The organism is Gracilimonas sp., assembly GCF_031581265.1.
Taxonomy (GTDB): Bacteria; Bacteroidota; Rhodothermia; order Balneolales; family Balneolaceae; genus Gracilimonas.
Genome location: NZ_JAVLBQ010000005.1, coordinates 1 through 57,671, shown reverse-complemented (window position 1 = coordinate 57,671; position 57,671 = coordinate 1). Strand labels below are relative to the sequence as shown.

Here is a 57,671-nt window from a genome sequence, read left to right as displayed (position 1 = left end):
TTAGGTCAATAAGATACCGAGTAACTAATCTTGAAGCATCCTCCTCTTGGAATATATAGGTATATAAATAGCCATTCCTGATCTTCATAGTTTTCCCATTACCAATGTTTTGACTAACTTTCTCACCCGGCCAATTAAATTTAGCCAAAAGTTTACCCTGATTATTTAGAACCCACCATTCAAACTCTGTTTTGCTGTCGGTTTTAGTAGCTACCCAAATACGGTCTTTATCATCCACAATAAGGTTTTGAATAGCCGGCCAAAAATCAGGATAATCAACAGTTTGAGCTACGTCTTTCCATCTTTTTATTCCTTCTGGACTATTTTCCAAATATTCATCGTGCTTGTTAATAATATCATCTTTGTTTAATCGACTGTAATTGAATGGATAATAGATTGATCGTAGGTAGTTTCCATTAGTATCATGTACTTTTATTAAAAAATCTTCTGACCAAGCAGAAAATATTGTTCCATCTGCAGCTACATCCATCAGCGATTGATTCATAAAAGAGTATGTTCGTAAACTGGGACGGTTCCCAACATTTGAATAATAGTATTGATGAGGTGGACGGGAAAATATTTGTTCAGAAATGATTTCCCATTCGTTATTGAAAATGAAATACTTGGTATCTTTACGAATATCATTTTCTTGAATTAGTATTTGGTCTGCGAATCCTACTAAAAAATTTCCATCGTCACGTAGGTGAAAATCTAAAGGAGAGGCAGATCCCAAGTCTTCCATTTGTTTCAGGTAATTCGGGTGGGTATTAATGGTATCCAAAAGCTCAAAAGAGCTTAGAGAAAAAACACTTATTCGCTTCAAATGGTGGTCCAATACAAAGAGCTTGTTATTTAAGATGAATAGATTTTTGATAGCAATAAATTCGCCGGGACCTCTGCCATTTCTGCCAACGGTTCTTAAATAACTGCCATCCGGGTTGAATACATGGATTTTGCATTTACCGCGGGCTCCGTCAGCAATTATTACCCGGTTTTCTTCATCTGAAATGATGTCTGAAACATACGAAATATAAATGCTGTCACTTCCTCCAAAATCTTGTTCAGCAATGAGCTCTATCTCATATTCCGGTTCCGGGTCTTCAGGGTAAACAGTAAGATTAGTTAGATTTTTCGCGGATTCAGGAAGTTCTGATTTCTTGTCTTCGGTTGTTTCATTAGCACAGGCACTAATTCCGATTACTAGAAAGAGAAGAGCAAAATGTAGTTTTAGGAACGAATGCATGACCCAAAGATTTATCTTTACTAAATAAATAGTATCAATTTAGGAGATATGCAAATAAAAAAAAGGGACATGCATAAGCATATCCCTTTTAGAATTGAAGTAATTTAAAAGTATTAGTTACTCTTTGAAACAACTCCACCTTTTTGGCTATCCACGGTGATGGTATAATTGTTTCCACGACTGATGATCCATCTTACCGTTACAGAACCCATTCCCGGAACATTATCTACTTCCAATTTGCTTGGGTTTCGCTTTTGTTCGGTCGTTTGATTGAGGTCACGATTGTTTACAATCATTCCGGCTTCAACACGTGCACCGTCAATACTTACATAATTAGGCGGACTAATATTATTTCTCAAATCGTGACTGGCATGGGTGGGTATCATGCGGGTATTTGTAATAACAGCGGTTACCTCTTTTAATCCGCCGCCAAGATCTTTTTCAGAAATCTCATCAATTACAAGGTTTGGCGTGTGATAGGCATGATAAACAGTGAAGGCCATATTTCGGTGAGCCATCTGTTCCAATAAGAAACCGGGATGTGCACGACCGAAGGTCTTTTTAGTGCCTCCTATTTCAATTTCACCGTATTGTGGGTGATTGTACGGCTCCCACTCAACTAATGCATCATTAAATAACAGATGTTTGTTGAATTCATAAGAACCTGTTCGGGAGCGGTCTGTTTCGTTGAACATCTCAAAAGAAGTCCATAGCTCATTGGTGAATGTAAAAGCACCACGAATGCCATAGAACCAGTCAAGTTCACCACCGAATACAGAGTACAGATCTTGGTATACGATCAGGTAGTTGTATCCTGGCATGAGACGCTCTCCCATTTCACCCAAAGCATTGTACACTTGAACATCTTGTCGGTTATAAGTACCAACATCTTCGGCAGCACCCGGTCCACGTAGAATCATGCCTCCGCTGTTGTGGTAACTCTGAGCAGCGGCAATGTTTGGATGTTTCATTACAAAATCCTTAACAGCACGATTTTCCGGCAATGAGAACGGATATTTATGAGCTCCGCCCTGAATGTAATCCGGTTGCCATTTCCAGCCCCAGTCACGATTCGGATCATAATAGCCTTCGCCATCTTCGTTAATACGGCCGTCACCGTCGTTATCGAGACCTTCATAACCCAGTAGTTCGTATTCTCCGAATTGATCAGAACCAACACGCTGCATCAGTTCAGGATATTCTGGATGTTCAACAAATTGTCCACGTGGATTTTTCCGGCGCATCATGGTTATGCTTCCATCGCCATTCAGATCATCATAACCATCCTCATTGACTTCACCATCCAAATCGTTATCGATAGGTTTCACTCCTGAACGGGGTGAACTTGCTGTATTCGGTGCTTTAAAGAAGTTTTCGCGCCCATCAGGGTTGATGGTGGGAACGATGTAGAATGTTTTCTCATCCAATAACTGGGTAATGAAGTCATTATCGCCATACATCTCTGCTAAATACCATGCGGTATAAAGCGAAACTTCAGTTCCCTGTATTTCATTGGAGTGGATGTTACCGTCAATGTACATAGCCGGTTTACGATCAGCATTTCCTTCATTGAAATTAGTCACAGTCATTAGCCAGATATCCCGACCTTCATAAGATTTTCCAATGGATTCTCTTTTTATCAGGTTGGGATGAGCTTCAGCTAATGCAGCTGTTAATTCCGTAATGCCCTGGTAATCGTAATATTTATTCCAGCTGGCATGTACTTCAGGATTTGCAGGAGAACCTGCTGCGGGGAAAACCCCTTCGGTAACCTGGGCTTCAGCGGTTTGGTTCAACCCAAAACCGAGGCCCATGCATACAATTAATAATAAGGTGTATTTAATATTTTTCATGGCAATCACTATCTGATTGTTTGTTCAATGGTTGAAATTCCGGTGTTTGGTGCGCCGGCTGAAATGGTAAACGAACCGTTTCCTCGTACCAGCCAGGTTTGTGTTAAGGAGCCGTCTCCTTCTATTGATTCGATGGTTTCAAGAACATCGCCACTGACTAACTCCAAATTACCGGAGAGCTCAAGTTTAAGAATCACTTCTTTAACCCAGTTGGTTCGTTCACCCAATCTTGCAGCTGTTGGCAAAATTCCGCTATTGTGAACGTCTACTGAAATACGGGTTAAATTTCTGCCAGCTTCTTCTGTTTCAAAATTCACGAGCTGTACGTTGGGCTTCATGCCAGCAAGCTTGATTAAAAAGTCGGTATGTGACTCTGCAAGTGAGTCAACAGCACTGTAAGGAGGGTTGAAACTCACATAAGGTTTGATGCCTCCCACTTCGACTGTTTTATTTGGAAAGTCGGGGTGATTCACTTCTTGCCAGTCAACAAAAGCATCCATTCCTTGTTGTTCAGCCCAAACAAGGAACTTAGCATCAGTGGACTCAAATTTTTGTGAATTTCCTTCTTCGTCCATTACTTCAGGAACAGCCCAGCCCGGAGTGCTAAAGCTAAATCTGCCATAGTGAAAATAAGCCCACTGGAACAGGTCGCCCTGTTGACCGGAATTGGCTGGGGCATAGTCAAGGTTAGTAATTTCATTGTACGCTTCGGATACCAAGCTGTTTACAGCTACATCTTCTTCGTACCAACCGGTAATCACACGCTGACTTACTGCTCCACGATTAAATCGAAGGGGTGAACTCAAGTTATTGGCCGGGCCAAATGTAACCACTGAAAACACATTGGAAGCTTCCTCAAAAAGGAAATCCAATATAGCTCTTGTTTCAATTTGGGAAGCCATGTTTTCTCCGGCTCCGGGTTCAAAATAGGGGTAGTCAAAAGTGAAGTTCTTATTGATGTTGACTCCGCCTTCACCGTCTTCATTGAAGGCACCGTCTTTGTCGTTGTCCATGCCTTCAGTGAAAACATGATAATTCCCTTGCTCACCTTTAGTTATATCTGCTTGAGTCATTAAGCGATTGTCTTCTTCAAGCATCTTCCATTTGCCGGTCTCGTCTTCAACCCGCATCATAGTAATGAGATTGTCTCCATTCAGATCTTCGAAAGGATCCTCATCAAAAGCATCATCACGGTCTTCGTTGGTAGATATGGTGTTGACATCCCGTTCATATTTGAGATCTGCGAAGTAATGTTCTGTCGCATCAGGATTGAGGCGAGGAAATACATAAAAGGTCGTAGTTTCAAGCAACTCACTAACTTCATCAGTATTTGAGCGAGCGAGGAGTTTTTCGGCAAAAGTAAGTGCTAACTCACTCCCAAAAATATGAGAACCTTTCGCGCCGCCTACAACAGCAACAGCAGGATGATTTTCAATATCCCCGCTTCCGATTGTAAGGACCCAGATTTCCCTGCCATCAGCAGTTTCATCTAAAGATTCAAGGGATACAAGATCTCCATAATTAGAATTCAGTTGATTTAGCCGGTCCGTTAAGTCATTAAAATTACTGTAAGAACCTTGGGCAGATAGCATGGTCAATGAACCAAAAGTCCATATCAACACCATCAAAACCGAGCGTAGTATTTTATTTTTCATAAAGTGAATTTATTATTCCGATTGATATGCAAGAATAGTAACTCACATATACCTGCAATTCAAAGGGTAAACTGTTAAAAGTTAATAAGGCAGTCTAACATTGCATCTTGGATTTAATGGAATAGATGTTATTTTCTGAGCGGCTTTCAAAAACAATTAAATTGGATATGAAAAAGAAAATTGCAGTTCTAATCGGGATATGCTCGATATTGATTTTAGCATCTCAGCAGACTTGGGCTTTTGCCCAGGGTTCTGAATCGGTTTCTGGGTTTTTTGGAACCTGGGTTAGTCTGTTGCCACCTTTGCTGGCCATAGTTGTTGCTTTAACATTTAAGCAGGTTCTTTTTGCCCTTTTTATAGGCGTCTGGTCAGGTGCTTTTTTAAGTGGTGATTTCACATTTTCGTGGTTGTTTGGCAGCTTTTTTCATTCAATGACTGATTTTATCGTGCCGCAGGTAGCTGATGGAGGGCATGCAAGTATAATTGTTTTCACTCTTTTGATTGGCGGCATGGTTGGTATTATAACCGATAATGGGGGAACCAGGGGTGTTATAAAAGCAATTACGAGATTTATCAGAACCAAGAGACAGGGGCAGTTGGCCACATCACTTATGGGGTTTATTGTATTTTTTGATGACTATGCCAATACCATGGTAGTAGGAAATTCGATGCGTCCACTCACTGATAAACTTAGGATTTCACGTGCTAAGTTAGCTTATCTGGTTGATGCTACAGCAGCACCCATTGCAACAGTAGCTCTCATTAGTACATGGATAGGCGCGATGGTAGGATATATCGCAGATGCAGAAGAGAAAATGCCGAACTTTAATGAGGCTGCTTATTCTGTTTTTATAAGTTCACTGCCCTATAACTTTTACGCCTTCTTTACCATACTCTTTGTCATTTTGATTGCTGCTTCAGGAAGAGATTATGGAACCATGTTAAAGGCAAGAATTAATCTCTACAAGGCTAAGCATGATCCAGCTCTGGATACATACAACCTTTGGAAGGATAAAATTGAAAAAGATGAAGAGAAGAAAAAGCAATCTCACTGGCTAAATGCTGTACTACCGATCCTGACCTTGGTCATTGGAACTATAGCGGGGCTATTTGTAACCGGCAGTGGAGATTCTATTCAGGATATCATTGAATCAGCCGATTCTTATTTAGCACTTGTATGGGGAGCCATCGCGTCACTTGCTGTTGCAATTGTAATAACCATTATCCAAAAGTTACTTGATTCTGAAAACACCCTGGAAGGGATGATGAAAGGTATGTACACCATGTTTGATGGTTGTTTAATTTTGGTTTTGGCCTGGTCACTAAGTGCAGTAACTGTAGAAATGGGAACTGCAGAATATCTAATGCAGATATTTGGAGATTCATTGAACCCATTTTGGCTGCCTGCTATTGTTCTGCTACTGTCTGCACTGACAGCTTTTGCTACCGGATCAAGCTGGAGCACTATGGGGATACTTATGCCACTTGTGGTTCCTTTGGCCTGGGAGGTTGGTAACAACACCGGTATCGAAACCGCTCTAACGCTGGAGATTATCTATGCAAGTGTAAGTGCTGTACTTGCTGGTTCTGTATGGGGCGACCATTGTTCTCCAATATCTGATACAACCATTTTAAGTTCTATAGCCACACAATGCGATCACGTAGAGCATGTCAATACGCAATTGCCCTATGCAATGACAGTTGGGTTAATCAGTATAGCTGCAATGATAAGTGCATTGGTATTAAATGTACCTATATGGATCATTTACATTGTAGGCATACTATTAATTGTTGGCATCATTTATAAGTTCGGTAAGGTTCCTGATCCTGCAGATTATACCCCTGAAGGTAAACAAGCAGCCGTCACCAGCTTGGATGGGTAGAGCTATTTAATTAGATTGGTTTATTAAATAATGGGGTTAACCGGCACATAAATCTATCGTTATGAAGAATTTATATATCCTTATCCTACTTTTTTTATTCGCAGGGTGCAGTGTTTTTGAAAATGAGCAAAGCATTCCGCTCGACTATACCGGAGAATGGCAATGGATTGAAAGTACTGGAGGAATTTTGGGTATGAGGATTGATGCAGACTCAGTTGATTATACCCAAACGCTCCAGATTTTAGAGCAGAATATAGTGAAATGGTACTTAGATGGGGAATTATTGCAAGAATATCGTGCTGAAAAGTCAAACAAAAAAGATATGGATGTTGAATATATCCTAAAACCAATTAATGCCGGAGAGCACGGAAATATGATTAAATCAATACTTGGTATACAGAATGGAAATCTTATTTTGATGGACGAATGTGCGGATTGCTTTATTTATACATTCAAGAGATAGTTTAGGACTCAATACGGAAATGCTGCTCACTACTAAGCTTAGTGGTTCCCGGTTCATAGCTTCTCTCTGTAAAATCAATGTTACCTTCTTTATCAATTAGCAGAACGGTAGAACAACGGGAGCCATAATTCTCCGTTTTAATGAAAATTGAGGAAACAGCTTTTTCCAAATCTTTCGGTATTCCGGTTACAGGAAGCTCCTCTTCATTAGCTTTAGTTTCATCTAAGAGCAGTTCAAAAAGTTGTTCCTTTTTAAAATGATTGGCTGAGATTATTTCAGCAAGCTTGTCTTTTGCTCTTTCTACTTTGGGCCACTTCGTATCAAGCAGTGCGTTACTGATTCCATGGATGCCCGGTTCAATATTGGTAACTTTTTTATTCTGGTTTGAGTAGTGATAAAATCCCTTTGAATCCCACAATAACAAATTAAACCCATTATATTGTTGTGCTTTTTTCGAGACTTCCTGAAGATAATCCATCCCATTTTTGGAGTTCTTTAGATAATCAAGAACAAGTTCACCGCGGGTTGGGGGATTTTCTCTTGTAATACTCGTATCACGGTAATTTGTTAAAGTACCCCAACGGCCATCTTTATGTACTCCCAACCAGGTACCTCCGCCTTCTAAATCCTTGCCGGCCAATATCTCAGGATAGCCTCCCTTATTCCAAAATTGAGCTTTTCGGGTAGGACGTTCATAAAATTCATCCCGGTTTCCTGCTAAAATCAAACTATATTTGGGATGTTCTTTGTAAGCAAAAGCGATCAAACACATAGGTGAATTCCTGCAATTTCGAAATTTTAAAGAATCTAAGGATATTTATGAAACCTAATCTAAGTTTTTCGTAAAGTAAGATATGCAACAGGGTAAAAAACTCTTTAGGGACTTAATAATACTGCTACTCGGAGTAGTCGGGATAGGAGTGTTTTTTTATTCATTCTCAATACATCATCCATTTTCAATGGGTGAAATTGAAAGCAGTAAAGAACGTATAGTTGAACGGGCGAACGGAATATTCCAAAACAACCACTACCAGGATTTTGATATTTTACCGACGGTTCAGTTTGGTACTTCAAATCAGCTTATAGATTCTTTACAAGTAAAATGGGGTATAAAAGAACTTAAGAAACGGACAGAAAATTCAGAATTTCTACAAAAAATACCATTAATGAGATGGTACGCTCAGGGAATAAGTACTCAGACCGGAGATGGGGCACCCCAGGTTCGAATAGAGTTAAGTACCACTGAAGAGTTAGTGCGATTTACCGTTAATAATGAACTTATAACACGACAGCGGCCTTACAACCGGTTTGCCATACGGTCTGTTTTTGAGGATCAGATGACCGGCTACTCGCGTGCTACAGAAGATTCATTGGTAACAGCCCTGGTAAATTTTCAGCATTTAAATACGGAAGAGCCATCAGGCGGACAATTTGATCAAATATTAAATCGAATTCGTGCGAATGATCTTGAGACCAATGCAAGAATTTATTCTGAGGAGAACATTCAAAAGCTTGCCTCTTATTACATAGAACAATTGGTGTGGACAAATTTTGATTTTCAGCAAGACTCTACCCATGTGATGGACGAAGCAGGGATTCGCTTTGCGAAAACGTTCTGGAGTGTGGAAGATCCGGATAGTGATGTAAGAGTGACATTGACTGCAGAGGTTATGCCGGCCGGAGCGTTAAAATCTCTTGATTATGAAATGTTTCCCCAAATTAACTCAGGTAATGGTATATACAGTGATATCCTTGAAACGGTATCCCTGTTTGTATTGCTGATTTTTGCGATATGGCTCTTATTCATTTTCTATTTGCGTATAAAAGCCCGAGCCATTGATACTAAACCCGCTATGGTAATTGCGGTGTTGGCAGGATTTATAGTTCCCGGAATATGGCTGCTCCAGTTTATCAATAACGTGGCTTTCGATATTGAAAACGGTTCTCAACTCATTGATAATTTTTTAGGTCTTGCAGTATTAGGGGCAATTAGTGCGGTGGGCTTTTTTGTGATAACAGCCGTCAGTGATTCTATCACTCGTCAATATTGGGCAGCGAAACTGAAAACCTGGGACTTGGTAAGACAAGGCTTGTTTTTAAATAAACCGGTTGGATGGGATATTATAAATTCAGTTGCTATAGGGGGAATACTGTCGGGTGTGGCAGGAGTTTTTATTTGGATATTTTCTGCATCCTACATCCCCGCAGATGCCGGGTTCATTTCGGATAACTACATTTTGCCATCCGTAGCGAACTTATTGGTAACAACAAGTTTGGACTTATTGATTGTAATAACGGTCTTCCTGATTCTTGGTAACCAAATGAAAGGAATGGTGAAAAATGAATGGGCCATACCCGTGATGAGTGCTCTGCTGTTTTGCCTGCTGGATATCATGCCATTTGAGATTGAACCGGATGCTTATGACCGGATTTTACGAGCTATCGTGGGTTTTATTCTGGGATATTTTTACTTGCGGTATGATTTCCTGACGATCGTTTTTGGTTTCTTTGTTTTCCTCAATTTCCTAAGTACTTCAAAAGGATGGGTTATTAACGGCTCACCAGATGCTAATACCTTTTATCTTTTTATTTTAGTTTTATTGTCAGCCACCGTATTAGGAATATACTTTGTGCTGAAAGGAAGCAACCGGGAAGAATTACCCGAATATATTCCGGACTATATTGAAGACCAAGCCAAAGAGCAACGATTAAAGCAGGAACTCTCTATAGCACGGGAAGTTCAGCAAACTTTTTTACCCTCAAAAATCTACCGTTTGCCGGGTATTGATATAGCAGGAGTTTGTATCCCTGCACAAGAAACCGGTGGCGATTATTACGACATGATTCCCCTGGGAGAAAAACGTACGGCATTAGCCATTGGTGATGTGAGCGGAAAAGGAATTCAGGCTGCTTTTTACATGACCTTCACCAAAGGAGTGCTGCACAGTTTAAGTACCCTGATTCTCTCTCCGGTAGAATTGCTCAATCAGCTCAATCGTTTGTTTAATGAAAACGCTACCCGGGGAACTTTTATATCTATGATCTATGGGATATTAGAAGCCGACAAAAGACAATTTACTTACGCACGAGCAGGACATAACCCCATGTTGGTGGTTCGTGCTAATGGCGACACTGAATGGCTAAAACCGGATGGTGTTGGAATTGGAGTAACTAAGGGTGACAAATTCATTCGAAATACAAAAGAAGATACACTAAAGCTTGATGAGGGTGACGTGGTTATCATGTACACCGATGGCATCACCGAGATGCTAAATTCGGGCAAGGGTTTTTATGGAGAAAATAGATTAGAAAAATTAGTTAAAGGTATTCGGACGGCCTCTTCAGAAAAAATTCTGGAGATTATTGTCGAAGACGTTAAAGACTTCAAAGGGGTTGCCAAACAACATGATGACATGACTTTAGTTATTATAAAAGCAGATGCCTCAGTAAATCAATAGAATTGTTATATTTTAGTTCTATGAGACCCTTTTGTTATTTGGTTTAACCTCAAAAGGCATCCTAAAAAGAATTTCATCAAACACTAATCGTGCAAGAATCTATTAAAAACAGCCTGGGACTCAGCCAATCGGTAGAGGACTATCTCAAAATCATATACGTACTCCAGTCAGAAGGTGATGTGGCTTCCACTACCAATATCGCAAAGGCGATGGATGTATCCTCTGCATCGGTCACGAACATGCTGAAAAGGCTCGCTAAGTTGAATTTATTGGAACATGAGTCATACAAGGGAGCAAAACTTACATCAACCGGGAATAAAATAGCGTTAGAAATATTACGCCATCATCGGTTATTGGAACTGTACTTAAAAGAAGTAATGGGTTATTCCTGGGACGAAGTTCATGATGAAGCCGAGATGCTGGAGCACCACATATCCGAACAATTTGAAGATCGCATTGCTGAACTGCTGAATCATCCCACACACGATCCACATGGTGATCCTATTCCCTCAAAAGACGGGGTAATGCCAGAAATGGCACAGTTATCAATATCTGAGGCAGAAGAACACACGCCGTATATTATCGGCAGGGTAAAAGATCAAGACCCGGAGTTGTTACGATATCTTGAAAAAATTGGCTTGATACCGGGGGTGAAAATTGAAGTGATTGAAAAAGCCCCATTTAGCGGACCGCTAAAAGTGATGATCGAAGATGAGGAGGAGCAAGTAATTGGGCAGGCTGTAGCCAGTGACGTTTATCTTGTAGACTTAGAAGAAGAAATATAAGAATTATTCAACGGGTCGCACTTCTATTCCCGATTGCCTCATTTTGTCTTTGAGATCTTTGATCTCAATTTCTTTGAAATGGAAAATGCTTGCCGCCAAAACCGCATCGGCATCAGCTAATTTTACGGCATCAATACAGTGTTGGACTGAACCTGCACCTCCACTCGCAATCACGGGAATTTTTACCAATTCATTTACTTTTTTGAGCAGCTCTACATCAAAGCCTGACTTTGTGCCGTCTCGGTCCATGCTGGTAAGTAAAATTTCTCCGGCTCCCCGCTTTTCCACTTCCTGCATCCATTCAATGGCGTCGAGTCCGGTGTCTTCGGTTCCACCTTTAATGTACACATTCCAGCTGCTATCATGTCTTTTTGCATCAACAGCAGCTACGATGGCTTGGGCTCCAAAAGTATCAGAAGCTTTATTTATCAGATCCGGATTTTTGACGATGCTGCTATTTAAAGAAACTTTATCAGCCCCGGATTTCAACAATTCTTCAATTTCTTCAACAGATTTAATTCCACCGCCCACCGTAAATGGAATATTGATTTCTGCTGCAATTCTCTTAACCAGATCTACTAATGTTTTTCGTTTTTCAAGAGTTGCTGTAATATCCAAGAAAACAAGTTCATCGGCGCCTTCTTCACTGTAGCGTTTAGCCAGTTCAACGGGGTCTCCGGCATCTCTGAGTCCTTTAAAATTTACGCCTTTAACGGTTCGGCCGTTTTTAATATCGAGGCAGGGGATAATTCTTTTAGTAAGCATATAATGGTGATACAGCTAATCGTTGAATTTTCTCATTTCATCTAATGAAATTCGCCCCTCATAATAAGCTTTTCCGACGACGACTGCATCTATGTTGGCGTCATTAAGAATGTTGAGGTCCTCCAAAGAAGAAACCCCGCCGGAAGCTATTAACTGGATAAAAGGAAAACTCTTTTTAAGATCATGATAAAGATCAAAGTTTGGGCCTGTGAGGGTTCCATCTTTGGAAATATCCGTACATAAAACTTCTTGCAGTCCGTGGTCAATCATACGGCCAAGAAAAGACTCAATAGGTTCTTCAGCAGTTTCCAGCCAGCCAGAATAGGCAATTTTTCCGTCTTTGAGATCCATGCCCAAAATCATGTTTTCGGGGAATTGCTTGAGTGCTTTCAACCAATCTTCTTCATTCTTGATAGCCATAGAGCTGCAAATCACTTTAGAAAGTCCGGCATCTAACAGCATTTCTACATCTTCAAAGGTGCGAATACCCCCACCGGTCTGTACTGAAATTCCAAGCTCATTTATAATTTGTTTTATGTGAGGGAGGTTGAGGAATTTACCTTCTTTGGCACCATTTAGATCTACAACGTGGATATGCTCAAACCCGGCTTCCTTGAATTTTTTAGCCTGATTGACGGGAGATTTATCGTACACAGTAACTTCATCATAGGCGCCTTTATGAAGGCGGACTGCGTCACCGTTTAAAAGATCGATTGCTGGAATTGTTTGCATGGGGATTACTCAATTCAATATTATTTCGTTTCAAAGGTAGGGGTTAACGAATTGAGAATCATGAAAAAGATGGCTGGTAATAACTAAGTGAAAAAATAGGCGCGTAGAATAGTAATTAAGTCTAGGTTTTATGATTAGCTCAACTCATTATTTAAGATATCGGATTTTATAAAAACATTGCACAAGCGTGACGCTTGCGCTAGGAGGTAGGACGACTTGGGACAAAGTATAGTGTGACTTGGGGGCAGGTGTATAGTGTGACTTAAGCCATAGATGGGAATATGAAATACAAATTCATATTGAGATGGGAAACGAAGTACATATTTACCAAGGAGAATGAAGTACAAAACACCAAGTCCTGGTTCAAGCGTAGCGCTTGGACCAATTTTGAGCTATCTTAAAATTTCGATATCTACAAGTCCTTTTCGCCCATTATAATCTACAGCACTGCTATAAGGCCATTCTATTGGGTGATCAACTAACCCGGCTTTAACAGGATTATAATGGATATAATTTAACTTTTGCTCAGCAATTTTTTCTGAAAACAATTCTTGGGGGTGGTTGTGTTGTTGCCAAAGTTGCCAATCTTTATTGTTGGAATTTGCTGCTCCTGCTTTTAGCATTTCTTTATAAATTTTAGAGATTTTTACGTTTCTTCTATTTTTGAACATCTTTTTTCTGATTTTTCTTGAAGTAAAACTTTTGAAATCTCTGATAATGTTTTGCATCGGTTGGTCTTGAGTGCCAATTATAAGATGTATATGGTCATTCATGATACACCAAGCATAAATAATTAGCCCTTTGTTTTCCTGACAAAATTTTAAACTATCAATAAGAATTTGACAGTATTCTGGCATTCGGAATATTTTGAACCACTTTATAACTGAACAAGTGATAAAGTATACTTGGCCCTGATCTAAAAATTTATTTTTCCTACTCATAGTCAGTGTTTTTATACAGTAAGAGCAGTTCCAGGGAAATTCCTTACAAAATTTTTTATTTAAAATAAATTGAGGCAAATAAAGCTGGAATTAATGACTACTTGGTTCAAGTATAGAGATTGGACCAATTCTTCTTTTTGTTAAGACCTCGGATTCCTATAAAAACATTGCACAAGCGTGACGCTTGCACTAGGAGGTAGTGCGACTTGGGACAAAGTATAGTGCGATTTGAGGGCAGGTGTATAGTGTGACTTAAGCCATAGATGGGAAACGAAGCACATATTTACCAAGGAGAATGAAGTACAAAACACCAAGTCCTGGTTCAAGCGTCTCGCTTGGACCAATTGTTTGGTAAGGCAATTGTATTCCTCAAAGACACGGCACAAGCGCGACGCTTGCGCTAGGGGTAGATTAGGCTATATACCTTCAATCATGTCTATCTCTTAGTCCAAGCATTTTGCTTGCACAAGCGAGTAGAGAAAACTAAGGATTAAAGAATCATCATAAATCAAAAAGCAGGAACAATTAATAAACTCAAGGTGTTTGGTCGACGCAATTAAGATTCAAAACAACCGAATGAAGAAAAGTTCACACATCTATTTAAAAAATCTTACCAAAGAATACCAAGAGGGAGAAAAAACCCGAAAAGTACTCGATCAGTTAAATCTCAATGTTGCTGAGGGAGAAATGATTGTGCTATTGGGACGATCTGGTTCCGGTAAAAGCACATTACTTAATTTAGTAAGTGGTATCGATAAACCTGATGCAGGTGAGATTAAAATAGGCGATACGAACCTTGGGGAGCTAAATGAGAAAGACCGAACCTTATTCAGAAGAAAAAATATTGGCTTCATATTCCAGTCTTTCAATTTAATATCAACACTCACTGCAAAAGAAAATGTGTTACTGCCCTTAAAGCTTAAAGGAGATACGGATGAAGAAGCCGGTCAAAAAGCAGATACTTTTCTAAAGGAAGTTGGGTTAGGGGATAGAGGAGATAGTTATCCCGATCGTCTTTCGGGGGGAGAGCAGCAACGGGTGGCCATTGCCCGGGCTTTAGCTCACGCACCTATGTTGATACTGGCAGATGAACCTACCGGCAACCTCGATTATGAAACCGGCGCCACCATACTTGATATGTTGAACAAACTGGTCCGGGAAAATAACAGAACCATTATTCTTGCCACTCACGACCGGGATATATGTAAAATTGCTGATCGGGTTTTGGAGATTCGAGGTGGAACGCTGTCGCCGGTTGAAGATTTATCAGAAATGACAGGGTCCTGAAATGAATAAGAATACGAATTTGCTGTGGCTATCCAGCCTCAGATTTTTACTTCGTCATCCGTGGCACTTTGCATTATCCATCTTAGGTGTTGCGTTAGGTGTTGCAGTTGTTGTGTCCATTGATATATCTAATAACTCGGCTAAAACCGCTTTTTCATTGTCTACCGAAGCCGTAACCGGTAAAGCCACACATCAGATAAAAGGAGCGGCAGAAGACCTCGACGATGATATTTACACGGATGTGCGAATTAAAGCAGGAATACGAAAATCTGCCCCGGTAGTGGAAGGCTATGCACGGGTAGAAGGGGTGAACCGAATGTTCCAGGTGTTAGGTGTTGATCCCATTGCCGAGGCCCCGTTCAGAGATTATGCCAGCCAGGAAGCCGGAATAGAACTTTCTGAGTTTATAAGCGGGAAAAACACAGGTATGATTACCGAAACAGTAGCTCAGGAATTATCAACAGAAATTGGAGATTCGTTAGATATATCGGTCGGTGGGCGATCTTTTAATATTCAGCTTGTCGGGGTGATTGAAACCAAAGATGACCGAAGTGAAAAGGCCTTACAAAGCCTGCTTGTAGTTGATGTAAACACGGCTCAACGGTTATTTGATATGAAGGGCGAGCTGTCTCGCATTGATCTAATTTTGCCGGAAAATTCAGACGATAAAATTCAGCAATTACAATCGGTTTTACCGGATGGAGTTGATGTCATTCGTTCCGATTCCCGAACGGAGACCGTGGCTCAAATGACCCGGGCGTTTGAATTCAATTTACAAGCTTTAAGTTTATTGGCACTATTAGTCGGGATGTTTCTGATCTACAACACCATGACTTTCTCGGTAGTACAACGTCGCCCAATCATAGGCCGAATGCGAGCCCTTGGAGTTACAAAAAATGAGATACTGTTTGTAATCCTAAAAGAAGCGTTGCTAATTGGTATTTTAGGAACTTTAATTGGAATAGCAGCGGGTATTGTACTGGCACAGGGTTTGGTGAAGTTAGTTACACAATCCATCAACGACCTCTACTTTGTACTATCTGTGCAAGAGCTAACCATTGATGCTCCGGCATTGATAAAGGGAATTTTGTTGGGATTAGGAGCGACCTTATTGGCTTCATTCTGGCCGGCGCGGGAAGCTTCCCAAGCTGAAGTAACCACCGTATTGAAAAGATCCTCAAGTGAATCAAAGATAACCTCTCGCATATATAAACTCGCCGGATTCGGTTTGGCAGGGGGACTGACAGGATTTGGTATACTTTACATCCCGGGAGGAGGGATTGCTGCAGGATATACTTCGCTTCTATTTATGATCATAGGGTTCTCTCTCATAATTCCACTCATGATGGTTGGCTTGGCGAAGTTATTCAGGCCTGTATTTGGAACATTCAATGGATTGATTGGGAAAATGTCGGTACAGGGAGTGATTACAGAACTCAGCCGAACATCGGTAGCTATAGCCTCATTGGTAGTAGCGGTTGCAGCCACGGTTGGTGTCGGTGTGATGGTTGACAGTTTTAGAACAACTGTGGTTTCTTGGCTTGAAGCACAACTCGAAGCAGATATTTATGTTCAGCCACCAAGTTCCGTATCTCGTTTTGCCGATGCTACTTTAGTTCCTGAACTTTCAACCTTACTAAAAGGAACAGAGGGAATTGCGGAATCTCATACGGTAAGAAGCATAGATGTGAGAACCAATTTAGGAGATGATAACTTAGTGGCCATCAACCAGGGAGCGACGGCAAGAAATACCTACCAACTAAAAGAGGGTTCTGAAGACTTTTGGCAGCGATATAGCAGTGAAGACATCCTGATGGTTTCAGAAGTGTATGCCTATCGGAATGCAGTAGGGTTGGGAGATTCAATTTTTGTTCAAACCGATGAGGGGAGAAGGGGATTTGAGATCCGGGCTATTAACTTTGATTATGCATCAGATATTGGAACCATTACGATGAGTCGCCAGGTATATAATCAATATTTTGATGATGAGGCCATATCAGGATTAGCTCTTTATGTAGAAGACGACGTGGTTGTTGATGAAATGGTAGAGCAGCTAAGAGCGAAATCAGCCGGTATTCAGGATATATTTATTCGTTCCAACAAAGGACTTAGAGAAGCTTCCATAGAAATTTTTGACCGGACCTTCACTGTGACGGTTGTTCTTCGGATATTAGCAATTATAGTAGCATTTATTGGTGTGTTAAGTGCATTGATGGCCCTTCAGCTTGAGCGATCTCGTGAACTGGCCGTACTTCGAGCCAATGGTATGACCCCGGGACAACTTTGGAATTATGTAATCAACCAAACAGGTGTGATGGGGATTATGGCCGGTATTTTTTCTGTTCCCCTTGGATTGTTGATGGCCTATGTATTGGTCTATGTGATTAACCTTAGATCATTTGGATGGACGTTGCAATTTATGATCTCAGCCGAGGTTTTGATTCAAGCAGTATTCTTGGCAGTTGTTGCGGCATTACTGGCCGGACTGTATCCATCCTGGAAAATGGCGAAAGCAAATCCCGCTGATGCATTGAGAAATGAATGAGCTGTGAAAAGTAGTAATCGATTAAAATTTGTCAATAGTTTAGATGACCAATTTATATCTATACTTGCAATCAGAATTTGCCACCAAGACACTAAGCCACTAAGAATCACAACGAATAAATTAATTTCAGTTTTCACACTTGGTGAAAATTCGTGCCCTTGTGACTTTGTGGCCATAAAAAAGAAGGAAAAGCACATTGTAAATTAAAAAGTAAGAAATCATGAAAAAACTTTATTGGGTTGTACTGGCAATAACATGTGTTGCAGGAATTGTATGGTTTTGGCCGGAAAAGGACCAAGAGATAAACACCTCCGTATCCGTTGCAGAGGCAATGGGAGGTGGTGATAACGAAGGTTATTTGCGAGCCACAGGTCCACGTGAGTTTATTTTTCCTGAGGATCACGGCCCACACCCCGGTTTTAGAACCGAATGGTGGTACTACACCGGAAACGTATTTACGGAAGAAGGCCGGCAATTTGGATATCAGTTTACCATTTTCAGAAGTCAGCTAAATCCACCGGATTCCAATGAGACCGCAGAAGCTTTTGGAGAAGAATGGAACACTGATCAGCTATATCTTGGGCATTTCGCCATTTCCGATGTGGAAAATGAAGACCATGTATTTGAAGAACGATACAGCAGGGGAGCGGCAGGACTTGCAGGTGCGCAAACAGAACCATACCGAATATGGCTGGAAGATTGGGAAATTAAACGGATAGATTCAGAGGGTAACAACGATAAAAACTTTTCGGTAAGCATTCGCGCTAAAATGGAAGATGAAACAGCTCTCAATCTCAAATTTACTCCTTCCAAGCCCTTAGTTTTACAAGGAGAAGACGGGTACGATCCTAAAGGACCTGAAGAAGGTAACGCTTCCTATTATTTAGCTTTTACCCGGATGGCTACAGAAGGCACTATAACAAAAGACGGAAATGAATTTGAAGTCTCCGGTTCCAGCTGGATGGATCATGAGTGGAGTACTTCAGCTTTGGGTGAGGAGCAAGAGGGATGGGATTGGTTTTCCATACAGCTGTCCAATGGGTATGACTTAATGTATTATCAGCTCAGAAATAATGATGGTTCGGTAAGTGAGTTTACAACCGGTTCAGTAATAGATCCGGAGGGAAACAAAACGACCATAGATCCAAGTCAGGTTGAAATTACAGTAGAAGAAAGATGGGAAAGTCCACATAGTGGGGCAGTGTATCCTTCAGCTTGGAATATCAAGATACCTTCAGAAAACTTAAACCTTCAGCTCAATACTTTATTCCCAGACCAAGAGATGGATGTCTCCGTTCGGTATTTTGAAGGAACTCTATCGGTGAAGGGAGAGATAAATAATCAAGAAATTTCAGGTACCGGTTTTATAGAGATGACGGGGTATGATGAATCGTAGTGTACTTATTTAAGACCTGCTCAGCTTAATTTTAGAGTAATCACCGAGATCTATGACGTGCTGGGACGACAAGTACAGGTATTAGTAAATGGAAGTCAGTTTGTGAAAATAAAACAAATGATGCTCATCAAGTAAGTTTAGGAAAAGTTCTGGATAAAGATCCGCAGAGTTCAGCAAGACAGCCCTGTGGGTTTTCTCTATCCAAGAGGATATAAAAGGACTATTGAGCCGAGAAAAGCAAATCTCAAAGTAAAGAATCGTTACAACAGCGGAGCTGATTATCCTTCTGCCTGGCAAATGAATATTCCGTCTCAGAATAAAGTTCGAATTTGGCGACTTTGTTCGAAGATCAAGAAATGGGTTTATAGAGATGAGAGGCTACGGGGGAAGAAAGGGGTTTGTAGTTGGATAAAAAATCTGAATTCAAAGACTATTTCGGGGAAAATACCAAGTAATACTTGATACTGTTTTAGCTTCAAATCTCATTCTTTCATGTATAATATTAAATTTATTGATGTTTTAAGTTCTGAAAAATTATTCTAAGCCAATCTTCTGAACTAACATATAAAAAAAGATTAAAGCTCAAGTGGTCTGGTTTATTCAAATTTTTTTATATGAAAAGATTCTAACATTTATAGAGCAGTCTATATTAAATAAATACAATTATTTATTCAATTTTATAGATATAATTATAAGGGTTAAAATCTTCTTTTGTACAATTCTGATTTTACAAAATGGGATAAGCTTTAAAACAAAAAAAGACAATAAGATTACCAGTAAGATTATCAGGTAGTTTGGCAAAACTGGTAGTAATATTTGTCTCCTGATTACAGGGAACATTAAGGATGAATCAAAATACGTTGGTTTGAAAATTTTAAATACAGCTTTACTACTATTATTTGGTATATTTATATTTGGATCAGGGGTCAGTAATGGTCAGTCTTTTGAAGAGCTTTTCTTCAATTCTCCCGGATTGCAAGTGGGAATGTAACAAGGACAAACTGATTTCAATGATCAGGGGTTGAACTACCAATTTCGTATATACAATCGCTACCAATTTGAATCGGGACGATTTGGGGAGATTAGCATTTCTTCCGGTATTGTTTCTGGATTAGGCTATCGTAGTCAGCTTACCCCAATTGATTATCGCATTGGTCAGCCGTTAACAGATCTCTTTATTTTTGAAAGACAAAGTCCACTGTATTTCTATGCAGGGGCAGGGAAATTTTATAATAGGCCTTTAGAAGTAGTCGCACCTGAAGATCCATTAACAAGAGAGATGGGAAGTGGTCTTCCTGTAACTTCTTTCTGGGACTTTGAAGGAGGTTTTGCCCCATTCGTTCCGGTAGGTTTTGCACTCGAAATCCCTCTCGAATTGGGAGCTCGTATGACGATTTCAGCCGGTTATAATCAAACTATAAGTGGCCTGAAGTTCAATGATAACGAGGTACCAAAGGGGTTTTGGGGAGTTTCTGTGGGACTGAATTTATGGAAGACAAAACCCCGGCACGAACCTCCATCATATACACCACCTGCTGTTCAACATGTTTCTCGGAATCATTTGGTAAGTACAAATTTAGCTCCTTTTGAGCCTAATGCAGTTAGCATTTCAGAAATCATATTAGATGGATTAAATCGTAGAAGTGTTAATTTTGATGTTTTGTCTTCGCAGATTCAAACGGAAGATTTGAATTGGCTTTCAAAGGTAAGTATGGTTCTTGCCATGAATCCTCAACAGAAGATCCATATAAAGGGACATGCAAGTACGACCGGTAGTAGTCATGTGAACCAATTGGTATCTGAGAGCAGGGCTAGGGCAGTTTGGTTAGCATTGTTAGAATCAGGTGTAGATCCTGATTTTATTACATACAGTTGGTTTGGTGATGATCAGCCTATTCAAAGTGACGAAACCGAAGAAGGACAATATCAAAATCAACGTGTTGAGTTTGAAATCCAGCCTGTTAGTAAAACGGAGAAATCCCAGACAAATTTTGTGAAAAGCAGGTTAGAATTTTCTATCAATGAACCGTTGTCCATTTCTGAAAACCTGCGCTTGAATTTGCTTGAACTAAGCAATGAAAACGCACATCAAACTTTAGCCAGGGTTGCGGGTTTAATGAAGATGCACCCCGATTTAAGCTTATTTGTGCTGTCAAAAAGTATTGGAGAAGGTGGTCCAAGTCTTACTCAAGAACTGGAAAAAGCTCGCTCCGAAAAAATTAAAGCGCAGCTGATAAAAGAGGGGGTCTCTGCTAATCGCATTATAGCCTACAATCCTTATAAAGATAATCTCCCTCAAACCCTGAAAAATTTAATTTCAACTGAGGTTAGCCAACAAAACCTGATTATTCCATTAAAGACCTCCGATTTAAAAGAATAACTCCTCGATTTATATCCTATGAAAAAACGATACGAATTTACTTCTTCGAAATTATTTATCTCCAAACCTATAATAAACCGTAGTGTTGAAACTCAACGAAATTCTACTACAGGTTTGCTTCACTTATTTAAACAGATAAAATCGGTTTGTCTGGCATTCATTATTCTTGTAATAGGTGCATTCAGTATAGTTCCTCAAGATGCATTTGCACAAACAACTTTCTACGATGCTGATTTTTCACCGTTTAAATTTAGGGTAAACAATTCTACGTTAGAAGATGGTGCAAATAGAGAAGCTAATGGTGCAGTGCAGTTGTATCAGGATGTTATACAAATTGACGGGGATAAAATTGATGCCATCATTCGAAATATTAAAACACAGGATGAGAAAATATTAGCTGACTTTGATCCCGATTTTCTAAGTGGAGTAGGCGCTCCTAATGCTACCGTAGGGCAAGATTGGTTAATATTAAATTTTAGTGGAGGAAATGGGGGAGGAATCTTTGAAATCGAATTTATTGAGGATGGGAGTTTCAATAGCATTACTAACGAAGGAACCCCTGTTACTCTGCAAAATGTAGTCATTAACTCTTATGACCATGATGGAGGAGATACACAGTTTGTTGAGTTTGGAGGGTTTGGTAAGAGTGAGTTATCAGGAGATTCATTTATAAATACGGTTTATAACAGTAATACAAGCCTGACAAGGTTTATTTATGATGGAAATGGAGCACCTGGATCCTCCCGGTGATGATGGAACTACTACTACAAATCCTTCGGATATTGGCGATAATTATCGTGTCAGAGTTACTTACAATGAATTAAGTACTTTTCGAATTAGTGTAGGTTCGGCTGGAGGACCTGCTTATTTTGGACTTGAGTTTGCCATTGGTCCCTACTTTGATGTTGATACTGGTACGATAGTAGTAGTTGAAGCTCCAACCGTAGATTTAGATATAAATACCAATGGTTATGGCAGAGAAGTTGGGTTTATTGGGAATGAACTCAGTTTTACGGAAAATGCGCAAACAAATATTCCAGATACTTCAAGCACTCCCTCTCAAAATGCAGGCTCATCTTCTCTTGATGAGTTAAGAGTTCAGTTTGACACTAGTGATATTTTAAACGGTTCTGATGAAAAATTAATCATCGATGGTGCAACCTCAGGTGGCTCCATTGATCTTGACTTTAGCGACGGAGATCCAATTTCGAACGTAATCGTTGGTGGGGTAACATTTGAAGTTACTGCTTCTGTTAGTGGAGATAAGAGTTCATTAAGTTTTGCAGAGAGTGGTGGAGATTCTGATATCGCAGATATGGAAATGTTGTTAGATGCTCTTAGATATGATAATGAGGCTACAGTTCTCCAGACTGGGGTTAGAAACTTTGAAGTTGTAATTAGAGACGGCGCTTATGACAGCCCTTATGCTCCTCTTTCAATTGATGTACCATCAGTAGTAGCAGATCTTTCAACGTCAACAATATCGGCATCTCCATCAACTATTACCGCAGATGGGGTAAGTACCAGTACTATTACTGTTCAACTGAAAGACAATTCTGGTACGAATTTGACGGAATCAGCAGGAGATGTATCTCTTTCTAATTCGGGAACCGGAACCTTATCGGCCGTAACAGATAATGATGACGGTAGTTATACCGCCACGCTAACTGCTCCCTTAACTGCAGGCAGTGCTGTTATTACCGCCGATTACGAAGGACAAGATTTAACGCATAGTTCAAACCCGGTAACGGTAAACTTTACAGCTGGGTCAGCCACCAAAGTAGAATTTCTACAGCAACCGGGAGATGAAAATGCAGGAGATGTTTTTTCCCCTTCAATTACCGTTCGTCTGTTGGATACCAACGATAACCTGGTAGAATCTGATGGAGTAAATATTTCATTGGCTATTTCAGGGGGGCAACCTTGGTGGGTACCACAACTCAATCAACAACTGATGGCATTGCCACGCTTGATGTTACCGGTGATTTAGTTGGATCTGTAACCATTGAAGCTGAGACAGAAAACACGGCTTTAGCTACATTAAATGATGACATTACGTTTTCGGTTACCACAGATTTAGGTACACCAACTATAACTACTCCGTTGAGTCAGGAACTCATTAATGCAAATGAGGCCACCTCACTAACAGTAGCAGGAACGGTGCCAAATGGAGCTAACGCCAGAATTACCATCACAGATGAGAATAACAATCAGGTTGGCCCAACTACAGTTACGGTAACTGGAGGTAATTATACCGGTGATTTTGATGTAAGTGGATTGGATGATGGAGACTTAGAAGTGGAGGTTGTAGGTATCGATGCATCGGCAAATGAGTCGGGGCCTGTTTCTGTAGATCCCATTTTAGATACTGAAGCTCCCACAGGATATACAGTTTCCTGGGATACCGATCCGATAAATTCAGGCAATCAAACCAATGCCGGGTTTACCATATCCAATGGTGAGGATGATGCCGACTTTGACTGGACGATCACCGATGGAACCGACCAGATAACAGATTCCGGAACCTTTAACGGAACTACAGCCTCGGTGACAGGAATAGATGTCTCCGGACTTGCTGAAGGTACGCTAACAGTAACGGTAGCTTTGACCGATGAAGCCGGAAATGAAGGAAATGAAGTCAGTGATGATGTAGAGAAGGATACTACAGTTGCACCGAGTTTATCCAATATTGCTCTGGGTGAAGATGGTAACGACAATCTTACATTTTCTTTTGACAGTGATACTAAGTTAGGCACAGATCCATCAGATATCGATATAGCAATTGATGGCCCAACTACGCAGCCGGCTTACACCTTTGACCGTTCTGATTTCACAGAGACCGACAACGGAGATGGCACCTTTACATACACACTATCAGCAACACAAGCGTATGATGATGGTGATGGCACGTACACTGTAATAATTAACGATGCCATTGATGGAGGAGGAAATGACATCGCAGATGGGGGAGATACAGATGACTATGATTTTGACGGAACCCCTCCGGTTTTGGCAGTAGAAGACCAACAAACAAATGATAAAACCCCGACTATTAAAGGTACATCTGATGAGATCGGAGGCACGGTTAGTATTGTAATAAATGGAGAAACGTATACGGGAACCGTTCAAAGTGATGGGTCTTGGAGTATAGAAGTCACTGATGAACTCGAGGATGGGGAGTATCCCGTTACCGCAACAATATCAGATGATGCAGGAAATACTACCGAAGCTACTGCAGCGATCACTGTGGATACTTCCGGTCCGCTTTTAACCGTAAGTGATACGGAAGCCAGCACCCCTACACCGACAGTCTCGGGGACCTCAGATGCTCCCGAGGGCAGTACGGTTACAGTGATAATTGAAGGTGAAACATATACTACGACTGTTCAAGCGGGTGGAACCTGGAGCGTTCAAGTTACCAATGAATTGCCGGACGGTGAGTATACGGTAAATGCGAGTGTTACCGACGAACTTGGAAATACGACAGAGGCCACTGGCACGCTTATTATAGATACCAGCGGTCCGTCGTTGACCGTCGATGATGGTACGGCCGAAACATCTACCCCAACGGTAACCGGCAGCAGTGATGCCCCTGAAGGCACCGAAGTGACCGTAGTTATAAACGGGACTTCCTATACAACTACAGTTATGGGAGACGGTACATGGTCTGTGATTCTGACAGAGCCCTTGCCTGATGGAGAATACCCGGTAAATGCGAGTGTTACTGATGAATTTGGGAATACAACAGAGGCTACAGGTACCTTAACGATCTCAACGGTATCACTGGAAAATATTACGATCACTGCCGTTCCAAATCAGATCATAGCAGACGGAAATTCAACATCTGTGATCACCGTTCAGCTTTATGATGCAGGCGGTGAGGTTGTAGAGGAGTCAAAAGGAGTGGTTGAACTCTTTACGGATACAGGTACCCTGAGTGAAGTAACTGACAATAACGACGGTACATATACGGCATTGCTAACATCCACAGTTTCCACAGGTACTGCTACCATTACCGGTACACTAAACGGGAATGATATTCAGGATACAGAGGAAGTTGAATTTATTGATCCGGGTATTGACAGGTTGGTGATCGTCAGTGGAAACGGGCAATCACAACAGGTTAATACTTCACTGGATGAACCGTTGGTGGCAGCTGCTTATGATGCAGATGATCAACCAATTGAGGGTGTTAATTTGACCTTCAGCCTTGTTTCTTTTCCTGCTAATGCTCAAAACCAACAGCTATCTTCAAATACGGTAACAACCGGTCCAGATGGAACAGGCGCTGTAGAATTTGATCTGGGGACCAAGTCAGGGGAATATCAAATTGAGGTACGGGCAGCCGGCGTTGATACGGTATTGTTCAGACAATATGGGGTGGCCGGTCCTTTGGCTTCGTTTGTGATCATCGGCGGCGATGAGCAAGAGCAGCCGACCCTAAGTGTACTGGAGGATTCACTGTCGGTACGGATGCGGGACGAGTTCCAGAACCCGATCGTTGGCCAGCCGGTGGACTTTGCCATATTTGATAGCCCTGAATTTTCGAGGGGGAGTGAGTTTGAGCCTGAAACAGCAGTATCAAATCAACATGGAGAAGCTCGCGCCGCCTTTCGATTGGGTGATGTTGGCGGGGAATATAGGATCACTGCAGATGCAGTGGGCCAGGGTTTTGATCCTTTGGAATTTGTGGTTACTGCCGTGGAGAAAAGACCAAATCCTTCTATTATAGATACCGTAAATACCGTTGTTTTTGACGGCACCTTGGATACATTCATGTATGCAAACCAAAGTACAAGCTTAAACGAACTGGAAAGCTTTACTGCCGAAATCTGGGTTCTTCCGGATTCTCTAACCGAATATTATGAGCTCTTCAACAAAACCGGGAATTCATCAGATGATAGTCAATTTCTTATTTGGGGAGAAGGCAATAAATTATTTGCAACAATCTATTTAGATGATGGAAGTGAAATCACAGTAAGTGCAGGTTCTATTTTTGAGAAAGAGAAGGTTGTTGAGGGAGTCCAGAAATCTGTTTTCAATGAAGCTGATTCAGTTTACAAATGGACACATCTCGCTTTAGTTGTAAATGATGAGAATAAAACGATTGACCTGTACAAAAACGGTTTCCGCATAGCCAGTGACAATTTTGAGGGAAACTTACAACAGGGAGCCTCACAACTACAGATGGGCCGGGGATATGATGGAGAAATTCATGAAATTCGTATTTGGAATACGCCTGTAAGTAAGGCAGGAATTCAGTCACGAATGACCCAAATTTTATCAGGAACGGAGAATAACCTGGTGTTTTATCATACATTTGATGACAAAGGAATTGTAGCAGAAGATTTGACCACCAACGGCAACCACCTCCAGCTCGGAAATAGAGTAGTTAGAGAATTCAGTGTTCGCGGTATTCCCAACATCGAGATGAACGAAAATGAGGAATATATAATGGCGTTCAAGGATGTAGATGAGTTTGGGGACCCACTGGCAACTATTATAACCGAATTACCGAAGAATGGGAAGATTTATCAGGTGACCAACGATGGCCAAGAAGTTGGTGCCGAAATCACATCCGTACCCACTATGTTAACCGATGAGAAAAACAGAGCTCTCTATATTCCGGAAAGAAATTATTTTGGAGATGATTCACTGGGCTACATGCTCGAGGATATCTTTGAGAATCGTGCAGAGGCAGTAAGAGACATAATTATTTATTCAGTATATCGTCCGCCAACAGCGTTCTCTCTTATTTATCCTTCTATTAAGGATACCATTTATGTGGATATTAGAAATGAAAATCAAATGGTTGACTTTAATTGGGGGCCAAGCGAGGTATATGGCAATGCCAATACCGAGTATATTCTCACTATTTGGAATGAAGCCGGAGAGGAAGAGCAATACAGTGGAATCCCTGACACTGCCTATTCAATTGAGATGAATAAATCCATACTCAACATCGATGAAGATTTTACTTGGAGAGTACAGGCTACTGATGGGATAGATACAACGCAAAGCATTAGTGAGCTTTCATTTAGTATCTCCCGGGAAGTCCCGCTGTATTATCAGCTGCATCAGAATTATCCGAATCCATTCAACCCGGTAACAAATATTGAATATTGGGTTCCTGTAAACTCCAAGGTCCGAATTGAGATCTATGACGTGCTGGGAAGACAAGTACAGGTATTAGTAAATGAGGATAATGTAGGCAGAGGCACTTATCAGTTTACCTGGGATGCGCGCGGGTTGGCAAGTGGAATTTACTTTTACCGAATGGTATCAGAAGGAGTAAATGGGAGTCAATTCGTGAAAATGAAACAAATGATGCTCATTAAATAGATAGAATAAATTTCTATATATCAGAAAATCCGCAGCAAACTCATCTTGGGATGATTTTGCTGCGGATTTTTTTGTTTAATAGATGAATTAAGTTGAAGTAGGCATTGTATTGATGATATAAAATGATGAACTTTGTCCCCGCTGAAAAACCAATTATTTAAGTTAATATGGCAGATATCAAGACGATCACAAAAAAAGATTATGAGTTTTTAATTGAATTGGAAGAGCTTCTCTATGACCGTAAAGAAGAGATGCCGGACGGCTCATACACTACCAGTATGTACAAAAAAGGTATCGATAAGATCGCGCAAAAAGTAGGAGAGGAGGCTGTTGAAACAGTGATTGCTTCAAAAAACGAGAAGAACAAAGACACAATAAATGAAGCGGCCGATCTTATATTTCACTTGATGTTACTGCTTGCCGAAAAGGAAATTCCACTACATAAAGTAATTAAAAAATTGCGCAAACGTCACAGTAAAGGATCTCATAAACATATTGGGGAATAAATCTGTAGAAAGCTTAACCACTCAAAATAATGTTTGGATAAAATAGCATTAACGAAATTTTAACAGCTCCTGCCTTCTTTGTATCTTTATTTCTTTAAGTGAGACGCACTATATCCTATTCAATTTATGAATAACATCCGAAATTTTTGCATTATTGCCCATATTGATCATGGGAAATCAACTTTAGCCGACCGGCTGCTTCAGATCACAGGCGCTATAAGCGAACGTGATATGCAGGAGCAGATCCTGGACGATATGGATTTGGAGCGTGAACGCGGCATCACGATTAAAAGCCATGCTATTCGCATGGATTATAAGCGTCCAAATGGGGAAGACTATATTTTTAATTTAATCGATACCCCGGGGCATGTCGATTTTGCCTATGAAGTATCCAGGGCCTTAAAAGCGTGTGAAGGGGCTATTTTAGTGGTTGATGCAGCTCAGGGAATTGAAGCTCAAACTATATCTAACCTTTATCAAGCTATTGATCAGAACCTGGAAATTATTCCTGTATTAAATAAAATCGATTTACCCGGAGCTGATCCTGAGGGAGTAGGCCAACAGATTGTTGATTTAATTGGATGTGATTTTGATGAAATTCTTCATGTTTCCGGTAAAACAGGTGAAGGAGTTAAAGAGCTTTTAGAAGTTATTGTTGACCGAGTTCCGGGACCAAAAAGAGAAGACGAGAAACCACTGCGAGCTCTTATCTTTGATTCCATCTTTAATACCTATCGAGGTTCCATCGCCTATGTTCGCGTGATGGAAGGAGTACTCCGGAAGGGTGATCTGTTTAAATTCATGGCCAATAAAGAAGAATATAATGCAGAAGAGATTGGCTATCTGAAAATGAAGAAGGAGCCTACTAAAGAACTCCATGCCGGAGAAGTTGGATATGTTATTGGAAGTGTTAAATCGCTGCAGGATGTGCGTGTAGGTGATACCATTACCAAAGTAGATAATCCTGCCAAAGATCCTATTCCTGGTTACCAGGAAGCAAAACCCATGGTGTTCAGTGGAATTTTTCCAACCGATTCAGACGATTTTGAAGACCTTCGCGCTGCCCTTGAAAAACTTCAGTTGAATGATGCTTCCTTGACATACGAACCGGAAACCTCTAAAGCCCTCGGTTTTGGATTCCGGGCGGGATTCCTTGGATTATTGCATATGGAAATTGTGCAAGAGCGGCTCGACCGGGAGTTCGATATTGATATCATAACCACCGTACCCAACGTACAGTATGAAGTTGAGCTTGAGGAAACCGGAGATCGCATTGAGGTGGATAACCCAAGCCAGATGCCGGATAATGGCGATATAAAGGCGATTTACGAACCATATATCAAAGCAAGTATTATAACTCCGGCTAATTATATTGGTCCTGTTATGAAACTATGCCAGGATCGCCGAGGGAATTATGTAAATCAGTTATTCATGCAAAATAATCGGGTTGAAATTGCGTATGAATTACCGATGGCAGAAGTTGTATTTGATTTCTACGATCGGCTGAAATCTGGTACCCGAGGATATGCTTCCCTGGATTATGAATTCATTGAATTTAGAAAAGGTGATTTAGTCCGCCTGGATATCCTGCTTAATGGTGATCAGGTGGATGCATTGTCAAGCATTACTCACCGTGATAAGGCGTATTACCTGGGACGTAAAGTTTGTGCGAAGCTAAAAGAACTTATTCCACAACAACAGTTCGAAGTTGCCGTACAGGCTGCCATCGGAAGCAGGGTTATTGCCCGTGACACCGTGCGTGCAATCCGTAAAGATGTGACTGCTAAGTGTTATGGCGGTGATGTTTCTCGTAAGAGAAAATTGCTTGAAAAACAGAAGGAAGGAAAAAAACGAATGAAACAAGTTGGTACGGTAGAAGTTCCACAAGAAGCATTTCTCGCCGTACTTTCAATGGACGAAGACGATAGATAAAAATATGCAGAAGCTAACAAAACGAATATTACTCTTTTTTGTAATTATGGTTCTTATCTCATCTGCCGCCCAGGCGCAGTTTGAGGAGCCCGAAATCAAGAAGGTAGAAAATACCAAAGAAGCTAAAGCCGCTTTTCAGTCAGAATTTTCAGATATAAAATGGACCGGACAGGGATTTAATTACAATGAACTGGATCGAATGCCCGCTATAGAAATTAGAGCGGTATTGCAGGATGTTTATGGTGATCCCACGCAAACGGTGGAGGATATTATAGAAAAAGATGGATACCTAAGGGATGGAAAATCCATACAATTTGAATATTGGTTTATTATTGACGGGTATATTCCCATGATGGTGCTGGATCTCGAAGGACCATTCGAAAATGGGTTAGTCTATGTTGGTGCCAGCCGGTATATAGATTTGATGCCCCAGGTAAAGCGTACACTGACTGAAGAACTTAGAGCAGCATCCCCTAAAGAATATATTGATTACTTTTTCTCTCCTGAAAGAGATCAGTGGTTCAGGGTTTCCTATGAGGCCGGAGAATACAAAAAAGAGGAAATTAAGCAGCCCTCTCATATTAAAACTAAATAACGCACACTTTGGAAAACGACAAAAAACCTAAAGGCGACGGTAGCACCTACTGGCAACAAAAAAAGAAAAAGAAAGAAGCTGAAAACAAGAAGGCTAAATCTTGGTTGAGGGAGTGGGTTGATGCTATTGTATTTGCATTTATAGCCGCTGCTATTCTCCGTGCATTTCTATTTGGTTCGTATAAAATTCCAACGCCATCTATGGAAAAAACTTTGATGACGGGAGACTTGCTTATCGTTTCCAATGTTACTTATGGTGCCAGAACGCCCATGGGGCTTTGTGTTCCTTTTGTTCAGGGCATGTGTGTGCCGGGCGTTGATCTTCCATGGACTCGTCTTCCGGGAGTTAGAGACATTGAGCGAAATGACATTTTTGTATTTAATGTACCCTGGGAAGTAAAGCCGATTTCACAAAAGACAAATTACATCAAACGTGCTGTAGCCATTGCAGGAGATACCATTTCTATCCAAGATAAAACGCTTTATATAGATGGAAAGCCGGAAGTAACCCATGAGGGAGTACAGAAGCATTATGTGGTGCAGATGGCCGATCGCGTGCGACTCAGTACGGCTAAAATGGAATCGGTAGGGGGAGAATTGGTTGGGTATAATAACGAAAATACTTATATCCTTAACCTATCCGCTGATGTTGCTGAAACAGTACGGGACTGGAGTGAAGTGGATACCATGTTTTTGAATGTGAAGGGGGAAGGGATGACCGACAGAAATTATGTACAAAGTCAGGGCGATTTTTCAAGAGCATTTAACAATGCCGATCAAATGCCTGAAATTGTAGTTCCTTTTAAAGGGCAGGAGATTGAGATTACCAACGATAATTGGTTTATCTACAAAGATCTTATAGAACGTTATGAGCGCAATGATCTGCGCCGTGAAAACGGACGAATCTATATAAATGGAGAAGAGACAAATACCTACACGGTGAAACAGAATTACTACTTCGGGATGGGAGATAACCGTGATAACAGTCAGGATTCGCGTTTTTGGGGCTTTATCCCACAAGATCATGTAATCGGAAAAGCTTCCATCATCTGGTTCTCAATGGATGGATGGGTACCACGATTTGAGCGGGTGTTTAACCTTATTGAGTAGGCTTAATGGAGTGCCAATAATTTTCGATTGAGTACCCTCTCTTACTTGTTTGTGAGGGGCTAGTGAATACCTCGCTGATTCCCCTTCTAATTCTTCGCCATCGTTTTACCCTTGGGCGCACCTTCACGAATAGCTAACTGTCCGCATCCTGCATCAATATCATCGCCGCGACTCCGACGTACAGTAGCGCGTACATCATTCTTGATAAGTTCTCGCATAAAGTTATCTAATCGTTCTTCACGGGCTCGCCTGAGCTCAACACCGGCTACATTGTTGTACATAATAATGTTGACCTTGCTTGGGACCCATTTCACAATTTTGGCAAGATTACGCGCATCTTCCGGGCTGTCATTGAAATTATCAAACAGCAGGTATTCGTAGGTAATAGCTTTGTCCGTTGCTTTGTGATAGTGTTTTACAGCATCCTCAAGACTTTCAAGATTCATGGAGCTGTTGATAGGCATGATCTTATCTCTCTTCTCATCGGTAGGGGCGTGTAACGATATAGCCAAGTTAAATTCTTCCTGATCATCAGCGAGCTTCTTGATCTGTTTGGTAAGTCCCACCGTAGAAACCGTAATTCTTTTGGGAGATAACTCAATACTCAATGGGTCGGAAATGATATGAGCTGAATTTACGACCGCTTTAAAGTTGTGAAGCGGCTCTCCCATCCCCATATACACAATATTGGTTATTTTCTTACCGTATTTTTCTTCAGCAATATCGTTGATGTATTGTACCTGGTCTACAATTTCACCATGCGTGAGATTTCGAAATAGGCCCATTTTACCGGTTGCACAAAAAGCACATCCGAAAACACATCCAACCTGAGAAGAAACACAGACGGTTAGCCGGCGTGCAGCCCCATCCGCAAAAAAATCAGGAATAAGTACAGCCTCAACTTTGTATTCTTTCTCCGGATCGTTGAGCTGGAAAAGAAACTTGATGGTTCCATCTTTAGATTCTTGCTGTTGAACTAAGTTAATTCGATTGACCGTAGCAATTTCCCGAAGCTTCTCGCGAAGATCTTTGGATAGGTTGGTCATATCCTCAAATTCGGATACTCCTTTCTGATACATCCATTGAAAAATCTGGTCAGCTCTAAAACTTTGGAGTCCCATTTCTGAGCAGAAATGAGTGAGCTCTTCTTTGGTGAGTGCTTTAAGGTCGGTCTTTTGTTGGGTCTCGGTAATTTCCATAGACCCTAAAGATACGGATTAATCATCCGAACATCGACCATTGGTGGACATAGAAATTTCTTACTACCGGTGCATTCTCTCCCTGTGCTCTCTATTGTCATGTTGATTTCTGAAGACCGTATTTTTCAGTACTTTTTTAAACTTTTGTTGCTGTTCGCTGTTTAGTACTTCTTTCATCTCTGCCATATGTTGATACATAGCTGATTCTATCTGATGATATTGACCGGTTATTAAATTAAGCAGTGAATCTTTTTTAGCTTTATTGCCGCTTTCATCACTCATGATAAACTCAAGGTAAGCCTGGCGATATTTATTTAGGCTATCCCTGTTTTGCCTGACTTCGCTGAAATGAGCATGTCTTAATGATTCTACCGAATCCGATTGAGCATCGGTTAGATCTAATCTTTCTTTCATAAAGTGTTGTGCGGGATTTCGGTCTCGATCATCCGCATTTCTCCAATTGCGAACATCCGGTTTGTTAATCCAGATGGTAAAAAGGGTAGCGGCATTCAGTAAAACCATGACAATCAAACCGCCAAGCGCCCATTTATATTTTTTTGATACTTCCATGTTATTCTTCCTCAAAAGTTTGGTAATAACTTAAATCAAGGGCTTGATACTCATAGGTCAACTCCTCGACGATCTCTTGTTCTGTAGCCGGTTCATCCGGTATTATATTTTGATACATTGATAATGAAATGACATTCAGAAATAGGAATACGACAACAGCGGCCATTGAAAATGCAAACCCATAATTGAAAGACCCCTCTAATTCCGTCTCTTCTCTGTTTTCTAACTTGGCAGACAAGCGGCTGTAGAAAAAAGGATCGGTCTTGGCAGGTTGAAATCCATCGAGTGACTGCATGGTTTTTTCCACTTCACGATCTGTTTTATTTTGAGTATTCATGGTTCAATCCATTTCATTTTGTTCGTAATAGGTGCGTAACTGCTTTATTAAGTTTTCTTTAGCTCTGTGAATCAGTGATTCCACAGCCGACAAACTTTGCTCCATGACATCTGCGACTTCTTGGTAACTGAGTCCCTCTACTTTTTGAAGGGTGAAGGCTACCTTTTGCTTTTCTGTTAGCTTATCAATTTCACGGAATAATATCTTTGCCCGTTCTTTGTTTTCAAGCTTAATACCCGGGTGCATATAGCTTTCCTCATCCGATTGTTCATCGGGATTATTAAAAAGTGAATTCAATGCCTGGAAAAAACCGAATCTTTTCTGTCTTTTCCGATAGCGTATGAGTTCCAGAGATTTTGTAACAGCAATCCTATAAATCCATGTCGATAAAGTTGCTTCTTCCCGGAAATCATTGATCGAATCATACACTTGTATAAAAACTTCCTGTGATACATCTTCGGCATCGTGGGGATTACGTAAGAACCCCAGGCAAGTATTATATACCTGGTCTTTGTGATCGTTTACCAATTGTTTAAAAGCAGCTTCATCACCGTCCTGAAGTCGCTCTATTAAGCTGGTTTTTTCGATATCCTTCTGGTTTACACGTTTTATATCCACATTTCTAAATTGCATAATAATAAGGCCGGTGATCAAATAAAATGCAGGGATTTAACTCCCTGCATCATTGATCTAAGCTACCTATTCATGCCCCTCATCATATGAGGTTTGTTTGCCTTATTTCTCATGTGAAAGGTGTCGAATTTAATGCGTTGTTCATCAGTTAGAAGTTCACGGATTTCTTGCCGGTGAGAAATTCTCTTTAACATCATCTTAGCGTGAAGTTCACTCATTTCATTAACGAGCTCACTTACGGAATTCTCATCGTAGTTATCTCCGGTTGTTAGCGTTTGGAGTTTAGCGCGATGCTCGCGTATTTGATTGCGTAAAGGCAGCATCTCTTTTTGTCCTTTCAGGTGTATTTCTTTTATTTGCTCACGTTGTTCTTCAGTCAAGTCAAGCATTCGCATCATATTTTGATGACGATCCATCTGATTGGCTCGCATGGTTTTCATTTTCTCCATACGTTCCGTTTTGGGGCGTTCCATCTTTTGGCGCTGCTGGGCATTGGCTTGAATAGCAAAAGCTGTAAAAAGGATTACTGTGGCAAGTATTTTAGATAATAATTTCATAGTTAAGCTCCATATCTAAGTTGAGGTTCATTCACTTAGATGCCATTTCATCAAAAAACCTTCGACTTTTTTTTCAACAATTAGATAAGGGGCCGGTTTTATTTAATTCGGCCTTCAGTGATTTCCAGTTCGGAAGAAACTGACTCATGAAACCGTAAAACCTTTTGTTGTGCAGTCGCTCAAGCAGGTGAACCATTTCGTGTACCACTACATATTCCAGCAGTTCAGGACGTTTCTTTGCTAATTCTAAGTTCAGCCAAATTCTCCGATCCCGGATATTACAAGTACCCCATCTTGTTTTCATGGCCTTCACTCCAAATTCTTGAACAGAAACTCCCATTATGGGTTCCCATTTTTGAATCAGTAGTGGAATTTCTTTTTTAAGGTGAGCTCTGTACCACTCTTTTAAAACCTTGGCTTTCTTATTGATATCAGCTCCCGGCCGCACTTGTAAAATCAGGGTATGATTTCCTTCAATAATTACTTCAGGAGGGCTGTTCTTTTCTACCACTCTTAGTTCAAATTCGTTGCCAAAGAATAAGTGCTTTTCACCATTGACGAAATTTAAAGTAGCAGAAGGCTTTGGAGAAATTTTTCGGGAAAGGTGCTTCTTAATCCAGGGGATTTTGGCTTTTACAAATTCCATAACGGCCTTTTCAGGGGCATGTCGGGGAACCGATATTTTAACCTCTTGTTTGGAAGGATACACTCTCAAATTCAGATTCTTAACATTCTTCCGATGCAGGTTTACTTCAATACCTGAAATGCTTAAGGTCTGCTTGCTAAAGGTTTTATATCGAGGCATAAAAAACAGCTAAATTCCTTATTCCTCAAAGTAAGCCCGGGCTGCTGTAAGTAAAACATCCCCATTAATTCGCTCTTTATACTCGGGATTCACGTAATTAAAACGCACAATGCCTTCTTTGTTTAAAATGTAAACCGCCGGTGCAGGGAGCAGATGATGATCATACCCGGAGTCTTCTTCAAGATTGATACCCACGGATTTGTACCGCTCTATGGTTTCTTCATCTACTTTAAAAGCCAGTCCAAAAGCTTTTGAGGTAGTCATTGGGCTGTCTGATAGCAGGGTGTAACCTAATGCTTGATCCTGTAAAGTTGCTTTTAGTTTTTCGGGCCGGTCAGGACTGATGGCAAAAATTTGGTACCCAATTTCATACAATTCGTCTTCAATTTGTTGCAAATCTGAAAGATGTTTGCTGCAGTAAGGGCACCATCCACCCCGATAGAAAATAAGAATAGTAGGCTGTTCGGAAACTTCAGCTCTTAATGAAATTGAATTACCATCAACCGTTTTAAGGTGGACATCGGGTACCTGAGAGCCTATAAGTAAAGGTGTTACTTTATCTGCACTTTCTGCGGGGCTTTGTGCGAATGATGTATTTATAAACAGTAAAGAAACTAAAAGTAGAAAAAGAGACCGCAAGTAATAATTCATGGTATTCAATTTTAGTATTAATAAACGCTTGAGAAAATGTATGGAACAATTTTTAAATAAATATCCTTGCGAAGGATACAATTAATAACACAAATAAAAAGGTTTTATGGAAATTGATAATACGTATGATTTAATAGTTGGTAAAGTCGAAGAATGGCTGACAGCCACCATTGAGATGTTGCCCAATTTGGTGGTTGCATTATTAGTACTGCTGGTTTTTTATGTGATAGCTAAGTTTATCAAAAAAATGGTTGGTAAAATGCTGTCTCAGGTTACCGATAATAAAACGGTGACGGGACTGGCTCAGACAATTTTGGGGGTAATGGTAATAGGCATTGGAGTGTTTATTTCACTCAGTATTTTGAATCTTGGCGGAGCGGTGACAAGCTTATTAGCCGGTGCAGGTATAATAGGGTTAGCTTTAGGTTTTGCTTTTCAGGATATAGCGTCCAATTTTATATCGGGGATTTTGCTCTCCATTCGCCATCCGTTTGGAGTGGGAGATATCATCGAGACCAATGGATTGTTCGGAACGGTTCAAAAGCTGAATTTGAGAAACACTATCGTTAAGACTCCCCAGGGACAGATTATGTATGTGCCCAATAAAGTGGTTTATGAAAACCCACTTACCAATTATACCAAAAATGGAGAGCGTCGAATAGATTTGGCTTGTGGTGTATCATATGGTGATGATTTAGAAAAAGCCCGTGAAGTGGCCATAGAAACAATTTCAGAGTTAGATTAAGGGATAACAGCCGGGATGTTGAATTCTATTACAATGAATTTGGTGGCAGTTCGGTGAATTTTTCAGTTCGTTTTTGGATAGACTTCAAAAAACTTCCGGAGTATTGGAGTGCCCAAAGTGAAGCAATCATAGCACTAAAATCAGCTTATGATGAAAATGATATCATGATTCCATATCCAATTCGAACGCTTGATTTTGGAATTCGCGGTGGTGAAAAATTAAACGAAGTAATGAATACCTCAGCCAATTAGATTATAAGCGGGGGTTCACTACACTGTTATAAATAGAACCGAAGTTAAACTCGAATCCAATAGAGCCACCGTAATTATAGGAAGTCGCCTGTTGTTTCAAATTCAGCAGGCGCTCTTCTTCAGTAAGGTCACCGGCCGGCAAGCTGATCTGGTCGTTGATAAGTGAGTATCTTCCGGATAAGAAAATAGAAAGACCTCTCAAAAGACGCACATTCACTCTAAATCTCATATTTACCCGGTTTTTGCTCGGATCGTGGAGATAAGTACCGGCATTAATCCATGAAAAAACACCGCCCCAGGGTTGCGTGAAATCAGTGACAATATTTAATTCAGGTCTCCAAAGAAATTCTTCTGTTACATTCAGGATGGTCACTTCACTGTAGTCATAAAATGCACCTGCCATTCCAAGCCTGAAGGTGATTTGACGGCGATTGAATTCATTGTAGGGAAAGAGGCTGTACTCAATTGATGGACTGGCACCGATACTCAGGTCAACATTATCCTGGCTGGATGACCTCACCCGGCTGTATCCACCCACGGTCCAGTGATCGCCAAGACTTTTGGCAATGAGGGAGGTGAAATTCTGAGATTCTGTTATAAATATATCTGTTTTTGTACTGCCATCATCATTTTTTGATCGAAAAACTCTTCGGTTATAATCTCTTCTGTAATCAAAGGTAGTTTTCCATTCATCAGTGATTCTTCGGGCGTCAAAACTGCCGTCAAAACTTAGGTTACCCCTCGATTGTTCACCACTAAAGCTGGTACTTGCTCTCAGCTCAAATACCCAACTATTCCATGGATCTGAATCAGAATCTTGACCTGATTCATTATCATTAACTTCACCCATAAAATTGACATCTAAGTCTGAAAGAACATCACGATCTACTAAAAAGTAAATTAGGCCAAGTTTTACGTGCCGGACCAACTTCCGTCTTCTGGTATCTTCCGTATCTGATTTAGGACTTATAAATTTCAGGTTGTAGGATTTCCCTGAAATATTTTTTTGACCTAAAAAATTCAAATCATATTCCCTTCCGCCACTACCGGTCTGCTGGTTGGTAATTAGCAAGTGAACTTCAGCATCGGTTTGATCACGCACAAAATTTATATAATTAATTTCAGACCTAATGTAGCTGTCGTCACAGCCACGACAATCTAAAAAAACATTGATTGTTTGCGGGGGTTCAGAATTCTGAGTTTGTGCAAAAGCTAAGAAAGGAAATAAAATCAGTAACGCCAGTAGAAAATGCTTGAAGTTCAATGCCCTGTGGATGATAGATGATTATTTAGTCAGACAAAGGTAAGAAAGCACTCTCTTAAGCTTTGAAAAAAAAGCTTAAATAATAGTAAATAATTGTTACGGTTAGTGACCAATTAAAATTTGAAAAGCACTCATGGCAAGAACAGCAAGGGTCACCCAAAGGCCTACTTTTTTAGCTTCACACTTTTCAAGTGCTTCGGGTATTAAATCAGCAAATACCATCCAAATCATAGCCCCTGCTGCAAAACCAAGACCAAATGGGAGGTATTCTTTAAAAATTTCAACAAACAGAAAAGCAGGAACGGCCATCAAGGGCTGGGGTAAACTTGAGAAAATACTCCACCAAACGGCTTTAATGGGGGAGGTGCCTTGTGGAACCATAACCAAGCTGATGGCCAAGCCTTCAGGAATATTATGAATGGCAATGGCGATGGCGATGAAAATCCCAAACTCCATGGTATTGGCAAATGAGACGCCAACACTTATTCCCTCAGCAAAAGAATGAACTGTCATGATACCCAAAAACATGAGCATCTGTTTTCGCTTAGCACCCACTAAATCTTTGACGTCAACATCAGAGCGCCCATCCATCCATTTGTTCGCCAAAACAACCAAAACCACACCTGCCAGCATGCCGCCGAGGGTCATCCATTCATCCAGATCATAGCCTTCCATTATTAAGCTGAAACTGGCTGCCAACATTAATCCTGAGGCTGCTGCATTAGATTTTCCAAGTAGCGACTGAGAAATATCTTTTATAAAAAAGAAAGGAACTGCACCTAAACCGGTAGCAACGGCTGTTAAAAGGGCATATAAAAATACCTGTGCGATAGGCTCAGAAAGAAAATCAAAACTCATCTGAATATTAATTTATTTCACGCTAAGGATACTTACTAACAAACAAATAACCTATCTAAATAAGAATAGGCAAAAGGGTATTACAGGGAGATAAAATTGATACAAGTTTCATATTAAAAAGATATTTATGAAACGTTTTTACCGAAAACTGTTTTAAATTTAAACAACATCAGTTAATGGATTTAAAATCATAAAAACAAACATTTACCTCTTGGTTAGTTATCAGCACATGTACAAGAACACAAGAATTAACAACAAATTGATTATGAGAAAATTTAAGTACCAGCTATTGTGGGTAATTATTTTATTCATTGGAATTATGCCGATGGATTTAACTGCTCAAGAAAACTCAGAAAGCGAAAGAATTGATGCTTTGAAGGAAATGGTAAAGAGTGAATCTTTCAACTTGGGTATGCTTATTCAATCAAGGGCAGTTTTTTCCTTTGATGATAACGGAACACGAACTTTTAGCGTACCACAGGCCAGATTTAAAGGAACCGGAACATTAGATGGCGGTTTCAGCTACAACTTGCATTTTGACGTGGCGGATGGATTTACCCTTTTGGATGCACAAATAGGATATGCAGTTAACGAACAAACTACTTTCACGGTGGGTGCACAAAAACCGGGTATCAGTTACGAGTTTTTAACCGGACCTCATAAAATAGATTTTGTCACCAGGAGCTTAGTAGTAACAGCACTAACCCAAAACAGAGAGTTTGGTGCAAAACTTGCCGGTGGCTACCAAAGTGGTTTTAGCTATAGTTTGGGAATTTTTAATGGAAACCGGTTAAATCAAAACGATAACAATAAATTTTATTATGCCTCCCGGTTTGCCTATGAAACTTCAATAAATAATGAGGGGAATTTGATTGTGGGAGTGAACGGTTCATATGGGGAACAATCCAATACATCAATTGCTTCAGTAAGCCTGCCAAACATAGAGGGCGAGCGAATTATCTACGGTGGTGATTTCAGGTTTGAAAACACAAAGGTGATCCTTGCTTCTGAGTTGTTGGCAGCTAACTTAGAGTACACAGGTTTTACTGAAGAAGACAATGTATTTGGTATGCACTTGACCGGTGGATTTAAGTTTGAAAAATCTGAGGTACTGGCTCGCTTTGAAAATCTAAATACAAACCTATTGAACGATCAGGAACGTTTAGTATTTGGATATACCCGGTATCCAACTCAGCAGACAGCTTTCAGAATCAATTATCTGCTGCCGTTGGATGACACCAGCTTCAGTAATCAGGGGTTGGCACTAAACTATCAAATTACATTTTAATTCACCTGAATTTGAGTAAATGAACCGTCGGCTATTTTGGGCTGATTTTTATTCTAAATTCATAAAAATAATATAAGGTAGATACTATGAAGTCGGTTTTAAGGGTAGTTTTGGTATGCTTCACTTTAACTTTATTGGTATATGAGGGTGTGCAAAGCCAAACCAATCAGGAAGATTCTCCATTTAAGGTAAGCGTCTCTTATACGGGCGATGTCTTTGGGAATGTAGCTGGCGGTCTGGATCAAGGCGTTAGGTATTTCGACAATATTGATGTGAATATGGAAGTTAATTTTGGTGAATTGCCTCTGGGTTTGGATGGAACAACATTTTATATATATGGTTTAGGAAATCAGGGAGGCAGCATTACCTCGTTGACCAGTGATTTACAGGGAACAAGTAATATTGAAGCGGAAAATTCATGGCGAATATTTGAGGCATGGGCTCAAAAAAAATTCTTTTTAGCCAACAGCTCCATTTTGTTTGGGCTATATGATATAAACTCAGAATTTAATGCACTCAACAGCAGCCTCTTATTTCTAAACAGTTCCCATGGCTTAGACCCCACCATTGCACTTAGCGGAGAATTAGGCCCTTCAACATTTCCTTATACTTCGTTGGCCGCACGATTTAAAATTAACCCATACAAAGGATTGGTTGTTCAGGGAGCCGTTTTAGATGGGGTTCCCTCAAATCCAGATAATACTGTAGGAACCAAAGTTTTTTTGCGGGAAGAAGATGGATTCTTCCTTATTGGGGAAGCAAGCCTGAATAGTGTGAGCGGAGAAAATCTTCAAATGAGAAACCGTGTGGCCAGATTACAGAATATGCTTGCGCCCGGTGTAGAAACAGATAACAAAATTGCCTTTGGAGGGTGGTATTATTCCAAGGAAAATGTGGTTTTTGGAACATCGGGAAATCAAAAAAACGAATGGGGAGTTTATACTTTGGGAGAATATGAGTTGTATTCAGGAACTGAAATGAATGAGATAAGTATTAAAATTTTTGGAAGGGCCGGTTGGGCTAATCCTGACCTTCACGAAGTATCAGGATACCTTGGCGGAGGAATAGTTGCAGACGCCCTGTTTTCAAAAAGACCGAATGATAAAACCGGTATTGCTATTGCATACGCGGCTATGAGTTCTTCCTATATTGATAATATCAGGATGAATGATGAAGCTCCAGTTCCTGAAAAAGCAGAAACTAATATTGAACTCACCCACCAATTTGCTTTAAATGATTACGTGCAGATTCAGGCGAATGCTCAGTATATTATTAATCCCGGAGCAAGTTCTGAGATCAATGATGCTTTTGTAGCCGGCACAAGACTTATTATTGGCTTTTAACTGTTACCGGAGGGATTACTTCCTGCCTTATTCCAATCCACTAACTTGGTAACAATGTAGATACCAATTAAGACCAGCGGAATACTGAGTAATTGTCCCATGTTGAACATCCAGTCACTCGCGAAGTTAGCTTGAGGTATCTTCGTGTATTCCAGTAGAAAACGACCGGAAAAAAGCAGAATCAGGAATGTGCCAAATAGAGAACCTTCTGGTGGATTGGCTTTATATTTCTTATAAATCGTCCAGAGCACGGCAAAAACGATAATGCAAAGTAAAGCCTCATACAACATGGTTGGGTGACGCGGAACCATACCTGCAGGTCCCGGAAGGTTACTAAAGATAACGCCCCAGGCAGCATCAGTTTCGTGCCCGTAGATTTCAGAATTCGTGAAATTTCCTATTCGGATGAAAGCACCACCTACAGCCGTTGGAATGACCACACGATCAGCAAGCCACCAAAAACTCATATTCCGCGCTTTTTTAGCCTGGTAATACATCGCCAAAATAATGCCGATAGCTGCACCATGACTTGCAAGCCCTCCATTCCAAACCGCTAAAACTTGATCAAGATTGCGAAGATAGTAGGAGGGATCATAGAAAATAACGTGACCTAAGCGAGCACCAATTACGGTTCCCACTAAAATCCAGGTGAGCATGTTTTCCATCTCCTCAACTTTTCGTCCGGCATCTTTCCACATTTTCACCCCAAACAAATAACCGGACACAAAGGCACCGGCAAATAAAATTCCATACCACCGCGGAGCTATAGGCCCAAGCGAAAAAATTTCTGGATCAATACCCCAAGTTAGGTTGTCGAGCAATGCTAAAATCATAAAGTTGATTCAATGATAAATTCACAGAGAAAATAAGAACCTGACTGTCATAAAAAAATTCAATTCTACAAGCTATGTCTTTAGTTTTGAAAAAGCAGGCTTTGTCTTCAATAGAAACTATAATTCAACCCAAAATTATAAACTCATTTTTTAAGTGAAATGCCTATACTTGTTTTAACAAAACAAAGAATTAAAGAAATACTGGTTTGCAAGAAGATCGCAGATTTGTCCGTCCCAGAAAGCAGTTGGTAGAGCTTCTACGTAAGAAAGGCATTGAAGACGAACGGGTTCTCAGAGCCATCGGCAAGATTCCCCGTCACAAACTTATTGATACCGCCTTGTACCCCAGGGCTTACAAAGATACCGCTCTGCCAATAGGAATGGGACAAACTATATCTCAGCCCTTTACAGTAGCTGCACAAACCGAATTATTGGCTGTTGAACAAGGCGATAAAATACTTGAAATAGGAACCGGTTCGGGATACCAATGTATGATTTTATGTGAACTTGGTGCAGAAGTTTACAGTGTTGAACGCCATAAGGAATTGTACCACCGAGCTAAAGAGTCCCTGCAAGATTTAGGATATAAAGCCATGCTTAAAGTAGGTGATGGCACATTAGGCTGGTCTGCTTACGCTCCATACGATGGAATTGTAGTTACAGCAGGAGCCCCTGTAGTTCCTGATGACCTGGTACAACAGTTGAGTATTGGAGGACGCTTGGTGATTCCGGTAGGTGACGAAAACAGACAAGCAATGCATCGTATTACCAGGGTTTCAGAAAATGAATATGACCGTGAGGAAATGGCCGATTTTAAATTTGTTCCGCTGATTGGTGAAAAAGGGTGGGGAGATAAATAGTGGCTGAAGAGAAGCACCAAGCACCCAAAGATACTACAACCTTCAAAGAAGCTTCCTATTTGGCCTTTAAAGGATTTTTAATGGGATCTGCTGATATCGTGCCGGGCGTAAGCGGCGGGACAATGGCGTTAATTGTTGGAATTTATGAGCGACTTATAAATGCTATAAAAAGTGTGGATGGCTCATTCTTGAAATCTTTTTTTACTTTAAAGTGGAAACAGGCTTTTTCGGGAGTTCACTTTTATTTTCTGCTCGTCCTGTTTGCAGGAATATTTTCGGCACTGGCTTTTTTCACAAAAGTGGTACCACTGCAAGTATATATGTTTACCCATCCTGAATTAGTGTACGGGTTATTTTTTGGGCTGATTGTAGGGTCGGTTTATATTCTTGTTAAAGCATTAGAGCGGTTCACAAAAACAGAAGTGTTGATGGTGATTCTTGGTGTGGCTGTGGGACTTTGGGTAGTCTCATTGGTGCCAACCGATACTTCTGAGCATCCGGCCTTTGTATTCCTAAGCGGCAGTATTGCTATTTGTGCAATGATTTTGCCCGGTATTTCAGGATCGTATTTACTGCTCATTATGCGAAAATATGATTACTTACTTTCCCAAATAGGAAAAATCGGTGGAGTAGAGACAGCGGATGGATTTATAGGCTTACTCCCATTTATTGGGGGAGCCATTGTAGGTCTTGCTGTTTTTTCCAGGTTTTTATCCTGGTTGCTTTCGAAATATCACCCACAAACCATTGCGGTATTAATCGGGTTTCTCATCGGTTCTTTATATGTGATTTGGCCGTATCAACACCGGGATTTTGTACAGCAAGTTGAAGTAACTGAAGTTCAATACATGACCCACCCGAAAGTGCAGCAGCTGATGGAGAATCCCCCAAATACCAATTTGCCAGAGTACGAACGACTTGGTGAAGTTTCTAATGCGGAATCCAATTTTGATGAGATGAAGCAGGTTGAAATTGAAACCGTGACAAATAAATTGATTAAATCGGAGCCTTTTATACCGGGATCATATAATTCCAAACCGGATGATAACCCTGATGTTTGGAGTGGAATCATTGGAATTATTGTGGGTTTATTAATGGTGGTAGGATTGGAATATCTGAGAGAAAAGTAATTTCAAGAGTTTTTTCGATGTGGGTAATAATCTTGTATTGTGAGAAGTAAAAGATGGAACATTATCACGCGATAACTTATTTTATATATAGAGTTAACAAATAAAAAAGGAGAACAGATGAATATCGAGAGAATTTTAATTCCTACTGACTTATCAGAAAAATCTAACGCGGCTTTAGCTTCAGCAGATCTGTTCATAGAAATGTTTGATTGTACCGTAGATTTAATGCATGTAATACCGATGTCGAAATATTTGGGAGATAGTTTTGATCAAATCGGGGTACCATTGAACATGAATCAGGATGTATATCCAAAACTGATAGAGAATCAGCGAAAAAAATTAAGTGGTTTCGCTAACGAACATATTGATAAGAAGGAACGAAGAGGGGAGTATATAGTCACCATAGACCGGAAACCATCTGATTCTATTTTGAACCAAATTGAAAAAGGAAATTATGATTTAGTTATAATGAGCGCGAGGGGTGCTCATTTTGCCGATTTCTTTCATGGAAGTGCAACCGATAAAGTAGTGCGAAGGTCTAAGACTCCAATCCTGACGCTTTCGGAAACTATGCTACTCAATAAAATAAACACCATCGTTGTGCCCTGTGATTTTTCAAATAACTCACTGGCTGCCATACCCATGGCTTTTGATATGGCTAAGAAGTTTGGTGCCAAGCTCGAACTTCTCAACGTAATAGAAATGTATGCTCATGATGTACACGGCATAGAAGCTACTACTATCGGGATAGATGAAACAGCTGTATATGGTGGGTTGAAAGGCCGTTTGCGTTCATTTTTTAATGAAAATGAGGAATACAACTTTGAAGTAAAGGACGGCGAAGAAAACTTTACAGATACCATTGTACATAAAAACGGGGAGGAAACTTCTATCGAATTTAAAACTGTGATCAATAAATCCATTGCAGCCCATCACGAAATTGTGGACTATGCCAATGAAAATGCCGACTTGGTTATAATGAGTACACATGGCCGTACAGGCCTTTCCAGAATGCTGTTAGGATCAACAGCTGAGCAAGTGATTCAGCATATAAAAATTCCTCAGATTACCATAAAACCTGATCTGAAAAAGAAATCTTAGTCGAGTTCTTCAAAGGAGAGTAACCATTTGTAGAGCAAGAATAAGAGTAGCTTTAAGAGCGTATAAATTCTGCTATTTCTTCATTCAAACTTCATAGTGATTGTTGATCTTTGGGTAACAATTAAAAACGGAGGTTGTTATGAGAGCCAAGCAAATTTTAGTCCCCACCGACTTTTCAGATGCTTCACTTGAAGCCCTCAAAATGGCTGTAAAATTCGTAAAGCTGTATGGCAGCACCATCGATTTAATCCACGTGATTCCGTTGATGAGTTATTACGATGAGAGTATGCAGCATTTGGGTGTTCCATTTGATATGGAAAAAGACATCTACCCCAAAGTGTTGAAGGAAACAAATCAAAAGCTCCATGATTTAGCGGAAGAGTATATTCCCAAAGAACATCGTGGTCAGCTCATCAATTTGGTAGGCCGTAAAACAGCACAGGTTATTGCAGATCAGGGTAATAAAAGCCAATATGATATGGTGATCATGGCTAATAAAGGAAGCCATGATACCGATGATGTGCGTAGCAATACTACCGAAAAAGTGATTCGCTATTCCGAAAAACCGGTACTCAGTGTAAGTACGGCATTTGATATCGATGATATAAATGAAATACTGATCCCCGTAGATGGTTCCGGCGACTCTGCAGCACCCTTGGCCGAAACATTCAGTTTAGCCTACACCTTTGGCGCCGATATTAAACTCATGCACATCATTGAGCCTTATACATTAGGAATGGAAGTGATGTCGATGACTTTAGAGGATGAAGAAGCTGTTTATGAATCATTGATTGAATCCATTTCTGAATATTTTAAAGAAAATCCGGAGATGGATCTCAGCTTTGAACGAGGAGCAGAAAAATTTGAAGACTTCCTGGTTCACGGAGCTGACAGGTACAGTGAATCGGTGAAGGTTACCAGCATTATAAAGAAAGGATTCTCAGCGCATTCTGAAATCTGTGACTATGCCAATGAAAATAGTGATTTGGTAGTGATGAGTACCCATGGCCGAACAGGAATCGCAAGAGTATTACTCGGTTCAACTACAGCCATTGTAGCTGAGCAACTTGAGAAACCACTCATGACTTTGCGGCCTAAATAAAAAAATCGTCATTAGTAGCTAAAGACGTACAATTTAAACCCATGCAGATTATCCTCAATAGATTTGCATGGGTTTTTTTATGCCTTCTTTTTGTTTTAAGATAAAACTTATATACCATTTCAATCGTCTGTGTAGAAATGATAACGTGAAATAAATGAGCTGGGATGAAAGCAATAGAGAATACGGGACCAAAATTTCAACAAACAATATTTGTACTGCTTGCTTTAGTGATGGTGGGGATGATGAGTGTAAGTTGCTCAAATTCAGAAGCTGATCAGAAATCGGACATTATTAAGGAAGACGGAAAAGTGATAAATCCCGATCGGGGTCTGTGGCAAGATCAACAAGAGTTGCCCGTAGAGTTTGAGCTGGTAGATACGATTGACCTTTCCCAAATTGAAGAGCCGATAATAGGCGGAATAGCCTACCTTAGTTTCGATGATGAGGATAACATGTATTTCTTTGATCGCCGGCAGATGATGATGATATCGTTAGATAAAGAAGGGAATTTAAGATGGGCAAAAGGTCAGGAAGGAAAAGGCCCGGGCGATTTTGAAAACCCCTTTGGGATGGCCATCCACAATGACAAAATTTATATTGCAAATATTCAGGGCTCTCGGCTGGATGAATTTGATCTGGATGGAAACTTTATCAAAACTTACAATATACCCGAAGAAATACAGTTTGCGAGTTTAGTGGGGATAAGGGGAAATGGAGATCTTATGCTGAGTGCACCAAAATGGGGAACGATAGGGGCAGAGATAAATATCCTGGAACTCAGTGACAGCCTGCACCTAAAAACACATTTTACCATCGTAGAAACAGAAGATGAAAAATATGAGCGAGCTTCGTCACGTGGAGATATATCGATGTATGAAGATTATTTCACGTATTCATTTTCAACAAGCAATGGACATCGGTTTTATGATTATGATTCTACTTTGACTAAAGAAGTATCAAGAGCCTTTGATGGTGTTCTTGGTCCCGGGGTATATCAGACTGATAACAGCGTGAGTATATACTCATTGGGCAATGTGGATGCACCGGTATTTTTAGATGGCGGTTATTACCTGGTTAATGTTCGATATCCAACAAACATCGACGACCCAAATGAGTATGCCAAGAAGGCTTCAACAGGGGATACTGAATCTCCGGTGTATGAAGAATTTATAGACTTGTATAACACAGAAGGAGAGCTGTTATATGTATATGATAATACCGAAGAGGTGGAAGCCATAGGAAATCTTTCAGTAAGAGATTCAGAGGGTTATTACTACTCAACCTTCAGTAACGATCTACTCATTAAGAAATATCGGGTAGATGTTAAATATCAAAGTGCAGGAGAAGGGGTAGAAGAACCTCCGGTTACAATGGATTGATATTTGAAAGTGCTTATTTTTGTCAGTTCTATTTGCAAAGTTGTTGCCTAACAGTGAATTCTTTGAAGGTACAGCTTGTCGTTGGTTTATATTCCTTTATTCTTAATAGCCATCCATTTACAATCTTCTTCATTTTGGCTTGATCCGCCGGTAGTCGGACAAGCACCAAAACGAAGCAAAAGGTCAAGGCGGGCGAAAAAAAAGCTAAAGATAACTACATTCCGTTATCTTCTTAAAGCTCGTTTTTCTAAGGCCGAAGTAAATTAAACATTCAATAAAGAAATTGTTTTACTTGAAAAATCTTGGTAATCCCATAATCATTCAAATCTTGGTTCCAAGTGATGAAGTGTTTAGAAGCAAAATGGGCTTAATCTTGACCTATTGTTATAAATCATCTTCATTGCTCCAAATAAAAAAGGCGAACCAACAACCGGCTCGCCTTCGAAATTATTTCTCTTGAAAGGTATTAATTTTCAGTAACGGGATATTTTTGAAGACCGGGTTTTCGATCCAGGAACTCTTCGTAAAGTTCAATCTGTCGGCTCGTCATAGGTACGAGGTAGCCATCTATAAATACATTGAGGATCTGTGTTTTGGTCTCAAATGGGTCGCCGTCAGCCACAAAAAAGTTAGCCTTTTTACCTACTTCAATGGAACCAATGCTATCGCCAACACCCATAATTTCAGCAGCGTTGATGGTGACTGCTTTCAAGGCCTCTTCTTTGCCCATTCCGTAGGTAGCAGCAAATGCAGCGTTATAAGGGAGGTTCCTTGCATTTTCAGTATCACCGGAACGCAGGGCTACTTTAACACCGGCCTTCTGCATGACACCGGGATTTTTATAAGCCGCGTCATAAGCATCCGAACTACGGGTAGGGGTTGATAAAACGGGTCCTGTGATAACAGGAATCCCGGCTTCTGCTAATTCCTCTGCCACTCTCCATCCTTCAGAAACTCCGGTAAACACTACATTCTCATAGCCTCTGTTTTCAACCCATTCGAGGGCGCTAAGGATGTCCTTGGCTGCATTTACTTCGATATACATCAGCATATCTCCTCTGATGGCTGTAGCCAAGGCTTCCATTTCAGGATAATAACGGGTATCGTCTGCATCTTCGATTTCGGCATATAACTCTGCTTTATCGAATACGTCATTGAGTTCTTCCAATGCTTGCTCACGGGCTCGGTCGGCCTGTTCCTGGGTTTGTCTCCAGCTGCGTCTGCTGTTGGGGAAATTTATGATGAGTCCTTTTGAACCTGCATACATCTGGTCGGGAGTATATCCAAACAAATTGATGGTGGCAGCAGTGCCGGGCAGTAGTCCGCCGCCGGGCATGGTAAGGGTAGTGGTTACACCGCTTACCCTGGTTACAGGGATGGCTTCCGAATTGGGGTTTACAGCGGTTAGGGCCTCCATCTGCGGGGTAATATTTCCGTACTCATCATAATCCTGAGATTCTTCAATACTGCCAATTTCCATGAGTCCCAATTGGGTACCGGAGTCGATCATACCGGGGTAAACTTCACCGCCGTTATAATCATAAACTGTGGCATCACTTGGGATATCGATGTTTGTGCCGACGGCTTCAATGATACCTTTGTTAACGAGAATAGTACCGTTTTCAATGATTCCATTGGTAACCGTGTAAATTTTGGCATTGGTAATGGCAAATTTAGCACTGTTTTCCTGTCGGATTTCACTGGTTTGTTGTTGTGCAAATGAAGCCAGTGGAATACATGCAATCAGAATAATAAAGGTTATAAATTTTTTCATGGTCAGTCCTATTTATTTAAAAACTCATAAAGATTAACGAATTCGGCATCCTGCATACACTTATGTTGCTCATCCGCATCAAAGATGTGAATGTCCTCGATGGTGTCTTCAGGATCAACAGCAAGTCGCTGGTCTTTGGCATCATTTTCACGATCAAAATATTTCACTCCATCCACGAATGTCATTACAGGAACAGCATATGAGGATAGCGGATGACCTTCAAAAATTGCGATATCAGCATCTTTTCCTTCCTCAATAGATCCAACACGATCGTCAATACCCAATTGCTTGGCCGGGTTCAGGGTGATAAGTGCAAGTGCTTCTTCGTCACTCAATCCACCATATTTTTGTGATTTAGCTGCTTCATGGTAAAGATGACGAATAAGTTCACCGGAGTCTGAATTAATAGACGTGTTCACTCCGTTTTTAGTGAGAATAGCCGCATTATAGGCGGTAGAGTAGTACACCTCTAATTTATACGCCCACCAGTCAGAAAATACAGAAGCACCGGCGCCAAACTCTGCCAATTCAGGTGCTACCTTATAAGCTTCGTTGGCATGCTGAAAAGTCAGGTTTTCAATTCCGAAATCGCTGAATACATTTAAAAGCATATAAATCTCATCGGCCCGGTAGGAGTGACAGTGAACCAATACTTCACCTTCCAGGATATCGACCAGGGTTTCCATTCTGCGGTCATACTCCGGAGCTACTTTACGGCGACTGTTATCGGCTCGGTAAGCATCCCATTTCTTTTGATAGACCAGGGCTTCATTGAATGAATTTCGGAGCATAGCTTCCACACCCATTCGACTTTGAGGCTGAATACCACGAGCGCGTCCACCACGAGTTGGATTTTCTCCAAGGGCAAACTTTATGGTACGAGGGGCGCCTTCAAACATCATGTCTTGGGGGTCTGTAACTCCATAGCGCAGTTTCAGTGTTTCACTTTCACCGCCAATGACATTTGCAGAACCGTGTAAAAGATGGATGGAAGTAACACCACCGGCTAATGCACGGTAAATAGAAATATCAAGCGGGTTAACTACATCCCCCATTTGCACTTCAGCCGTAACCTGACTGGTGCCTTCATTAATGGAAGTTCCGGCAATGTGGGAATGAGCATCAATGATACCCGGCATCACATATTTACCGGTTGCGTCAATCTCGGTAACCCCGTTTGGAGTTCTGAGTGAAGTACCGATCCGGGAAATTTTTCCGTCTCTGACCAGTACATCTGTGTTTTCAAGGGTTCCATCGGTAATGGTTATTACCGTTGCGTTCTTAATCAATACATCGCCTTTAGAAACCTGTGCCATGGTCACAGTAGTACCAAACAGCAGCAGGGCGAATAAAAAAGTTAGTTTTTTCATATCAAATCTTTTCATTTTTAATTAGGCACTTTAGTTGCTGTAATTGGAATAGACATGTTGAAAGCGGAAACAGAAGCTTCGCCGGAAAATTCGGAGCCTGTTACATCTCCTACTACTACGATTTCAACAGATTGTCCACCGGCATCAAAGCTAAAATCAAAGCTGAGTGTGCCATCCAGGAAAGAAAGGTTATTCATATCCATATCAGGGCCTCCATCGTTGCTGGTCATCAATCCGGTAAGAGAGCCACTTTCATTACTGAAAATCCACTGCCCGGTTTGCTCTCCCTGCGGAGAGGTGAGGGTGTAGTTCCAGGTACCTGTTAAAGCTTCCATTCCTTCATCAGAAACTTCACCTCCGGCGGGCCTTGAGGTGTCATATTCATATTTGTCACCATCCACGAATACATATTTAATTTTTGAATCTTCCTCGAAATATGGAGCGGTAGTTACAATCGCATTTCCAAGTTTACCGGTTTCAAGAGTTCCGGCAATATTTTCGATTCCAAGTAACTTAGCGGCTTCGGTGGTGAGAGCTGCAAGTGCTGCATCTTCACTTAGTCCGGCTGCCACAAGTCTTTCCAGGTTCCCTTTTATAGAATTGGTTGTAGTTCCCATAGTTGAGAATCCATAAGAAATACCGGCTTCATTAAATTCACGGTACTGCGATAAAAACTGATTATAAGCTTCCAGTCTTCGTTGCTCTTGCCGGATTACGTCAGCCGATTTTTCCTCGTCATCTTCAGATGTTTTAGGTTCATCGGGAAGGTCCAAAGACATCAGTACCTTAATGTCAGAATCTCTTAAATCATCCATCAGGAACCAGCCTTCTTCCAAGTCGCTGAGTACGAGGTTGAAATCCAGTTCATCTTTCAATTTCATAGCTCTGCGGGCTTCCAGCATACTATTGGTGTGGTAGAATACCGGTTTGTTTTTATCTATGACCGGATAGAAAGCCTGCAATGCACGGTCTTGTGGGGGGCGCTGTATGCCATCCGGATTGCTTGCATACAATGTTTCATGATCTTTATTGTAAGTAGCCTGGGTGTAGAGGTTTCTCCATTTGGCCATTATACCAAGTGTGTTACCGGGATAAGCACCCGGTGCTCCGGTAAATTGAGTAAACATAGACGCGTCTTGTTTTAGTACAAGATCATAGCTTGTGTCTTTGTCTGACAACAGGATGATGGCACCCGAACCCGGAAGCATTCTTCCATAGGGTACGGTATGTGAAATCGTAAACCCAAGTTTCCGCATGTTTTCAATACTGCTTTCAGCAACATCGAGCTGGCTGATTACACTTTCTTCAGGGGTGATACCTGCGTAATCATTAGGAGGATCGGGAGTGAAGAGATTGTCAGGTCGCTCCATCTGGTCTGGGCGAGTGGCTCCGGTGTTCGACATACCGTCGATGAAACCGGGATAAACGAATAATTCTGTTCCATCAATAACTTCTGCATCAGCAGGGATGGAAACATCGGTTCCAACCGCACTGATAAGTCCGTCTGATATTACGACTGTCCCGCTGTCAACAACCATTCCGGGCCCTTGTATGATGGTAGCACCGGTTATGGCAAAGGTACGTGTTGGGTACGCCTCACCGGTATGATCACTTTGGGCTAAGAGGTTTGTTGAGATAAAGAGAAGGGGAAGTATGAATACCAGTTTGAATACATTGTGTAGGTGTAGCTTCATTCTCATATAGTTAGATTTGTTGTTTTAGGCTAAAAAGTCCTTGTAGACAGATACCATTAAAATACCCGTAAGTTTTTGATACCAGCTAATGTAACAGAAATTTTTTTTATTTATGTGGCTATTACAAAAATTTGCAGAATGGGGTGGGGGTAGTTTTGGCCTACCAACTAATGTAAGTGCCTCGCATGTGTGGTATAGTTTTCAATCAGAGGTCAGTTTTTGAACTATTAATCATCTACGATTCTGTGGGCCTTAGATTGGTGTAGGCACGTTTATTAGTTTTCTTTGGTATGGGAGATTGGAACCCCATATCGAAGTTTAGAGAAAAGAAGGGGTGCTGATTTCAGCATCCCTTTTTCTATTTAATCTAATACAACTGCTAATCCGCTAACTGTAATTGTTTCTTTAGTGACAAGATCACCCGAGAAAGTAGAATTGATGTCCAGATTAAAAATAGCGTTTGCTCCCCATTCAGAAGCTAGTTCATATATACCATCAATAGCCTTTTGTATATCTAAAATTTCAACAGCATAGTATTCCACCTGATTTCCATTGTATACTCTTGTACTTGTAAACTCAGGTTCATCCTCATTTTGAATCCTATTGTGTTCACCAAAGCTAATTTTTTTCACCTCTGGTTGAAGATTCACTTCAATTAATCCTACAGAATTATAGTCCTTCTGAGGTCCTTCGGTAGTTATTAAGAAACCTTGCTCAGCATATGGCCGAAAATCAATCCCATAGTAACTGTACCCTCCATCTGAAGTTATGTTTTCTCTAGTAGTAGAGCATCCGGCAAGCAATAAAAGTATAAGTACCCATCCTAATTTTCTCATGACAAAAATGATATAATTAAATATGAAATAAAGCAGGAAGCCTTTCTCCCCGTATAAATTTCTCTAAAATATAAAGAGTTTCCCCTGATGCAAGTATTAGCATCAGGAATAAAAATATAAAATTATAAGCTAACTTGAATTAAGTTAGCTTATTCTTTAAATAGGACTAATCACTGGGCTTGTTATTAGTCCTATAACTCACCATTGTATTATATGAGTCAGCACGTATTCTTAACTGAGGAAAATAATCAGATATATATAAATGTCTCTGTTCCGGAGATTAATATTCAAGATTTTAAAATTGATTATGGTGGGTATGGTGGTATAAAAAGATTATCAGTGATATTGATTAATACTATTACAAATGAAAGAGAAACGGTTGTTTCAAGAGACCCAGATACATTTCAAAGGAAAGCTAGTCGTAAAGTTGAAAAATGGCTTAAAAAACAAAGAAAAGACAATGGAAAGCTTTTAGCGGAACTTAGAACTAAAGAGGCAGAGCTTGAAAGGGAAAAATTATTCGATCTTTTAAAGTTTATGGTTCAGGAAAATTTGGATATAAGGTCTGAAGTATTTCACAAGAGTGATAAATACGATACAAAAAAACCTCAAAAGCCAAGTATCAAAAGATTAGATGATTTGCCTAATAAACCTTCTAAAAGTTCATTTAGTGTTGACATTAATTTTTTCGATAACATATTTGTCAGCTCTAAAAAAAAGAAGATAAATAGGTATAAAAATGCTTATCGAAATGCTTTACAGGCTTGGGAAAAAGAGAAAAAAGAAATATCAAAACGGAATAAGGAGAAAGAAAAATGGAATAAACAAATACAAAGTAATTGGGAAGAAAGGCTTGAAAAGTGGGAGATAAAAAAGGCTAATTTTTATAAAGAGCAAGAGATTTATAATCAAAAAATAGATAAACTTTTTAATAAAACTTTAGAAAAACCTTCTAATATTGAAGAATATTTTAAACTTACATTATCACGATTAGACGAATTATTGCCAGAGACATTCGATAATGATTTAGAATTAGAATATAGAAACGGGACCCTCATACTCAATTATCTTATACCAAATCAGGAAGACCTTCCAACACTTGAGAAAGTGACATATATCATTAGTAGAGATGATTTTACAGAGAAGTATATAAATAACACAAAGTCTAAAAAATTGTATGAAAGAACAATTTATGGACTAGTGATTTCTGTTATACATTATGTGTTTGAGGTAGACAAAAATAATACTTTGGAAGCTGTTGCAGTAAACGGCATCTCAAAAGAAAGGAATAAGAAGACAGGTAAAAAACAAACAAAGACTGTATTAAGCATTCAAGTAGAAAGAGATGAATTTGAAGAATTAGACCTGCTACATGTTGATCCTAAGGAGTGTTTTAAAGGACTAAAGGGAATTAGTTCTGGGACATTAGTTGACAAAGTTCCAATTAAGCCAATAATGAAAATAAGTAAGGACAATAGCAGATTTATAGAAAATGAAAATGTAATTGACACATTAAATGACACTAATAATCTGGCAGCGATGGATTGGCAAGATTTTGAGCATCTAATACGAGATATTTTCGAAAAAGAATTCAGCAAAAATGGTGGGGAAGTCAATGTCACCCAAAGTTCAAGAGATCAAGGTGTAGATGCTATTGCTTATGATCCTGACCCAATTAAAGGAGGTAAATTAGTAATTCAGGCAAAAAGGTATACAAACACAGTAGGTGTTCAGTACGTAAGAGATTTATATGGTACAGTTATTAATGAGGGGGCAAATCGGGGGATATTAATCACTACCTCAGATTATGGATCAGAGTCACATAATTTTGTAAAGGATAAGCCCTTATCACTTATTAACGGACAAGAACTGCTATACTTGCTTAAAAAGCATGGCTATTCAGCAAAAATAGATATCGCCGAAGCTAAAAAAGTACTTGGATTAGGGGATCAATAAATACTTCATTTTCAACAAATTTATTTAAAATAATATATGTCAACACCCAGAGTTTTTGTTTCATATTCACATGATAATAGCCAGCATAAAAAGTGGGTATTAAATCTTTCCAAAAATTTAATAAAAGATGGGATTGATGTCTTGCTTGATCAGTGGAATCTAGAGGCTGGTCAAGATATCCCTCACTTTATGGAGGAGAGTATATCAATTAGTGATTATGTACTTATGATATGCTCTAAAAACTATGTCAGTAAGGCTAATGAAGGAAGGGGAGGCGTTGGGTATGAGAAAATGATCCTTACATCTGATTATTTGAAAGGAATAGATGAAGGTATAGTTTTACCTATTATTAGAAATAACCCTTCAGATACAGTACCTACATTCGTATCAAGCAAATTTTATTTAAATTTTAACGATGATTCAGACTACGAATTCAATTATGATGAATTGGTGCGAACCATTCATGATTCACCTAGATTAATTAAACCTGAAATTGGAGAAAAACCAACATTATCAAATGATAATGATCTGGACATAGATTTAAAGAAAGAGTCTGGATTAAAAACTGTCATGGAATTAATCTCAGAAATTTACAATGGTACGTCAAACTTACATGTAAGTTTTGATACTCTTCATCGTAATTCGCCTTTTCATAAAATACAACTTGAGTTGATATTAAAAGATGCATATGATTTAGGTTTAATTGATTGGAGCGGGAAAAGAATTAACATAACAGAGGAAGGTAGAATATATATAGTGAATAATAAGCTTATATAAATGCTCTCATGTCAAGCAAAAACAATCGTGATTTTTTTATTCTGTTTGCACCAATCTTTGTACCATGAAATAAAAAAGCCAGTTAAATCAAAGACTTAACTGGCTTAATGGTGGGCCCGGAGGGACTTGAACCCCCGACCAATCGATTATGAGTCGACTGCTCTAACCAACTGAGCTACGGGCCCATTACGTATAAATTTTACTTACTTGGCAACAGTAAGGCGCCAAAGATAAATATCTTATCATTTAGAATCGAATGTTATTGTAGCTTATTTTTTGTTGGCAATTGTATTCTGTTAGATCATGTGTATCAAGCTAATGACATTGAAGCTGTCACTGTTGTGCCATCCCTATGGGATTGAAGCCAAATAAAAATTATTTTCGTGTTTTCGAGCTTTCGTGGCAATTAAATCGTCCATCATTAATCGGTCCATCGTCCATCGCAAATCAATATAAATCGAACTCAGGTTAACAGATTACTATATTAG

At 40.2% G+C, this 57,671-nt stretch carries 47 protein-coding genes and 1 tRNA gene (1 of these 48 running past the window's edge); 26 read left to right on the top strand and 22 right to left on the bottom strand.

The window, feature by feature from the left end; translation table 11 throughout:
- The 3 genes from RI561_RS03385 to RI561_RS03375 form a co-directional block, all read right to left on the bottom strand.
- On the bottom strand, positions 1–1,243 hold the 5' portion of the coding sequence (locus tag RI561_RS03385) for a 6-bladed beta-propeller (protein ID WP_395078818.1). The gene continues 11 nt to the left of window position 1, outside the view; only the first 1,243 of its 1,254 coding nucleotides appear in the window; its start codon is at positions 1,241–1,243; the stop codon falls past the left edge of the window.
- Between the two features lie 113 nt (positions 1,244–1,356).
- The gene (locus RI561_RS03380; protein ID WP_395078817.1) at positions 1,357–3,096 is read right to left on the bottom strand and encodes a M14 family metallopeptidase; all 1,740 of its coding nucleotides are present in this window, start codon (positions 3,094–3,096) and stop codon (positions 1,357–1,359) included.
- Positions 3,097–3,104: 8 nt separating this feature from the next.
- Positions 3,105–4,751 carry a M14 family metallopeptidase gene (locus RI561_RS03375; RefSeq protein WP_395078816.1) on the bottom strand — a complete coding sequence of 549 codons (1,647 nt, stop codon included), beginning with the start codon at positions 4,749–4,751 and terminating at the stop codon, positions 3,105–3,107.
- A gap of 167 nt (positions 4,752–4,918) precedes the next feature.
- Here RI561_RS03375 and RI561_RS03370 point away from each other — a divergent pair, with 167 nt between their 5' ends.
- Together RI561_RS03370 and RI561_RS03365 are read left to right on the top strand one after the other, a co-directional pair.
- Positions 4,919–6,634: a Na+/H+ antiporter NhaC family protein gene (locus RI561_RS03370; RefSeq protein WP_395078815.1), complete on the top strand. Its 1,716-nt coding sequence runs from the start codon at positions 4,919–4,921 to the stop codon at positions 6,632–6,634.
- A 61-nt stretch (positions 6,635–6,695) separates the two neighbouring features.
- A complete protein-coding gene (locus RI561_RS03365) occupies positions 6,696–7,097 on the top strand; it encodes a hypothetical protein (RefSeq protein ID WP_395078814.1) in 402 nt (133 codons plus the stop codon).
- 1 nt (position 7,098) lies between these two features.
- Here RI561_RS03365 and RI561_RS03360 read toward each other — a convergent pair whose 3' ends face one another.
- Positions 7,099–7,869: an NRDE family protein gene (locus RI561_RS03360; protein ID WP_395078813.1), complete on the bottom strand. Its 771-nt coding sequence runs from the start codon at positions 7,867–7,869 to the stop codon at positions 7,099–7,101.
- An 82-nt stretch (positions 7,870–7,951) separates the two neighbouring features.
- On the opposite strand from RI561_RS03360, the gene RI561_RS03355 reads away from it, so the two are divergent.
- Positions 7,952–10,555: a PP2C family protein-serine/threonine phosphatase gene (locus RI561_RS03355; protein ID WP_395078812.1), complete on the top strand. Its 2,604-nt coding sequence runs from the start codon at positions 7,952–7,954 to the stop codon at positions 10,553–10,555.
- 89 nt (positions 10,556–10,644) lie between these two features.
- Entirely contained in the window at positions 10,645–11,340 is a 696-nt protein-coding gene (locus tag RI561_RS03350) for a metal-dependent transcriptional regulator (protein WP_395078811.1), read from the top strand.
- 3 nt (positions 11,341–11,343) lie between these two features.
- Here RI561_RS03350 and hisF read toward each other — a convergent pair whose 3' ends face one another.
- The 3 genes from hisF to RI561_RS03335 form a co-directional block, all read right to left on the bottom strand.
- On the bottom strand, positions 11,344–12,105 hold the full coding sequence (gene hisF, locus RI561_RS03345) for an imidazole glycerol phosphate synthase subunit HisF (RefSeq protein WP_395078810.1): 762 nt from the start codon (positions 12,103–12,105) through the stop codon (positions 11,344–11,346).
- A gap of 15 nt (positions 12,106–12,120) precedes the next feature.
- Positions 12,121–12,837, bottom strand: coding sequence for a 1-(5-phosphoribosyl)-5-[(5-phosphoribosylamino)methylideneamino]imidazole-4-carboxamide isomerase (gene hisA, locus RI561_RS03340; RefSeq protein WP_395078809.1), 717 nt, complete (start codon positions 12,835–12,837; stop codon positions 12,121–12,123).
- Positions 12,838–13,229: 392 nt separating this feature from the next.
- The gene (locus RI561_RS03335; RefSeq protein ID WP_395078808.1) at positions 13,230–13,778 is read right to left on the bottom strand and encodes an REP-associated tyrosine transposase; all 549 of its coding nucleotides are present in this window, start codon (positions 13,776–13,778) and stop codon (positions 13,230–13,232) included.
- A 576-nt stretch (positions 13,779–14,354) separates the two neighbouring features.
- Here RI561_RS03335 and RI561_RS03330 point away from each other — a divergent pair.
- The 11 genes from RI561_RS03330 (at position 14,355) to lepB (ending at position 31,870) form a co-directional block, all read left to right on the top strand.
- Complete coding sequence (locus RI561_RS03330; protein ID WP_395078807.1) at positions 14,355–15,065, top strand: ABC transporter ATP-binding protein; 711 nt, start codon at positions 14,355–14,357, stop codon at positions 15,063–15,065.
- 1 nt (position 15,066) lies between these two features.
- Positions 15,067–17,610, top strand: a complete 2,544-nt coding sequence (locus RI561_RS03325) for an ABC transporter permease (protein ID WP_395078806.1) — start codon at positions 15,067–15,069, stop codon at positions 17,608–17,610.
- A gap of 220 nt (positions 17,611–17,830) precedes the next feature.
- Positions 17,831–19,006 carry a lipocalin-like domain-containing protein gene (locus RI561_RS03320; RefSeq protein ID WP_395078805.1) on the top strand — a complete coding sequence of 392 codons (1,176 nt, stop codon included), beginning with the start codon at positions 17,831–17,833 and terminating at the stop codon, positions 19,004–19,006.
- A gap of 1,021 nt (positions 19,007–20,027) precedes the next feature.
- Positions 20,028–21,386, top strand: coding sequence for an OmpA family protein (locus RI561_RS03315; protein ID WP_395078804.1), 1,359 nt, complete (start codon positions 20,028–20,030; stop codon positions 21,384–21,386).
- Positions 21,387–21,404: 18 nt separating this feature from the next.
- The gene (locus RI561_RS03310; RefSeq protein WP_395078803.1) at positions 21,405–22,136 is read left to right on the top strand and encodes a hypothetical protein; all 732 of its coding nucleotides are present in this window, start codon (positions 21,405–21,407) and stop codon (positions 22,134–22,136) included.
- A complete protein-coding gene (locus RI561_RS03305) occupies positions 22,102–23,376 on the top strand; it encodes an Ig-like domain-containing protein (RefSeq protein ID WP_395078802.1) in 1,275 nt (424 codons plus the stop codon). The genes RI561_RS03310 and RI561_RS03305 overlap by 35 nt, the downstream gene beginning before the upstream one ends.
- Entirely contained in the window at positions 23,313–27,728 is a 4,416-nt protein-coding gene (locus RI561_RS03300; protein WP_395078801.1) for an Ig-like domain-containing protein, read from the top strand. The genes RI561_RS03305 and RI561_RS03300 overlap by 64 nt, the downstream gene beginning before the upstream one ends.
- A 167-nt stretch (positions 27,729–27,895) precedes the next feature.
- Positions 27,896–28,234 carry a phosphoribosyl-ATP diphosphatase gene (hisE, locus tag RI561_RS03295; RefSeq protein ID WP_395078800.1) on the top strand — a complete coding sequence of 113 codons (339 nt, stop codon included), beginning with the start codon at positions 27,896–27,898 and terminating at the stop codon, positions 28,232–28,234.
- 126 nt (positions 28,235–28,360) lie between these two features.
- Positions 28,361–30,166 carry a translation elongation factor 4 gene (gene lepA / locus RI561_RS03290; protein WP_395078799.1) on the top strand — a complete coding sequence of 602 codons (1,806 nt, stop codon included), beginning with the start codon at positions 28,361–28,363 and terminating at the stop codon, positions 30,164–30,166.
- A 4-nt stretch (positions 30,167–30,170) separates the two neighbouring features.
- Positions 30,171–30,761 (top strand): hypothetical protein, encoded by a 591-nt coding sequence (locus RI561_RS03285; RefSeq protein WP_395078798.1) that lies wholly within the window; start codon positions 30,171–30,173, stop codon positions 30,759–30,761.
- A gap of 8 nt (positions 30,762–30,769) precedes the next feature.
- Positions 30,770–31,870: a signal peptidase I gene (gene lepB, locus RI561_RS03280; RefSeq protein WP_395078797.1), complete on the top strand. Its 1,101-nt coding sequence runs from the start codon at positions 30,770–30,772 to the stop codon at positions 31,868–31,870.
- 86 nt (positions 31,871–31,956) lie between these two features.
- Here lepB and rlmN read toward each other — a convergent pair whose 3' ends face one another.
- The 7 genes from rlmN to RI561_RS03245 form a co-directional block, all read right to left on the bottom strand.
- Positions 31,957–33,069: a 23S rRNA (adenine(2503)-C(2))-methyltransferase RlmN gene (gene rlmN, locus RI561_RS03275; RefSeq protein WP_395078796.1), complete on the bottom strand. Its 1,113-nt coding sequence runs from the start codon at positions 33,067–33,069 to the stop codon at positions 31,957–31,959.
- A gap of 63 nt (positions 33,070–33,132) precedes the next feature.
- Complete coding sequence (locus RI561_RS03270; protein ID WP_395078795.1) at positions 33,133–33,639, bottom strand: Spy/CpxP family protein refolding chaperone; 507 nt, start codon at positions 33,637–33,639, stop codon at positions 33,133–33,135.
- Position 33,640: 1 nt separating this feature from the next.
- Positions 33,641–33,976 carry a hypothetical protein gene (locus RI561_RS03265; RefSeq protein ID WP_395078794.1) on the bottom strand — a complete coding sequence of 112 codons (336 nt, stop codon included), beginning with the start codon at positions 33,974–33,976 and terminating at the stop codon, positions 33,641–33,643.
- 3 nt (positions 33,977–33,979) lie between these two features.
- On the bottom strand, positions 33,980–34,594 hold the full coding sequence (locus RI561_RS03260) for an RNA polymerase sigma factor (protein WP_395078793.1): 615 nt from the start codon (positions 34,592–34,594) through the stop codon (positions 33,980–33,982).
- 77 nt (positions 34,595–34,671) lie between these two features.
- Positions 34,672–35,166, bottom strand: coding sequence for a Spy/CpxP family protein refolding chaperone (locus RI561_RS03255; protein ID WP_395078792.1), 495 nt, complete (start codon positions 35,164–35,166; stop codon positions 34,672–34,674).
- 73 nt (positions 35,167–35,239) lie between these two features.
- Positions 35,240–35,971 (bottom strand): M48 family metallopeptidase, encoded by a 732-nt coding sequence (locus RI561_RS03250; RefSeq protein ID WP_395078791.1) that lies wholly within the window; start codon positions 35,969–35,971, stop codon positions 35,240–35,242.
- A gap of 18 nt (positions 35,972–35,989) precedes the next feature.
- Entirely contained in the window at positions 35,990–36,622 is a 633-nt protein-coding gene (locus RI561_RS03245) for a peroxiredoxin-like family protein (protein WP_395078790.1), read from the bottom strand.
- 106 nt (positions 36,623–36,728) lie between these two features.
- On the opposite strand from RI561_RS03245, the gene RI561_RS03240 reads away from it, so the two are divergent.
- Complete coding sequence (locus RI561_RS03240; protein ID WP_395078789.1) at positions 36,729–37,367, top strand: mechanosensitive ion channel family protein; 639 nt, start codon at positions 36,729–36,731, stop codon at positions 37,365–37,367.
- 53 nt (positions 37,368–37,420) lie between these two features.
- Positions 37,421–37,618, top strand: coding sequence for a hypothetical protein (locus RI561_RS03235; RefSeq protein ID WP_395078788.1), 198 nt, complete (start codon positions 37,421–37,423; stop codon positions 37,616–37,618).
- A gap of 1 nt (position 37,619) precedes the next feature.
- On the opposite strand, the gene RI561_RS03230 is transcribed toward RI561_RS03235, so the two are convergent.
- Positions 37,620–38,720, bottom strand: coding sequence for a hypothetical protein (locus RI561_RS03230; protein ID WP_395078787.1), 1,101 nt, complete (start codon positions 38,718–38,720; stop codon positions 37,620–37,622).
- 264 nt (positions 38,721–38,984) lie between these two features.
- Positions 38,985–39,740, bottom strand: a complete 756-nt coding sequence (locus tag RI561_RS03225; RefSeq protein ID WP_395078786.1) for a ZIP family metal transporter — start codon at positions 39,738–39,740, stop codon at positions 38,985–38,987.
- A 265-nt stretch (positions 39,741–40,005) separates the two neighbouring features.
- On the opposite strand from RI561_RS03225, the gene RI561_RS03220 reads away from it, so the two are divergent.
- Together RI561_RS03220 and RI561_RS03215 are read left to right on the top strand one after the other, a co-directional pair.
- Positions 40,006–41,028 carry a porin gene (locus RI561_RS03220; protein ID WP_395078785.1) on the top strand — a complete coding sequence of 341 codons (1,023 nt, stop codon included), beginning with the start codon at positions 40,006–40,008 and terminating at the stop codon, positions 41,026–41,028.
- An 86-nt stretch (positions 41,029–41,114) separates the two neighbouring features.
- The gene (locus tag RI561_RS03215) at positions 41,115–42,371 is read left to right on the top strand and encodes a carbohydrate porin (RefSeq protein ID WP_395078784.1); all 1,257 of its coding nucleotides are present in this window, start codon (positions 41,115–41,117) and stop codon (positions 42,369–42,371) included.
- On the opposite strand, the gene lgt is transcribed toward RI561_RS03215, so the two are convergent.
- The gene (lgt, locus tag RI561_RS03210) at positions 42,368–43,204 is read right to left on the bottom strand and encodes a prolipoprotein diacylglyceryl transferase (RefSeq protein ID WP_395078783.1); all 837 of its coding nucleotides are present in this window, start codon (positions 43,202–43,204) and stop codon (positions 42,368–42,370) included. The two genes, RI561_RS03215 and lgt, sit on opposite strands and share 4 nt — an antisense overlap.
- Positions 43,205–43,410: 206 nt before the next feature.
- Here lgt and RI561_RS03205 point away from each other — a divergent pair, with 206 nt between their 5' ends.
- From RI561_RS03205 to RI561_RS03185, 5 genes are all read left to right on the top strand, one after another.
- Positions 43,411–44,064 carry a protein-L-isoaspartate(D-aspartate) O-methyltransferase gene (locus RI561_RS03205; protein ID WP_395078782.1) on the top strand — a complete coding sequence of 218 codons (654 nt, stop codon included), beginning with the start codon at positions 43,411–43,413 and terminating at the stop codon, positions 44,062–44,064.
- Complete coding sequence (locus RI561_RS03200; RefSeq protein ID WP_395078781.1) at positions 44,064–45,194, top strand: DUF368 domain-containing protein; 1,131 nt, start codon at positions 44,064–44,066, stop codon at positions 45,192–45,194. Before RI561_RS03205 ends, RI561_RS03200 begins: the two co-directional genes overlap by 1 nt.
- 117 nt (positions 45,195–45,311) lie before the next feature.
- A complete protein-coding gene (locus RI561_RS03195; protein ID WP_395078780.1) occupies positions 45,312–46,295 on the top strand; it encodes a universal stress protein in 984 nt (327 codons plus the stop codon).
- Between the two features lie 139 nt (positions 46,296–46,434).
- Positions 46,435–47,397, top strand: a complete 963-nt coding sequence (locus tag RI561_RS03190; protein ID WP_395078779.1) for a universal stress protein — start codon at positions 46,435–46,437, stop codon at positions 47,395–47,397.
- 164 nt (positions 47,398–47,561) lie between these two features.
- A complete protein-coding gene (locus RI561_RS03185) occupies positions 47,562–48,776 on the top strand; it encodes a 6-bladed beta-propeller (RefSeq protein ID WP_395078778.1) in 1,215 nt (404 codons plus the stop codon).
- A gap of 466 nt (positions 48,777–49,242) precedes the next feature.
- Here the strand turns inward: RI561_RS03185 and RI561_RS03180 are convergent, their stop codons facing one another.
- The 4 genes from RI561_RS03180 to RI561_RS03165 all read right to left on the bottom strand — a co-directional run bounded on the left by RI561_RS03180 (position 49,243) and on the right by RI561_RS03165 (position 54,450).
- Positions 49,243–50,550, bottom strand: a complete 1,308-nt coding sequence (locus RI561_RS03180) for an amidohydrolase family protein (protein ID WP_395078777.1) — start codon at positions 50,548–50,550, stop codon at positions 49,243–49,245.
- A gap of 8 nt (positions 50,551–50,558) precedes the next feature.
- Positions 50,559–51,920: an amidohydrolase gene (locus RI561_RS03175; protein ID WP_395078776.1), complete on the bottom strand. Its 1,362-nt coding sequence runs from the start codon at positions 51,918–51,920 to the stop codon at positions 50,559–50,561.
- A 17-nt stretch (positions 51,921–51,937) separates the two neighbouring features.
- On the bottom strand, positions 51,938–53,614 hold the full coding sequence (locus RI561_RS03170; protein WP_395078775.1) for an amidohydrolase family protein: 1,677 nt from the start codon (positions 53,612–53,614) through the stop codon (positions 51,938–51,940).
- 362 nt (positions 53,615–53,976) lie between these two features.
- Positions 53,977–54,450 (bottom strand): hypothetical protein, encoded by a 474-nt coding sequence (locus tag RI561_RS03165; RefSeq protein WP_395078774.1) that lies wholly within the window; start codon positions 54,448–54,450, stop codon positions 53,977–53,979.
- Between the two features lie 213 nt (positions 54,451–54,663).
- Here RI561_RS03165 and RI561_RS03160 point away from each other — a divergent pair, with 213 nt between their 5' ends.
- Together RI561_RS03160 and RI561_RS03155 are read left to right on the top strand one after the other, a co-directional pair.
- On the top strand, positions 54,664–56,406 hold the full coding sequence (locus RI561_RS03160; RefSeq protein WP_395078773.1) for a restriction endonuclease: 1,743 nt from the start codon (positions 54,664–54,666) through the stop codon (positions 56,404–56,406).
- A gap of 36 nt (positions 56,407–56,442) precedes the next feature.
- Positions 56,443–57,183, top strand: coding sequence for a toll/interleukin-1 receptor domain-containing protein (locus tag RI561_RS03155; RefSeq protein WP_395078772.1), 741 nt, complete (start codon positions 56,443–56,445; stop codon positions 57,181–57,183).
- A 108-nt stretch (positions 57,184–57,291) separates the two neighbouring features.
- Here the strand turns inward: RI561_RS03155 and RI561_RS03150 are convergent.
- A tRNA-Ile gene (locus RI561_RS03150) sits at positions 57,292–57,368 on the bottom strand.
- Positions 57,369–57,671: the final 303 nt, after the last annotated feature.

Bases quoted from the DNA above. Each gene is read 5' to 3' on its own strand.
- hisA (WP_395078809.1), bottom strand. From the start codon at position 12,837: ATGCAAACAATTCCAGCAATCGATCTTTTAAACGGTGACGCAGTCCGC.
- RI561_RS03185 (WP_395078778.1), top strand. From the start codon at position 47,562: ATGAAAGCAATAGAGAATACGGGACCAAAATTTCAACAAACAATATTT.
- RI561_RS03370 (WP_395078815.1), top strand. From the start codon at position 4,919: ATGAAAAAGAAAATTGCAGTTCTAATCGGGATATGCTCGATATTGATT.
- RI561_RS03240 (WP_395078789.1), top strand. From the start codon at position 36,729: ATGGAAATTGATAATACGTATGATTTAATAGTTGGTAAAGTCGAAGAA.
- RI561_RS03325 (WP_395078806.1), top strand. From the start codon at position 15,067: ATGAATAAGAATACGAATTTGCTGTGGCTATCCAGCCTCAGATTTTTA.
- lgt (WP_395078783.1), bottom strand. From the start codon at position 43,204: ATGATTTTAGCATTGCTCGACAACCTAACTTGGGGTATTGATCCAGAA.
- RI561_RS03180 (WP_395078777.1), bottom strand. From the start codon at position 50,550: ATGAAAAAATTTATAACCTTTATTATTCTGATTGCATGTATTCCACTG.
- RI561_RS03330 (WP_395078807.1), top strand. From the start codon at position 14,355: ATGAAGAAAAGTTCACACATCTATTTAAAAAATCTTACCAAAGAATAC.
- RI561_RS03245 (WP_395078790.1), bottom strand. From the start codon at position 36,622: ATGAATTATTACTTGCGGTCTCTTTTTCTACTTTTAGTTTCTTTACTG.
- RI561_RS03220 (WP_395078785.1), top strand. From the start codon at position 40,006: ATGAGAAAATTTAAGTACCAGCTATTGTGGGTAATTATTTTATTCATT.
- RI561_RS03195 (WP_395078780.1), top strand. From the start codon at position 45,312: ATGAATATCGAGAGAATTTTAATTCCTACTGACTTATCAGAAAAATCT.
- RI561_RS03190 (WP_395078779.1), top strand. From the start codon at position 46,435: ATGAGAGCCAAGCAAATTTTAGTCCCCACCGACTTTTCAGATGCTTCA.
- rlmN (WP_395078796.1), bottom strand. From the start codon at position 33,069: ATGGAAATTACCGAGACCCAACAAAAGACCGACCTTAAAGCACTCACC.
- RI561_RS03155 (WP_395078772.1), top strand. From the start codon at position 56,443: ATGTCAACACCCAGAGTTTTTGTTTCATATTCACATGATAATAGCCAG.
- RI561_RS03215 (WP_395078784.1), top strand. From the start codon at position 41,115: ATGAAGTCGGTTTTAAGGGTAGTTTTGGTATGCTTCACTTTAACTTTA.
- hisF (WP_395078810.1), bottom strand. From the start codon at position 12,105: ATGCTTACTAAAAGAATTATCCCCTGCCTCGATATTAAAAACGGCCGA.
- RI561_RS03335 (WP_395078808.1), bottom strand. From the start codon at position 13,778: ATGAGTAGGAAAAATAAATTTTTAGATCAGGGCCAAGTATACTTTATC.
- RI561_RS03320 (WP_395078805.1), top strand. From the start codon at position 17,831: ATGAAAAAACTTTATTGGGTTGTACTGGCAATAACATGTGTTGCAGGA.
- RI561_RS03165 (WP_395078774.1), bottom strand. From the start codon at position 54,450: ATGAGAAAATTAGGATGGGTACTTATACTTTTATTGCTTGCCGGATGC.
- RI561_RS03310 (WP_395078803.1), top strand. From the start codon at position 21,405: ATGAAAAAACGATACGAATTTACTTCTTCGAAATTATTTATCTCCAAA.
- RI561_RS03255 (WP_395078792.1), bottom strand. From the start codon at position 35,166: ATGAAATTATTATCTAAAATACTTGCCACAGTAATCCTTTTTACAGCT.
- RI561_RS03285 (WP_395078798.1), top strand. From the start codon at position 30,171: ATGCAGAAGCTAACAAAACGAATATTACTCTTTTTTGTAATTATGGTT.
- RI561_RS03160 (WP_395078773.1), top strand. From the start codon at position 54,664: ATGAGTCAGCACGTATTCTTAACTGAGGAAAATAATCAGATATATATA.
- RI561_RS03380 (WP_395078817.1), bottom strand. From the start codon at position 3,096: ATGAAAAATATTAAATACACCTTATTATTAATTGTATGCATGGGCCTC.
- RI561_RS03250 (WP_395078791.1), bottom strand. From the start codon at position 35,971: ATGCCTCGATATAAAACCTTTAGCAAGCAGACCTTAAGCATTTCAGGT.
- RI561_RS03360 (WP_395078813.1), bottom strand. From the start codon at position 7,869: ATGTGTTTGATCGCTTTTGCTTACAAAGAACATCCCAAATATAGTTTG.
- RI561_RS03365 (WP_395078814.1), top strand. From the start codon at position 6,696: ATGAAGAATTTATATATCCTTATCCTACTTTTTTTATTCGCAGGGTGC.
- RI561_RS03170 (WP_395078775.1), bottom strand. From the start codon at position 53,614: ATGAAGCTACACCTACACAATGTATTCAAACTGGTATTCATACTTCCC.
- RI561_RS03175 (WP_395078776.1), bottom strand. From the start codon at position 51,920: ATGAAAAAACTAACTTTTTTATTCGCCCTGCTGCTGTTTGGTACTACT.
- RI561_RS03265 (WP_395078794.1), bottom strand. From the start codon at position 33,976: ATGAATACTCAAAATAAAACAGATCGTGAAGTGGAAAAAACCATGCAG.
- lepA (WP_395078799.1), top strand. From the start codon at position 28,361: ATGAATAACATCCGAAATTTTTGCATTATTGCCCATATTGATCATGGG.
- RI561_RS03305 (WP_395078802.1), top strand. From the start codon at position 22,102: ATGATGGAAATGGAGCACCTGGATCCTCCCGGTGATGATGGAACTACT.
- hisE (WP_395078800.1), top strand. From the start codon at position 27,896: ATGGCAGATATCAAGACGATCACAAAAAAAGATTATGAGTTTTTAATT.
- RI561_RS03270 (WP_395078795.1), bottom strand. From the start codon at position 33,639: ATGGAAGTATCAAAAAAATATAAATGGGCGCTTGGCGGTTTGATTGTC.
- RI561_RS03375 (WP_395078816.1), bottom strand. From the start codon at position 4,751: ATGAAAAATAAAATACTACGCTCGGTTTTGATGGTGTTGATATGGACT.
- RI561_RS03225 (WP_395078786.1), bottom strand. From the start codon at position 39,740: ATGAGTTTTGATTTTCTTTCTGAGCCTATCGCACAGGTATTTTTATAT.
- RI561_RS03355 (WP_395078812.1), top strand. From the start codon at position 7,952: ATGCAACAGGGTAAAAAACTCTTTAGGGACTTAATAATACTGCTACTC.